Source organism: Telluribacter sp. (genome assembly GCF_035998675.1).
Classification (GTDB): domain Bacteria; phylum Bacteroidota; class Bacteroidia; order Cytophagales; family Spirosomataceae; genus Telluribacter.
The window spans coordinates 345859-403529 of record NZ_DASYHI010000024.1 but is presented as its reverse complement, the minus strand read 5'-3'; the positions used below and the strand labels follow the sequence as shown (position 1 = coordinate 403529).

Annotated in this window: 52 protein-coding genes and 1 tRNA gene (2 of these 53 only partly in view); 30 read left to right on the top strand and 23 right to left on the bottom strand. The window is 52.0% G+C overall.

Translation table 11 applies throughout. The features are described 5' to 3' along the window. On the bottom strand, window positions 1–2458 hold the 5' portion of the coding sequence (locus VGN67_RS23410) for a gliding motility-associated C-terminal domain-containing protein (protein ID WP_327489780.1). It extends 434 nt beyond the left edge of the window; the window shows 2458 of its 2892 coding nt (coding positions 1–2458); the start codon lies at window positions 2456–2458; its stop codon lies off the left edge, out of view. A 320-nt stretch (window positions 2459–2778) separates the two neighbouring features. On the opposite strand from VGN67_RS23410, the gene VGN67_RS23405 reads away from it, so the two are divergent. From VGN67_RS23405 to VGN67_RS23390, 4 genes are all read left to right on the top strand, one after another. After that, complete coding sequence (locus VGN67_RS23405; protein WP_327489778.1) at window positions 2779–3570, top strand: succinate dehydrogenase cytochrome b subunit; 792 nt, start codon at window positions 2779–2781, stop codon at window positions 3568–3570. 39 nt (window positions 3571–3609) lie between these two features. Continuing rightward, window positions 3610–5598, top strand: a complete 1989-nt coding sequence (locus VGN67_RS23400) for a fumarate reductase/succinate dehydrogenase flavoprotein subunit (protein WP_327489776.1) — start codon at window positions 3610–3612, stop codon at window positions 5596–5598. 122 nt (window positions 5599–5720) lie between these two features. Next, entirely contained in the window at window positions 5721–7346 is a 1626-nt protein-coding gene (locus VGN67_RS23395; RefSeq protein WP_327489774.1) for a hypothetical protein, read from the top strand. 1 nt (window position 7347) lies between these two features. Continuing rightward, the gene (locus tag VGN67_RS23390) at window positions 7348–8100 is read left to right on the top strand and encodes a succinate dehydrogenase/fumarate reductase iron-sulfur subunit (protein ID WP_327489772.1); all 753 of its coding nucleotides are present in this window, start codon (window positions 7348–7350) and stop codon (window positions 8098–8100) included. A gap of 117 nt (window positions 8101–8217) precedes the next feature. Here the strand turns inward: VGN67_RS23390 and VGN67_RS23385 are convergent, their stop codons facing one another. From VGN67_RS23385 to VGN67_RS23370, 4 genes are all read right to left on the bottom strand, one after another. Further along, entirely contained in the window at window positions 8218–8844 is a 627-nt protein-coding gene (locus VGN67_RS23385; RefSeq protein ID WP_327489770.1) for an OmpH family outer membrane protein, read from the bottom strand. 123 nt (window positions 8845–8967) lie between these two features. Then, entirely contained in the window at window positions 8968–9327 is a 360-nt protein-coding gene (locus VGN67_RS23380) for a hypothetical protein (RefSeq protein ID WP_327489768.1), read from the bottom strand. A gap of 12 nt (window positions 9328–9339) precedes the next feature. Continuing rightward, a complete protein-coding gene (locus VGN67_RS23375) occupies window positions 9340–11784 on the bottom strand; it encodes a penicillin acylase family protein (protein WP_327489766.1) in 2445 nt (814 codons plus the stop codon). A gap of 33 nt (window positions 11785–11817) precedes the next feature. Beyond that, on the bottom strand, window positions 11818–12564 hold the full coding sequence (locus VGN67_RS23370; protein WP_327489764.1) for a copper homeostasis protein CutC: 747 nt from the start codon (window positions 12562–12564) through the stop codon (window positions 11818–11820). Window positions 12565–12899: 335 nt separating this feature from the next. Between VGN67_RS23370 and VGN67_RS23365 the strand changes: the two genes are divergently transcribed. Next, complete coding sequence (locus VGN67_RS23365; protein ID WP_132122348.1) at window positions 12900–13121, top strand: DUF2795 domain-containing protein; 222 nt, start codon at window positions 12900–12902, stop codon at window positions 13119–13121. 53 nt (window positions 13122–13174) lie between these two features. On the opposite strand, the gene VGN67_RS23360 is transcribed toward VGN67_RS23365, so the two are convergent. Further along, a complete protein-coding gene (locus VGN67_RS23360; protein WP_327489756.1) occupies window positions 13175–13711 on the bottom strand; it encodes a beta-carotene hydroxylase in 537 nt (178 codons plus the stop codon). Between the two features lie 190 nt (window positions 13712–13901). Between VGN67_RS23360 and VGN67_RS23355 the strand changes: the two genes are divergently transcribed. The 7 genes from VGN67_RS23355 to VGN67_RS23325 all read left to right on the top strand — a co-directional run bounded on the left by VGN67_RS23355 (window position 13902) and on the right by VGN67_RS23325 (window position 20798). Beyond that, on the top strand, window positions 13902–14543 hold the full coding sequence (locus VGN67_RS23355) for an ATP-binding protein (RefSeq protein ID WP_327489754.1): 642 nt from the start codon (window positions 13902–13904) through the stop codon (window positions 14541–14543). 250 nt (window positions 14544–14793) lie between these two features. Continuing rightward, the gene (locus VGN67_RS23350; protein WP_327489752.1) at window positions 14794–16548 is read left to right on the top strand and encodes a tetratricopeptide repeat protein; all 1755 of its coding nucleotides are present in this window, start codon (window positions 14794–14796) and stop codon (window positions 16546–16548) included. Next, a complete protein-coding gene (locus tag VGN67_RS23345; RefSeq protein WP_327489750.1) occupies window positions 16538–17389 on the top strand; it encodes a DUF4292 domain-containing protein in 852 nt (283 codons plus the stop codon). The genes VGN67_RS23350 and VGN67_RS23345 overlap by 11 nt, the downstream gene beginning before the upstream one ends. A gap of 97 nt (window positions 17390–17486) precedes the next feature. Further along, window positions 17487–18836: a murein hydrolase activator EnvC family protein gene (locus tag VGN67_RS23340; protein ID WP_327489748.1), complete on the top strand. Its 1350-nt coding sequence runs from the start codon at window positions 17487–17489 to the stop codon at window positions 18834–18836. Window positions 18837–18945: 109 nt separating this feature from the next. Continuing rightward, window positions 18946–19764 (top strand): 3-methyl-2-oxobutanoate hydroxymethyltransferase, encoded by an 819-nt coding sequence (panB, locus tag VGN67_RS23335; RefSeq protein WP_327489746.1) that lies wholly within the window; start codon window positions 18946–18948, stop codon window positions 19762–19764. 1 nt (window position 19765) lies between these two features. Further along, the gene (locus tag VGN67_RS23330) at window positions 19766–20497 is read left to right on the top strand and encodes an RluA family pseudouridine synthase (RefSeq protein WP_327489744.1); all 732 of its coding nucleotides are present in this window, start codon (window positions 19766–19768) and stop codon (window positions 20495–20497) included. A 4-nt stretch (window positions 20498–20501) separates the two neighbouring features. Further along, window positions 20502–20798, top strand: a complete 297-nt coding sequence (locus VGN67_RS23325) for a DUF6787 family protein (RefSeq protein WP_327489742.1) — start codon at window positions 20502–20504, stop codon at window positions 20796–20798. 105 nt (window positions 20799–20903) lie between these two features. Here VGN67_RS23325 and VGN67_RS23320 read toward each other — a convergent pair whose 3' ends face one another. Continuing rightward, window positions 20904–21068 (bottom strand): hypothetical protein, encoded by a 165-nt coding sequence (locus VGN67_RS23320; protein WP_327489740.1) that lies wholly within the window; start codon window positions 21066–21068, stop codon window positions 20904–20906. A gap of 228 nt (window positions 21069–21296) precedes the next feature. On the opposite strand from VGN67_RS23320, the gene mutL reads away from it, so the two are divergent. The 5 genes from mutL (at window position 21297) to VGN67_RS23295 (ending at window position 28470) form a co-directional block, all read left to right on the top strand. Next, window positions 21297–23186, top strand: a complete 1890-nt coding sequence (gene mutL / locus VGN67_RS23315) for a DNA mismatch repair endonuclease MutL (protein WP_327489738.1) — start codon at window positions 21297–21299, stop codon at window positions 23184–23186. Between the two features lie 63 nt (window positions 23187–23249). After that, complete coding sequence (locus VGN67_RS23310; protein ID WP_327489736.1) at window positions 23250–24035, top strand: rhomboid family intramembrane serine protease; 786 nt, start codon at window positions 23250–23252, stop codon at window positions 24033–24035. A gap of 3 nt (window positions 24036–24038) precedes the next feature. Continuing rightward, the gene (locus VGN67_RS23305; RefSeq protein ID WP_327489734.1) at window positions 24039–24956 is read left to right on the top strand and encodes a rhomboid family intramembrane serine protease; all 918 of its coding nucleotides are present in this window, start codon (window positions 24039–24041) and stop codon (window positions 24954–24956) included. A gap of 96 nt (window positions 24957–25052) precedes the next feature. After that, window positions 25053–26984: a 1-deoxy-D-xylulose-5-phosphate synthase gene (gene dxs / locus VGN67_RS23300; protein WP_327489732.1), complete on the top strand. Its 1932-nt coding sequence runs from the start codon at window positions 25053–25055 to the stop codon at window positions 26982–26984. 178 nt (window positions 26985–27162) lie between these two features. Further along, window positions 27163–28470: a Gfo/Idh/MocA family oxidoreductase gene (locus VGN67_RS23295; protein ID WP_327489730.1), complete on the top strand. Its 1308-nt coding sequence runs from the start codon at window positions 27163–27165 to the stop codon at window positions 28468–28470. Window positions 28471–28600: 130 nt separating this feature from the next. Here VGN67_RS23295 and VGN67_RS23290 read toward each other — a convergent pair whose 3' ends face one another. After that, window positions 28601–29113, bottom strand: coding sequence for a hypothetical protein (locus VGN67_RS23290; RefSeq protein WP_327489728.1), 513 nt, complete (start codon window positions 29111–29113; stop codon window positions 28601–28603). A gap of 179 nt (window positions 29114–29292) precedes the next feature. Between VGN67_RS23290 and VGN67_RS23285 the strand changes: the two genes are divergently transcribed. Then, entirely contained in the window at window positions 29293–30018 is a 726-nt protein-coding gene (locus VGN67_RS23285) for a DUF1080 domain-containing protein (protein ID WP_327489726.1), read from the top strand. An 85-nt stretch (window positions 30019–30103) separates the two neighbouring features. Here VGN67_RS23285 and VGN67_RS23280 read toward each other — a convergent pair whose 3' ends face one another. Beyond that, window positions 30104–30889, bottom strand: coding sequence for an NIPSNAP family protein (locus VGN67_RS23280; RefSeq protein ID WP_327489724.1), 786 nt, complete (start codon window positions 30887–30889; stop codon window positions 30104–30106). 126 nt (window positions 30890–31015) lie between these two features. Beyond that, window positions 31016–32050, bottom strand: coding sequence for a type IX secretion system membrane protein PorP/SprF (locus VGN67_RS23275; protein WP_327489722.1), 1035 nt, complete (start codon window positions 32048–32050; stop codon window positions 31016–31018). 227 nt (window positions 32051–32277) lie between these two features. Here VGN67_RS23275 and VGN67_RS23270 point away from each other — a divergent pair, with 227 nt between their 5' ends. The 3 genes from VGN67_RS23270 to VGN67_RS23260 all read left to right on the top strand — a co-directional run bounded on the left by VGN67_RS23270 (window position 32278) and on the right by VGN67_RS23260 (window position 37599). Further along, window positions 32278–35892, top strand: a complete 3615-nt coding sequence (locus tag VGN67_RS23270; protein ID WP_327489720.1) for a PKD domain-containing protein — start codon at window positions 32278–32280, stop codon at window positions 35890–35892. 98 nt (window positions 35893–35990) lie between these two features. Then, window positions 35991–37016 carry a Holliday junction branch migration DNA helicase RuvB gene (gene ruvB / locus VGN67_RS23265; RefSeq protein ID WP_327489718.1) on the top strand — a complete coding sequence of 342 codons (1026 nt, stop codon included), beginning with the start codon at window positions 35991–35993 and terminating at the stop codon, window positions 37014–37016. Window positions 37017–37149: 133 nt separating this feature from the next. After that, on the top strand, window positions 37150–37599 hold the full coding sequence (locus VGN67_RS23260) for a (deoxy)nucleoside triphosphate pyrophosphohydrolase (protein ID WP_327489716.1): 450 nt from the start codon (window positions 37150–37152) through the stop codon (window positions 37597–37599). Between the two features lie 19 nt (window positions 37600–37618). On the opposite strand, the gene VGN67_RS23255 is transcribed toward VGN67_RS23260, so the two are convergent. The 3 genes from VGN67_RS23255 to era form a co-directional block, all read right to left on the bottom strand. Beyond that, the gene (locus VGN67_RS23255; protein ID WP_327489714.1) at window positions 37619–38551 is read right to left on the bottom strand and encodes a DMT family transporter; all 933 of its coding nucleotides are present in this window, start codon (window positions 38549–38551) and stop codon (window positions 37619–37621) included. A gap of 12 nt (window positions 38552–38563) precedes the next feature. Then, complete coding sequence (der, locus tag VGN67_RS23250; protein WP_327489712.1) at window positions 38564–39874, bottom strand: ribosome biogenesis GTPase Der; 1311 nt, start codon at window positions 39872–39874, stop codon at window positions 38564–38566. 140 nt (window positions 39875–40014) lie between these two features. Beyond that, window positions 40015–40935, bottom strand: a complete 921-nt coding sequence (gene era, locus VGN67_RS23245; protein WP_327489710.1) for a GTPase Era — start codon at window positions 40933–40935, stop codon at window positions 40015–40017. Window positions 40936–41118: 183 nt separating this feature from the next. Here era and VGN67_RS23240 point away from each other — a divergent pair. The 3 genes from VGN67_RS23240 (at window position 41119) to VGN67_RS23230 (ending at window position 42043) form a co-directional block, all read left to right on the top strand. Further along, a tRNA-Met gene (locus VGN67_RS23240) sits at window positions 41119–41191 on the top strand. A 289-nt stretch (window positions 41192–41480) separates the two neighbouring features. Beyond that, window positions 41481–41783 carry a DUF4160 domain-containing protein gene (locus VGN67_RS23235; protein WP_327489708.1) on the top strand — a complete coding sequence of 101 codons (303 nt, stop codon included), beginning with the start codon at window positions 41481–41483 and terminating at the stop codon, window positions 41781–41783. A gap of 17 nt (window positions 41784–41800) precedes the next feature. Further along, window positions 41801–42043, top strand: a complete 243-nt coding sequence (locus tag VGN67_RS23230) for a DUF2442 domain-containing protein (protein WP_327489706.1) — start codon at window positions 41801–41803, stop codon at window positions 42041–42043. Window positions 42044–42167: 124 nt separating this feature from the next. Here VGN67_RS23230 and VGN67_RS23225 read toward each other — a convergent pair whose 3' ends face one another. The 6 genes from VGN67_RS23225 to VGN67_RS23200 all read right to left on the bottom strand — a co-directional run bounded on the left by VGN67_RS23225 (window position 42168) and on the right by VGN67_RS23200 (window position 49694). Further along, complete coding sequence (locus tag VGN67_RS23225; RefSeq protein ID WP_327489704.1) at window positions 42168–43148, bottom strand: HNH endonuclease; 981 nt, start codon at window positions 43146–43148, stop codon at window positions 42168–42170. Between the two features lie 83 nt (window positions 43149–43231). Continuing rightward, window positions 43232–44104, bottom strand: coding sequence for a phosphoenolpyruvate hydrolase family protein (locus tag VGN67_RS23220; protein WP_327489702.1), 873 nt, complete (start codon window positions 44102–44104; stop codon window positions 43232–43234). Window positions 44105–44145: 41 nt separating this feature from the next. After that, window positions 44146–45393, bottom strand: a complete 1248-nt coding sequence (locus tag VGN67_RS23215) for a Tm-1-like ATP-binding domain-containing protein (protein ID WP_327489700.1) — start codon at window positions 45391–45393, stop codon at window positions 44146–44148. A 49-nt stretch (window positions 45394–45442) separates the two neighbouring features. Beyond that, window positions 45443–45784 carry a Dabb family protein gene (locus VGN67_RS23210; protein ID WP_327489698.1) on the bottom strand — a complete coding sequence of 114 codons (342 nt, stop codon included), beginning with the start codon at window positions 45782–45784 and terminating at the stop codon, window positions 45443–45445. An 8-nt stretch (window positions 45785–45792) separates the two neighbouring features. After that, on the bottom strand, window positions 45793–48930 hold the full coding sequence (locus VGN67_RS23205; RefSeq protein ID WP_327489696.1) for a PVC-type heme-binding CxxCH protein: 3138 nt from the start codon (window positions 48928–48930) through the stop codon (window positions 45793–45795). Between the two features lie 92 nt (window positions 48931–49022). Then, window positions 49023–49694 (bottom strand): DUF1080 domain-containing protein, encoded by a 672-nt coding sequence (locus VGN67_RS23200; protein ID WP_327489694.1) that lies wholly within the window; start codon window positions 49692–49694, stop codon window positions 49023–49025. A gap of 178 nt (window positions 49695–49872) precedes the next feature. Here VGN67_RS23200 and VGN67_RS23195 point away from each other — a divergent pair, with 178 nt between their 5' ends. The 5 genes from VGN67_RS23195 (at window position 49873) to VGN67_RS23175 (ending at window position 52930) form a co-directional block, all read left to right on the top strand. After that, entirely contained in the window at window positions 49873–50271 is a 399-nt protein-coding gene (locus tag VGN67_RS23195; RefSeq protein ID WP_327489692.1) for an NUDIX domain-containing protein, read from the top strand. A 137-nt stretch (window positions 50272–50408) separates the two neighbouring features. Further along, window positions 50409–50639 carry a hypothetical protein gene (locus VGN67_RS23190; RefSeq protein ID WP_327489690.1) on the top strand — a complete coding sequence of 77 codons (231 nt, stop codon included), beginning with the start codon at window positions 50409–50411 and terminating at the stop codon, window positions 50637–50639. Window positions 50640–50886: 247 nt separating this feature from the next. After that, window positions 50887–51306, top strand: a complete 420-nt coding sequence (locus tag VGN67_RS23185) for a response regulator (protein WP_327489688.1) — start codon at window positions 50887–50889, stop codon at window positions 51304–51306. 765 nt (window positions 51307–52071) lie between these two features. Next, complete coding sequence (locus tag VGN67_RS23180; RefSeq protein ID WP_327489686.1) at window positions 52072–52242, top strand: hypothetical protein; 171 nt, start codon at window positions 52072–52074, stop codon at window positions 52240–52242. A 262-nt stretch (window positions 52243–52504) separates the two neighbouring features. Beyond that, the gene (locus tag VGN67_RS23175) at window positions 52505–52930 is read left to right on the top strand and encodes a response regulator (protein ID WP_327489684.1); all 426 of its coding nucleotides are present in this window, start codon (window positions 52505–52507) and stop codon (window positions 52928–52930) included. 295 nt (window positions 52931–53225) lie between these two features. On the opposite strand, the gene VGN67_RS23170 is transcribed toward VGN67_RS23175, so the two are convergent. The 4 genes from VGN67_RS23170 to VGN67_RS23155 all read right to left on the bottom strand — a co-directional run bounded on the left by VGN67_RS23170 (window position 53226) and on the right by VGN67_RS23155 (window position 56737). Then, a complete protein-coding gene (locus VGN67_RS23170) occupies window positions 53226–53672 on the bottom strand; it encodes a response regulator (protein ID WP_327489682.1) in 447 nt (148 codons plus the stop codon). 186 nt (window positions 53673–53858) lie between these two features. Next, window positions 53859–54848, bottom strand: a complete 990-nt coding sequence (locus VGN67_RS23165) for a lytic transglycosylase domain-containing protein (RefSeq protein WP_327489680.1) — start codon at window positions 54846–54848, stop codon at window positions 53859–53861. Between the two features lie 138 nt (window positions 54849–54986). Next, on the bottom strand, window positions 54987–55490 hold the full coding sequence (locus VGN67_RS23160; RefSeq protein WP_327489678.1) for a cupin domain-containing protein: 504 nt from the start codon (window positions 55488–55490) through the stop codon (window positions 54987–54989). A 29-nt stretch (window positions 55491–55519) separates the two neighbouring features. Further along, a complete protein-coding gene (locus tag VGN67_RS23155; RefSeq protein WP_327489676.1) occupies window positions 55520–56737 on the bottom strand; it encodes an MFS transporter in 1218 nt (405 codons plus the stop codon). 265 nt (window positions 56738–57002) lie between these two features. Here VGN67_RS23155 and VGN67_RS23150 point away from each other — a divergent pair, with 265 nt between their 5' ends. Next, a protein-coding gene (locus tag VGN67_RS23150) for a hypothetical protein (RefSeq protein ID WP_327489674.1) crosses the window boundary here: on the top strand, window positions 57003–57671 show its 5' portion. 111 nt of this gene lie beyond the right edge of the window; 669 of the gene's 780 nt are visible here — the first part of the coding sequence; its start codon is at window positions 57003–57005; the stop codon falls past the right edge of the window.

Genomic DNA, 57671 nt, shown 5'->3' with positions numbered 1-57671 from the left:
CTGAGGTCAGGTAGGTAAGCTCATCGTCCTGATAGCGGGCGTAGTAAATCTTGTACTCAACAATGTTAGGGTCACAGTTGCCTCCTTGGGCGTTCTGCGCCGGATAGGTCCACGACAGGTTGTTGGTAAAGGTGGTCTGGTTGCAGAAAGCATCCGGAGCCAGCGAAGCACAATCCAGTGTATCGAGCGTCAGCACCGGCGGACAGGGCCGGATGGTGTCTATGGGGCTCACGCAGATAATCTGGGAGAAGTTAAACAACAGGTTTGGCCGGATGCGCGCGCTGTTGTAAGAGCCCACGGTTTCTACCCGGTAGCAGTAGGTTGAGTCGGCCGATAAGGTAACGCTCTGCGTTCCATCGGCGCTGATGCGGTCGGTGCCGTCGTCGGTAAAGGTAAAGGTTTCCGGCCCCTGCACGGCCACGTCGGCGATCTGGTTAAATACCCCCGAACGGCCGCGTACTTCGCGGTAAATCCGGTGGCGCTGCCCCGTGTTGTCCCAGGGTACATTGGCCGTCCAGCTTAGGCGCACCTGACGCGAAGCGGCTGCTTCCTGCCGCAGGCGCACACTACTGGCGGGCTCGGTTTCATCCAGCTTCACCAGACTGCCGTTGCTGGTAAAGTAGTAGTCGAGCCGGTAGCGGTAGGCATTGGCTTCGGTGTTCAGGCCGCGGTCCACAAAGACCGTGTCGGCTACGCCGGGCTGCAGATTGGTCGTAATGGTAGTAACCGGCACAAAATCGGTTCCGTTCAGACCCGTAGCCCGGAACAGCCGGTACTGCGAAGGACCATCGCCGGTACCGGGAGCCAGCCCGATGGGGCGGGTCCAGCGAACGGTAATCTGGCCGCGGGTCTGGCTGGTGGAGTCGACGGTGACGTTGGTCAGCACAGGCATCAGCTGGGGCAGGTCCAGACAGAACTCGGCCGAGGGCAGGCTGGTACCGCCGCCGTTGAGGCGGTTGGGCTCGGTGGGGCTGGCGCCCGGACGCGGAAACTCCACCACCAGGCGGTAGCTGTAGTTAATCCCCCGCCGTAGTCCCTGCCCCTGGTTGTTATCCACGTAAAAGGTTTCTCCCACGCCCACGCGGGCCACTTCCTGGTAGCCCAGCCCCACGGGCAGGCCCGGCTGACAGGTACCGGCCTCGTAGTTGGAGCAGCCCTCCCGACGGTAGACCACGATCTGAGCACCCGGTACCTGGCACTGGTAGGCGCTCCAGCTCACGCGGAAGGCGCGGCCCGAGGCGTCCACGGCGGGTTCGACCCGCAGGTTCACCGGCCGGGGGCCGTACACCCGTATTTTCAGGGTCTTGATGTCGACGAGCTTGCGGAACAGCGACGGGTTGGGGACGTTGGGGCCGGCGTTGTCCTCCACCTTAAAGAGCACGTCGTAGGGTTCCAGCCGGATATGTTCGCAGCCGGTCTGCCAGTTGAACGCCCCCGTTACCCGTCCCTGGGCATTCTGCTGGGCTACTGTAAAGGTGGCATTCTGCAACGGAACCAGGTCGCTGCGGTAGACCCCGCCGTTGGTGGTCAGCACCAGGCGGTCACCGTTTTTGTCAGTAGCTACAATATTTTGTCGAATGAGCGTTCCGGCCTCCACGCACAGGTCGGGCAGCGAGTCCAGCCGGGGTCGGTCGTTGCGTGCCTCCACTACGATGATCTGCATTTCCCGGACAATCTCCCCAATCTTGACGCCGTTGCGCCATTCCTCTACAATAAAGGCTACGTTGTAGTAGCCCGGTATGGAGGGAGCGTCCCAGATCAGGTCTCCCGTAATGGCATTGATGCTGAAGGTGGAGGGAAATACTCCGTTTTCGGTAGGTCCCTCGGGCTGTACCTTGTTGGGGTCCACGTACTGTACGTCGCGGCCGCGGCCGGCCGTAGAGCTGCGCTGGGGCGTGACCATGCGGTAGGCCAGGCTGTCGCCATCGGCGTCGAAAGCGCCCGGGTTGTGGATGTAACGCTGCCCTACGGCCGCCAGGTCAATGGGGGGATTCAGCAGCACGGGGGTGCGGTTGAGGCCCAGACCCGCGTTGATAACTAAAGTAGAGCGGATAAAGAAGTCAATCTCCTGGGTAGGCGGGGGCGAAATGTTCAGTACGTTGTTATTCCGGTTCTGTAGCGCGGTAGAAATGACAAATCGGCCCGGAGCCGGGAAGGTATAGATAAAGGTGTACTCGTTGCGGGTGGTATTGTTGCCAATATCAACAATAGGAAGCTTCCGCAGTACATTGATAGGTCCCACGTCACCCACATAAAAATTCACATCAACCTGCGCGTCAGCTGCCGGCCGACCGTTCTGCATATCAAAATAGGCCGTCAGGGTAATTTCGTAGGTGAGAGAGGTGGTTGAGATCCGTCGGGCCGTAATTTCCCCCGCCCGCACGTGAGTAGCCGAGGCGTTATGGGCAAGTACAGCAAAAAAAAGTAAAAAGAATATACACTGTAGTGATGGGCGCATATAAGGACAATTGATGCTTAGTTAGGTTTTTGCGATAATTCTTGAACGAAAAATACACGAAAATATATGTGTTTTCAAGCAGTAAAAGTAGTAATGAGGTATAGTAAGGTACTTTGTCGTTTTCTGCCAATCTTGATTCCGTACAAACCAAACATTCATTTTGCACAAACTGTTAGACCGGCAAGAACTTAAAACTATTATAAATAAATAGTATTTGAGCAAATTTGAACGGTATTTATTGTATCGGATTCGTTTGTCCCGTACCTTTGAAAGGTTATAATTGTACCATTTTTCGCACTAAATAACCCTGGTTGTTTGCTATGTCGTGGCTAACACAAACGTTGTCGAGTTCTATTGGAAAAAAACTCGTTATGGCCCTTACAGGCCTCTTTCTATGTACCTTCCTGATCGTTCACCTGGTCGGGAACCTGCAGGTATTCCGGCCGGATGATGGCCTGGCTTTTAACAGCTATACCGTATTCATGACTACAAACCCCTTTATCAAAACTATTTCCTGGGGGCTGTATACTATGATTTTGCTGCACGCTATTGGTGGTATTCATCTGGCTTACATAAACCGACAGGCCCGCGGCCGGGTTGGTTACAAGCGGTCTGATAACCAGAGTAGCTGGGCCAGCCGTAATATGGCCATTCTGGGTATTGTCGTTTTTCTGTTTATTGTGGTACACATGGCTAACTTCTGGTACACCTACAACTTTGGTGAGGTACCCTTCAAGAAGTACACCGTGGACCTGACCGAAGGACGCCTCCTTGAAACCGAAATTATGCCCCAGGACTACCGCCTCAGTACCAAGCTTGAAGAGCGCCTGAGCGACGATGGTACTTCCAAGACCGTGATTGTAAAAGATCTGTACGCGCGGGTGGAGGCTACTTTCACGAATCCTTTGGTGGTGCTGTTTTATGTTTTAGGGGTAGCAGCGCTGGCGTACCACCTGGCACACGGCTTCTGGAGCGCCTTCCAGACCGTAGGTTTAAATCACCCGAAATACACTCCATTGATTCAGGGGATTGGCTTCTGGATCTTTGGGATTATTATTCCGGCAGCCTTTGCAGTTATGCCTTTGTACATTTTTTTCAGGCAAATGATGTAATGCTTCCATTCATTAAAGATTATTTAAACTGAACTCAATATGGCAACTTCATCTCTTTTGGATGCCAAAATCCCCGCTGGACCACTGGAAGAAAAATGGACCCGATATCGTTCTTCGGTTCCGCTGGTAAACCCTGCCAACAAGCGTCGGCTTGAAGTAATTGTGATAGGTACTGGTCTGGCCGGTGCCTCCGCCGCGGCCACGCTGGCTGAGCTGGGTTATAAAGTTAAAGCTTTCTGCTTCCAGGATTCTCCGCGCCGGGCTCACTCAATTGCGGCTCAGGGAGGTATCAACGCCGCCAAAAACTACCAGAACGACGGCGACTCAATCTACCGTCTGTTTTATGATACAGTAAAGGGAGGTGATTACCGCTCGCGTGAGGCCAATGTGTACCGCCTGTCCCAGGTTTCGGGTAGTATTATTGACCAGTGCGTAGCGCAGGGGGTACCCTTTGCCCGGGAGTACGGCGGGCTGCTGTCCAATCGCTCGTTTGGAGGGGTACAGGTACAGCGTACCTTCTACGCCGCCGGCCAAACCGGCCAGCAACTACTGCTCGGAGCTTACTCAGCGCTGGAGCGCCAGGTGGGAATAGGGGCGGTAAAAATGTACACCCGCCACGAAATGCTTGATGTGGTAGTCATTGATGGCAAATGCCGGGGTATTATAGCCCGTAACCTGGTTACCGGTGAAATTGAACGGCACGCTGGGCACGCAGTGCTGCTTTGCTCCGGGGGCTACGGCAACGTATTCTACCTGTCGACTAATGCCATGGGTAGTAACGTAACTGCCGCCTGGAAAGCCCACAAACGGGGAGCGGCTTTTGGTAACCCCTGCTTCACTCAGATTCACCCTACCTGTATCCCGGTATCGGGTGAGCACCAGTCCAAGCTGACGCTGATGTCGGAGTCGCTGCGTAACGACGGACGGATATGGGTACCTTTGAAGCAGAATGATAACCGAAACCCTAACGATATTCCCGAAGCCGAGCGTGACTACTATCTGGAGCGCCGTTATCCGGCCTTTGGTAACCTGGTACCACGCGACATCGCTTCCCGCGCCGCCAAAGAGCGCTGCGACGCCGGGTACGGCGTAGGGCCGTCGAGAATGGCCGTGTACCTCGATTATACCTCAGCCATTGACCGGTACGGAAAAGGCGAAGCCAACAAAAACAACATGGATAACGCCAGCGCCGGGCAGATTCGCGACATGGGTAAAGCGGTGGTGAAGGAAAAGTACGGAAACCTGTTTGATATGTACAAGCAGATTACCGGCGAAGACCCCTACGAAGTACCTATGCGTATTTATCCGGCGGTACACTATACCATGGGGGGTATCTGGGTTGACTATAACCTCATGACCACCGTACCTGGTTTGTACGCGTTGGGCGAGGCTAATTTTTCTGATCATGGCGCCAACCGCCTGGGTGCTTCGGCGCTTATGCAGGGACTGGCCGACGGGTACTTCGTTATCCCGTATACCATCGGGGCTTACCTGGCCAATGAAATCCGGTCGGGTGATATTTCGGTCAATCACGAAGCATTCGATAAAACCGAACGGGAGGTAATAGAGCGCATTGAGAAGCTTCTTTCCATCCAGGGCAAGACCTCACCTGAGCACTTCCATCGCCGCCTGGGCAAAATCATGTGGGACAAGTGCGGCATGGCCCGCAATGCCCAGGGGTTGCAGGAGGCGATTCAGGAAATCAGGGCGCTTCGTAAGGAGTTCTGGAGTGATGTAAGAGTAACGGGTACTGCCGATGAGTTGAATCCGGAACTGGACAAAGCCGGACGCGTGGCCGATTTTATGGAATTGGGCGAACTGATGTGCCTGGATGCGCTTACCCGTAATGAATCCTGCGGGGGCCATTTCCGGGAAGAGTACCAGACCGAAGATGGCGAAGCCCTGCGCGACGATGAAAATTTTATGTACGTGTCGGCCTGGCAGTACCAGAGCGAAAGCCAGTGGGAACTCCATAAGGAAGATCTGGAATACGAAAACATAAAGATTGCCCAGCGCAGTTACAAGTAGCTCTCATATTGGCATGCTTTTTTCAAGTCAGCGGTAACCATGGGAGTAGGCCTACTAGCTACAAGTAGGCCTGCTCCCGTATTTATATGTAAAGTCCATCTCAAAACTTTAATTTTATAAGTATGTCGCCGTCCATTAACAAAACTATTCCCTGGATAGCAGCTGGCCTTGCTATGGCCTCTGCGTTGCTTTTTGCCATCTATACCGACCACCGTTGGGAAGATTGGTACATTACTTTTCGGGCATCCAAAAACCTGGCGGAGGGAGTAGGCTTTACGTATAATTTAGGCGAACGAATCCATTCCTTTACCTCACCATTGGGGACTTTAATCCCCGCTTTGTTGTACTACATTACCTGGAACGATGAAGCCGTCATCTGGCTTTTCAGGGTCGTCAATATCCTTTTGCTCGGAACAGCCGCCAAACTGGTATTCAGCATGTTCTTTGACAAGTTGAAAGCCCCCCTTTGGTTAGCATTTTTAATAACGTTGCTGCTGGTGTTTGATGGCAAAAGCATGGACTTCAGCATCAATGGCATGGAAACCGCTTTTATGCTGCTGGGTATTGTGCTCTTCATTCGGGAGTTGTTTCGTGACTCTATGCCCAACCCCCTGCGGATCGGACTTATCTGGGCATTCCTGATGTGGAGCCGTCCGGATGCATTTATTCACATTGGTTCCATTCTGGTTGGGTACCTTTTGTTCAAAAACCGGTCACTGCCTTACATCCGGGCTTTTTTCAGAGCGGCCGTTATAGGAGTTATCTGCTACCTGCCCTGGCTTATATTTGCCTGGGCTTACTACGGAAACCCCATTCCCAATACAGTACTGGCCAAAGGTTCTCTGACGTTTAGTACTATTATAGACCGGGCCCTCCAGTACGGTCAGGCTATTTTTACGAGCCTTATTGACGGCGACGGTCCTTTTATCTGGATTTTTGCACCTGCCTATTTTCAGACCGGTGGCTGGCCCCAGCTGCTGATGTTCGCGTTGAAATGGCTGTCCTATCTGGTCGTGTTTCTGTGGGCGATTCCCCGGGTCAGTGCCAATGCGCGTTTCCTGTCATTTGCCGCGTTTTGCATTGCCTCCTACCTGATTATATTTTCACCTTTTATATACCCCTGGTACATACCGGCGGTCACAATCATAAGTGTGATAGCGCTTGGCTGCGTTCTGACTCAACTCGCTACGACTACTAGGGGGGTAGCCAGCAAGAGCCGCCCATGGGTACCGGCCGGTATTGTAGCGGTGGTAATGGCCGTGCAGGTGTGGGTGTACACCGGCGGTCTGATTCAGATGAAGCAGCAGCAGGAGCTTATTGAATATGGTTTAAGAAAAGAAATAGGTCTCTGGCTGAAAAGCGAAGCCCAGAGTAACAAAGAAACCGTATTTCTGGAGCCGCTGGGGTACATAGGGTACTACTCCGGACTTACCATGTACGATTACCCCGGACTGGGGAATAAAACCATGATCAATGCGCGTAAAAAGCTCGGTTCTGAATCTTACATTGAACTGGTCAACTACATCCAGCCCGACTGGGTGGTGGTCAGGCCCGGTGAGCTCAAAACTACCAAACCCGAGCAAACGCAGTCTTTTGAATCTAATTATACCCTGGCCAGGAGCTTTGACCGTAAACCCACTATTGAAAGTTTATCTATTTATGGAAGAGGTTTCCTTAGGTATGATAGTCAATACATGATATATAAAAAAAAACAAACCGATAGTAAAAAAATAGCTTATGGACGCTAATATGCACCTCACTCTAAATGTTTGGAGACAGAAAAATAAAAGTACAGAGGGTGATTTTGTAACCTACGAAGTAAGTGACATCTCGCCGGATATGTCGTTTTTAGAAATGCTGGACGTGCTCAACGAGCGGCTCGTCCACGAAGGCAAAGAACCCGTAGCCTTTGATCATGATTGTCGCGAAGGTATTTGTGGAAGTTGCTCCATGTACATCAACGGCCGTCCCCACGGTCCGTTAAAAGGAGTAGCTACCTGCCAGCTGCACATGCGCTCGTTTAAAAGTGGAGATACTATTGTCATTGAACCCTGGCGGGCGGTTGCATTTCCGGTTATAAAAGATTTGGTAACGGATCGTGCCGCTTTGGACCGTATCATAGCCTCGGGTGGCTTTGTGTCGGTCAATACCGGTAATGCGCAGGATGCTAACAGTATACCGGTACCCAAAGAAAATGCCGACGATGCTTTTATGGCCGCCTCCTGCATTGGCTGTGGTGCCTGCATAGCCGCCTGTAAAAATGCCTCGGCCATGCTCTTTGTTTCGGCCAAAATTTCGCAGCTGGCTTTGTTGCCACAGGGTCAGGCCGAACGCAAGATACGGGCCGAAAAAATGATTGCCCAGATGGATGCGGAAGGTTTTGGTGCCTGTACCAATATGGGTGCCTGCTCGGCTGAGTGCCCAAAAGAAATTTCACTGGATACCATAGCCCGCACCAACCGCGAGTACCTGGGAGCCAAAATGACTTCGAGCGTAGTATAAAAATTAATATACAAGGTTCCCCGTCAGGTACCTTGTAAAACAGAAAGGGCGGCTGAACATGTTCAGCCGCCCTTTCTGTTGAATTCTGTACTTCGTACTTCTCTCCAGCTTTAAAGATTATTTCTTGGCAGTGGAGTCTTTCTTGGCGGCAGCACCACCATTTTTGGCCGTATAGGCCTTATTTAGACCTTGAAGCATTTTCTGAGTAACATTCAGGGTACTATCAGCGTAAAGAATACCCCCACCCTGCGTATAGCCCAGTACGTACTCATACTGGTTGTCTTCGTTGTACTGCTTTATGTACTGCTGAATCTGGTTATACAGCATTTCGTTTTTGTTAGCTTCTTCCTGAGCCAGCTGCTGCGCCGAACGGTCGCGGTACTGTACAAGGTCCTGCTGCTTTTTCATAAGCTGCGCTTCGGTCGAGCGGGCCTGATCCAGCGTCATGGTTTGCGCGCGCTGCTGAAAGAAAGCAATCTCGTTTTCCAGGGAGCGGCCCCGGGTTGTCAAATCATTTTCCAGCTGGAAACGCTTACTTTCCAGTTCTTTCTTGGTATCCTTAAAAAACTCGTAATTACTCAAAAGTGAATCTACCTGTACGTACACAATGCGCCGTCCACCGATGCCTGATGAGTCGGTAGCACCGGCCGAACCCGATCTACCTCCGGAAAAATGCAAAAAGTACAATACCGCCAACGCCACAGTCAGCACAATGTTCCAGATAAGAGAAGTGTTATTGTTCACGATACTTTAATTGTTTTGGGGTAAATGGTTTTTTAAAAGAGCCGCAAATATACTAATTTGTATAGCATGGTTTATACATGCGGCATTAATTTGGTTTTGTGCTACTTACAACTTTTTCGAAAGCTACCGGCGGTACACCAACTGGTCTTTCTTCCTAAACATATTTTTAAGCTGGAAGCCCGCCAGACCGGCAAATCCTGCCACCAGGCCGCCTATCAAAGCCGCCACACCAGCCATAGCCAGGCCATTGGGCAGGAAGAAGATCCGGGAGATGCGGTCAGACATGACACCGGCGGTCTGGTTGTGCAGGTACCAGGCGTACCCCAGCCACAGTACCCCTACCGCTACCAGGCTGAAGAAGAAGGCCCGCCACCCGTTTTTGGACAGCCACATACAAACCAGAAACGGCACCAGCGCTATGACCCACCAGGGCAAAAAAAATTGGAGGAGGGCCGCCAGAACGAGTATTACTATAAATTCCATAATTGCTATCGTTTAATTTTTCTTCATTACTACCCTGGAAGTAAGCCGGGGGTGGTTCTGGTCCGGCGACTGCAGGTACAACAATTCATTCAACTCCCCTTTTTCCCACTTTTCGAGCAGGTTGAGGTAGTAGGGGCTGCCCGGATTGCCCGACTGCCCACCCGGATAAATACCGTAGGCTTTCGGCTCCGGCCCCAGCTCCACCACCATCCGCCACGAGGGACCGTGGTGCTTGCTGGTGGCATTGACGATACTTCCACCGCCGCCATTCCGGACGGGCAGTGCGTTGAAGGGTTTCAGCATCCGGGTCAGGTGTCGTATCTCGGTATCTTTTACCAGCGCCCACTGCCACTTTGGGCCCATGGGGCCGTGGTGTATGCCTAGGGTATCCAAAGCCGCCTTGAAACTACCCGCTACTACATCCTGAATGGTTTCGCGGGCGGGGGTCCGGACGTTATCGAACCAGCGGGCATCGGGCTGGTTAATTAACATGTATAAGGTGCGGTCGCGCGTCGGGTAGCGCATACCAAGCGAGTCCGACGAGAATTCATCTTTCCAGATAGCGTCCGCCAGGGTTGGGTACCACTCTTCAAAAATAGAGGCCGCCACCGAGGTAGGCTGGTTCTGGTAGTCCCACTGTTCCAGTGTGTGTACCGTTGCTTTTTGGGTAGCAGTCAGAGGTACTGCTTTCACGTACCTGAGTAAAGTAGGCAGTACGTTCCGGGCCAGTACATTGAAGTTATCATTCTGCAGCATTCGCAGGCTGTCGGCAGTAGCCCCGTTCATGGCCTGTAGCCGCTCATTGATCCGGACGCCCCGCTCCGACGGAGCCTGCCGCCAGTTAATGTAGTAAGGATACGAAGGGTCCACCGACGACTGATTGGCCGAGCTGACAAAGCCGCGGGCCGGGTTACGCACGTGCGGATTCTGTTCCATGGGTATCCAGCCCTGCCAGTCGTGGGCCGGATTGCCACCGTCGAGCAGAAACTTGCCCTGCTGCTTCCATTTCAACGGAAACTTACCATTGACGGTAATCCCGATGTTTTTACTATTATCTGCGAATACGAAATTCTGGGCCGGGCCCACGTAATGCGTGAGCGCCTGGCGGTAATCATCGTAGTTAGTAGCACGATTGAGCGCGTGAAACGTCAGGAAGTTGTTACCAGGCTCGTGCCCGATCCACTTTACGGCCATGGTGGGTCCGTGGTGCTTTTCGCCCTGGTAATAGGCTACGGGGCCGTGGTGGGTATAAACCACTTCTTCCCGCACGGGTTCCTGCCCTTTTACCCGTATGAGTTCCTCCCGCTTGCTGGTTGGCTTCCACTGGTTGTCGTGCCAGTAACTGGTACGGGCCTCATCGCCAAAGCGGACCTCGTACAGGTCCATCACGTCGGCGTCTACGTTGGTTACGCCCCAGGCTACATTTTTATTAAACCCAATAATAACGCTGGGTATGCCCGGCAGCGACACTCCGTACACATTAACATCCGGGCCTGATAGCTGTACCTGGTACCAGATGGAAGGCAGGGTGAGCTCCAGGTGCGGGTCATTGGCCAGAATGGGGTATCCGGTGAGGGATTTCTCGGCCGCGATAGCCCAGTTGTTACTGCCCAGCCCTTCCACGGGCCGCTCAGATAGAGCGGAGCGGTCTACAATGATCGTTGAATCAGCCGGTAGTACATCCCGGGGCGGGGCCGGAAGCGGCAGGGGTGTAAAATCCAGCGGAGTACCTTCGGGTATAATGGGGCTTTCCTGAAAAACCGGATAGTTCGGAAAAAGGTCGTCTACTACCTGCTTTCCGTAGGTTTTCAGAATATTGGACATCCTGAGGTCATCCGCCCGACCGGCCAGCGTCAGGGTCATCTGCTCTAGCATCAGCATACATTTGACCGGCTCCCAGGGCTCCGGTGCGTAACCCAGTAGTTTAAACTCCACGGGGTAATCCTTCGGTGCCAGTTGCCGGATGTACTCGTTAACACCCGCCGTATAGGCCAGCATGGCTTCCCGGGAGTCAGGGTTACTCAGCGCCAGCTTCAGATTGGCCTCGGCTCCGTAGCCCAGTCCCAGGCGCCGGTTCTGCCGGTCCATCTCCAGCGTTGCCGGTCCCAGTACTTCCGACAGCCGCCCGGCGGCGGCGCGGGTCTGCAGGTCCATCTGCCAGAGGCGGTCCTTGGCCGTTATGTACCCCTGGGCGTAGTAAAGATCGTAATTGTTTTTTGCAAAGATATGCGGCACTCCTATGTCGTCGAAGCGGATAGCAACCTCCTCGCGCAGGCTGTCCAGCTTTAGCTCTACTACCGTGGAGTCATCGGAGCGTAGGGTTTCTCCATTTTGCCAAAAGCCGGTAAAGGGGCTTACAAAAGGACCCAGAGCGGGTACCGGCCCCCAGGAGCGACTAAGCGCGTAAACCAAACCTATTGTAATAATTACACTTAAGAATGCTTTTACAATTTTCATAAGAGGGTTATATGATAAAAGAAACAAAAGAGCTTACCGCTCCGATTCTATCCGTTTAACGGCCTCGACCAGCGATTTAATCCGCAAAGGGTCCGTGTACAGTATACTTCGTTCGTCGGGTACTTCGCCCGCCATGGATATATCGGCCGGAAAGTAGGTCTGTCGGCCCGGACGGAAGGCTTTTCCGGTAAGGTGCAGGGCATGTACCCCGGCGGACAGAAGTAACGGAGCATTTTCAGCATGTACCCCCCCTCCGGCCATGATTTCTATCCGGCCGTCGGCCTGCTCCACGAGTTGAGCCAGTACTTTCCGCCCCTGCGGGGCCGTGGGTTTCTGGCCGGAGGTCAGGATGCGCTCGGCCCCGCTATCAAGTGCCATTTCGAGGGCTTCCAGAGGATCGGGGGTCAGGTCAAAAGCCCGGTGAAAGGTGACGCCCAGAGGAGCCGCCCGCTTTATCAGCTCGCGGGTACCTGGTACATCCACGCGGCCGTCGGGCTTCAGTACACCCAGTACCAGTCCGTCGGCACCCAGCCGGCGGGCTGTATCTATGTCGCGCCGCATAACCTCCAGCTCGTGTTTATCGTAGACAAAATCTCCTCCGCGCGGGCGAATCATAACGTACAGGGGCAGCCGCAGCTGCTCCCGCACCAGCGCAATCAGGCCGGCGCTGGGAGTAGTACCTCCTTCTCCCAGTCCTCCGCAAAGTTCTATCCGTCCGGCTCCCGCCAGTTGAGCATTAAGGCACGATTCCAGCGAATAGGCGCATACTTCAATGATCATTGGCTGCTAATCAGGAATTGGGGTTTAAAATCTGAAAAATAGTAAACATTTCGGATAGGAAATTCTTTTAGTAGGTAATAAGCAAAAAAACAAACCCTGAAACGGTGCCGACCTGGTACACCAGGGAGGGCGATAAAAGAAAATTGCCAGGATTTTGTTTTTTTATTAAATAGTTAGATACCTTTAAATCAGACGATTAATCGGACATAGAAAAATATTTTTTACAATCAAAAATTTTTTCTATAAAATCTTGTTAAAGATTACCGAGAGAAGCAAATTTTCATACTTTTGCACTCCAAAAATTTTTCGTATCATTTAATCGAAAAGACTTTACTATGTACTGGACACTTGAACTAGCATCGTACCTTGAAGATGCGCCATGGCCAGCTACCAAAGATGAGCTAATTGACTTCGCCATTCGTACCGGAGCACCATTAGAGGTAGTAGAAAACCTACAGGAACTGGAAGACGACGGGCAGCCCTATGAAAGCATCGAGGAAATCTGGCCGGATTATCCCACCAAGGAAGATTTCTTCTTCAACGAAGACGAATATTGAAACACAAGCGGCGCCCTTTATGGCGCCGCTTGTGTTTCAATATATTGGTTGATCTATTCTTTGGGGGTATCCACTAAGACGTCAGCCGCTGAAACGTCAGCCGCTGAGCCGTCAGCCGCTGAACCGTCAGCCTTTCTAAGGCTGGCGCGTTCGTACTTTTTAGGAGCATACAAAAACCCGAAAGCTTCTGCCCCTTCCCGAACGTGTACCTTGTGGTGAACGTAGTGCGCCTTCATAATGCGCTTCATGTAGCGGCTCCGGGGTTTAAAACTGAGCCTGATCCGGCGGTGTACCAGTATATCGTGAAATATAAAGTACGACAGGCCGTAGAGTGTCACGCCAAAGCCTATCCACATAAGTGGCCGCAGGGAAGGTACCTCCGACCCTATTATAATGGTAGCCGTAGCTACTACTCCAAAAATCACACTGAACAGATCATTCTTTTCCCACCAGCTTTTGTGGGGAGCATGGTGTGACTCATGCCAGCTCCACATGGGCCCGTGCATGATATACTTGTGGGTAAACCAGGCGAAGCCTTCCATCAGCAGGAAAGTCCCCAGCATCAATAGTACATTTGTAAGTTGCTCCATTATCCGTATTTCCGAGGGTTAGATTCGTGAGCTAATTCCAAAAAATATTCCTGTTTCGGTCCATCCGGCTCACCTTCAAAAAACGATTTGTAGGCAAAGATTGTTAATAAAATATATTTCTTTTATCGCTTTTTGAAAAGTAAGGAAATCCTTACCTTTAAATAGCACAGGCCTCAATTCCGACCAGGTAATGGATGTTCGATCGCTTAAAGAGTTAGTAAGGCAAGGAGAGGGGGACCATCTGGAATTCAAATTGAAGTCCAACCATCCCGAACGAATTGTCCGAGAAATCGTAGCCTTTGCCAACTCCGGAGGCGGTAAGCTGCTGATTGGGGTTGGGGATGACAAAACGGTCAAAGGTCTTAAGTACGCCGACGAAGATGAGTATATTCTGGTGCGCGCCATTGAAAAATATTGTACCCCCCAGATCAGGTACCGCATAGAAAGAGTACCCCTGACCGACGAGCGGGATGTGCTGGTGTTTCATATCCCTCACAGCCCCGACAAACCCCACTATGTACTGGACGAGCAGGGCAAGCGGCGGGCCTACGTGCGCGTAGCCGACCGCTCGGTACAGGCAAGTTGGGAAATGCGCGAAATTATGCGGCGGGCCCGCCAGGAACGCGATGTACGCTTCCAGTACGGAGAAAAAGAACGTACGCTCATGCAGCTACTCGATAAACAGAAAAGCGTAACGGTAGACTCATTTGCTTCTACGGCGGGCATTCCCCGAAACATGGCTTCCCGTACACTGGTACTGCTCGTGCTGGCCAATGTACTGGAGGTGCATCCTGATGAGATGGTTGATCACTTTACCATGGCCATGCTCTGAAGCAAGTACTTAGGAGACCTGGCCGGTACACTACAACCTCAGCCGCTACGTTGACTTATTAATATAATAATAAAGTAAAAGGTACTCTCCGGTGCTGTTTATGGGTCGCTTCGAAACAATAATCCGGTACTTTTTCAGTTAAATCAGTCAATGCCATGAGTAGTTCTTCTGCGTAACCCACCTAAATACTATATATTTGTTTGGTACTGAAAGCTAATCCACAGGAAGCTGGGTATGATAATTAGTAGATATGAGGACAGAATATTTGAAAATAGCCGTACTGGTGGGCCTGCTGATCTTTTCCGGCGCGGAGGAAACCAATGCCCAACGCCGGTCCAAAGCAGCACGCGATAAGGAAAAAGTAAGTACCTCTGCCTCCTCCGGCTTTCGGCTGGAAGAAGAGAGCCTGACGGCCGATGGCATGAAGTACATGATGATGGACGAGCCGGTTCGGGCGCTTCCGATCTTTGAAAAACTGGTGAAGCAAAGTCCCGCTGATCCTGCCGGTCATTACCTTATGGCTACTGCTCTCATGAAGCTCGAGCGGCTGGATGACGCCAGCCAAAGTGCCATGAAGGCGTACGAACTGGACCCGTCAAACCGCTTTTACGCTCAGCAACTGGCTGAAATATACAGCAAACGGCGCAAATACAGCGAGGCGGCTCTTATCTACGAAGCGCTGCTCAAACAGGACCCCGCCAACATACAGTACGGAATTGAACTGGCGGCCGTGTATGTATTTAATGACCAGTTTGATAAGGCAATTGCTACCTACGACCAGATGGAGAAATCCATTGGGGTAACCGAAGAAGTCATTCACCAGAAACAGCAGCTGTACCTTCGGCAGAACAAGCTCAACAAGGCTATTGACGAGGCCCGAAAGCTGATTACTGCCGAGTCCAACGAGGTTTCGTACCGAATAGAGTTAGCGGAGCTGCTCATTGCCAACGAATTAGTTAATGACGCTATTGCGCCGCTCGAGGAGGCGCTCCGGCTCAATCCCGACGAAGCGCAGGCCCACGTACTGCTGGCGGATATTTACCGCCGTAAAGGGGACGTTGAGAAATGTAACAGGGAGCTGCGGATAGTATTTTCCAACCCCAACCTTGACGCCGAGCCTAAAGTAAGGGTACTGTCGGGCTACCTGTCTATGCTGAAGACCGACAAAGACCGGAACGAAGCGTTACAACTATCCAAACAGCTCGTAGATACACACCCCAACGAAGCCCGTGCCCTTGTCCTGTACGCGGACCTTCTCGTGCAGCACAACCGCAAGGCCGAAGCGCGTGATATGTACAGCAAAGCGGCCCGGGTCGACGGCTCCGTGTTTGAAGTATGGGGAGCAGTACTACAGCTTGATGGCGAACTCAATCATGTAGACAGTCTGCTGGTCCACTCGGAGCAGGCCCTGGAAATGTTCCCCAATCAGGGTATGTTCTGGTACTCCAACGGCTCGGCTCACCTGGTTAAGCGCAACTATAAGAAAGCGGTAGCCGCCCTGGAAGAAAGCCGGAAGCTTATCAACAACAACCCGCAGCTGATCCCGGTTATCAATGCGCAGTTGGGCGACGCCTACAACGGCCTGGGCGATCACTCCAAGTCCGACTCTTCCTATGATCTGGCCCTTAAGGAAGACCCCAATAATGACCATGTCCTGAATAATTACAGTTATTTCCTTTCCCTCCGAAAAGAAAAACTCGACCTGGCCCTGCAGATGTCTGAAAGGCTGGTGCAGCGCAATCAAAACAACCCTACTTTCCTGGATACCTACGCCTGGGTACTGTACACGCGTAAAGAATACAAAAAAGCTAAACAACATTTGGAAAAAGCCATTCAACTAAAAGAAAGTGTGAGTGGTACCATCATTGAGCATTACGGCGACGTGCTGTTCCAGTTGGGAGAGCGGGAGAAGGCCGTAGAGCAGTGGAAAAAAGCCAAATCCATGGGCGAGGCAAGTGATCAGATCGATAAAAAAATCACAACGGGAACCCTGCATGAACAGTAAGATTAGCTGGTGGCTGGGGGCGCTCGGCTGCTTGTGGCTTACCGCTTGCCATAAGCCCCGCACCCGGTCTACCCAAAGTGAAGTACTTGTTAAAACAGATTCAGTAAAGGTAACCACGGCCGATTCCGTTCGGGTGGATTCCCTGGCTAACCGGGCCGCCGAGGAAGGAAATAAAATCAATATTCAGGTAGAAGAAATCAACTACAACTACCTGCTGGCCCGCTCCAAGTTTTCTTTTAAGAGCCGCACGCAGAATATAGACAACGCCAACGTAAATCTTCGGATGAAGAAAGATAGCATCATCTGGCTATCGGTTACCGGGGCTGGCTTTGAGGTAGCACGCGGTATCATTACCCCCGATTCTATTATTTTTCAGGATAAATTTCACAAAGAGTACTTTGTTTATGATTACCAGCAGCTCAGCCGCCAGTTCAACTTCGAGCTGAGCTTTCCGCTGTTACAGTCCCTGATCCTGGGCAACCTGCCGCTTCCCCGCGAGCCCGATCAGAAAATCCGCCGCGAAAAAGACTACCTGTTACTTCGCCAGAAGGAAGGCCGCATTATGATTGATAACTACATTGGCGAAAAAAACCGAAAACTCCGGCGCCTCCAGGCCGTTGAACAGCCTTCCCGCAACTCCCTGACCCTGGACTACGAAGACTTTAAAGAGCTGAGTAACTACTTATTTCCGTACACCAGCCTGATTACTCTGGATGTGCAGTCGCCCCAGGATCAGCAATATTACCAGACGGTCATTCGTATCAAACACAGCAAGGTAGAACTAACGGACACCCCGCCCGGATTTCCGTTTACAATACCCGCCAGTTATAAAAGAAAGTAGTAAATAGGGGATTAAAAAGGATAGGTTAGGGCTAAACTCCCAACTCTGCTTACCTTTGCCGATAAGAAGGGGTTAAGCACTCCTAAGAACTAGTATCATGCGTTTTCATAGTACCCTACATCGTGGTTTTCTTTTTATCCTGCTCCTGACGGCCATCAGCAGCATCGGAGCCTTTGCCCAGAAAAGCCGTCAGCAGCTCGAACGGGAAAAGCGGGAGAACCAGGATAAGATGAAAGAGATACAGGGAATCCTGCAGAAAACCTCTTCCGAAAAAAAGGTAAGCGTAGGCCAACTGCGAGCGTTAAACCAGCAGATTACGACCCAAAAAAAACAGATAGATCTGCTTTCGGATGACCTGCAGCTGCTGGATACCGAACTGCGTAACCTGGAAGAAGCCCGCCGCGAACTGGATAATGATCTGGTAAAGCTTAAAAAAGAGTACGGCCAGATGATCTACGAAGCTTCCAAGCGCAACGCCTATCTCAACCAGCTGGTTTTTCTTTTCTCGGCTTCTACGTTCAATCAGTTTGTACTTCGCTACAAGTACCTGAAGCAATACACCGAAGCCCGGCAGGGGCAGGTGAAGCAGATGGAAGAGGTACAGCAGCAACTGGCCCAAAAGCGCGAACGCATTACTTCCAAAAAGCAGCAACAGCAAAAGGTACTTACGACCCGCGTGGGGGAAGCCCAAAAGCTGGAAACCCTCAAGGCAACGCAGGACGAGGTGGTAAAGGAACTATCCCAGCGGGAAACCCAGCTCCGGGCTGAGCTGGCCGCCAGCCGCCGCGCGGCCAATCAGCTAGAATCTACGCTCCGCCGACTGGTAGAGCGCGAGATGCGCGAGCGCGCCGAACGGGAGCGCCGGGAGCGGGCAGCTAGAGAAAGAGCCGAGCGGGAGCGGCTGGCCCGGGAAAAGGCGGAGCGGGAAAGAGCCGCCAGAAACGGTGAAACGCCGGCGGTAGTAGCCGAAGCCCCTGCCGCCGAAAAGGCGGAGCCCGCCAATACGGGAGGGATGACCAACGAAGAGGTGGCCCTGGCGTCTTCTTTTACCGCCTCGCAGGCGCGCCTGCCCTGGCCCGTAAAAGGTTTCGTGTCGGACCACTTCGGTCGTAAGGCCCACCCGGTTCTGAAGGGAGTAGTGGTCGATAATCTGGGGGTGGACATCCAGACCAGCAACGGCGAATCTGTACGGGCCGTGTACGACGGGGTGGTACTGGACGTGACCGATATGCCCGGTATGGGCAATGTAGTAGCTATTCAGCACGGCGACTACATGACCGTATACGCTAAAATGCAGAACGTGTCGGTCCGCACGGGGCAGAAAGTGAAAGCCCGCGAGCCCATAGGCACCGTAGCTACCGACAGCGATGGTACCTCTGAACTGCAGTTCCAGATCTGGAAAAATACAACCCGACTCAATCCGGAGCAGTGGCTCCTGCGGCGGTAATCAGCTATCATACACCCTTTGGTATCAGGTGGTACCTTGTTGTGAGGGACCAGAGCTTACTAAACCAATGGCAGACGGCCCCGCCCGTCTGAACGTTAACTAAAGCCTTATGTCCGTACATAAAAACGATATAAAACGGGTCACGACCCATATCATCCAGGAGATGAAACACCGGGGCGAAAAGATTTCCTGTCTGACCGCCTACGATTACTCCCTGGCTGGTATTGTCGACGCCGCCGGTATTGAGCTGATACTGGTGGGGGACTCAGCTTCCAACGTCATGGCCGGTCACGAAACTACCCTTCCCATTACGCTGGACCAGATGATTTACCACGCGGCCTCGGTGGTGCGGGCCGTAAAGCGGGCGCTGGTGGTGGTAGACTTACCTTTTGGTTCTTACCAGGGCAATTCCGAAGAGGCGCTTCGCTCGGCCATCCGCATCATGAAAGAGTCGGGGGCTCACGCGGTGAAGCTGGAAGGAGGCCTGGAAGTAAGGGAGTCGATTATCCGTATTCTCAGCGCCGGCGTACCCGTTATGGGGCACCTGGGGCTTACCCCGCAGTCTATTTATAAATTTGGCACCTATACCGTACGGGCCAAGGGCGAAGCCGAAGCACAGAAACTGCTGGAAGACGCCCAAATGCTCGACGAAACCGGTTGCTTTGCGGTAGTACTGGAAAAAATTCCTTCGGCGCTTACCAAACAGGTGTCGGAAAGTATTACCATACCTACCATTGGCATTGGGGCTGGCCCGCATGCCGACGGGCAGATTCTGGTACTACACGACCTGCTGGGCCTTACCAAAGAGTTTAAACCGCGCTTCCTGCGACGCTACGCAGACCTGAACGGCATTGTACACGAGGCTATTTCCAACTACGTGGGCGATGTGAAAGGCCGGTCTTTCCCCAACGAAAAAGAATCGTACTGATATGGCAAAATATCCTTTTCAGGTAATATACGAAGACAACCACCTGATAGTGGTCAACAAAGAACCGGGTATACTCGTACAGGGCGACGCCACCGGCGATGCCTGCCTGCTGGACCTGGTCAAAGACTATATTGCCGACAAGTACCAGAAGCCCGGCGCGGTGTTTCTGGGTACTGTACACCGCCTGGACCGCCCGGTAAGCGGGCTGGTGGTATTTGCCCGTACTTCCAAGGCGCTGGAACGCATGAACGAGCTGTTCAGGAAGCGTGACGTCCAGAAAATTTACTGGGCCATAGTACGTAACCGCCCTCCCGAGCCCAAAGGGAAGCTGGTACACTGGCTATCCAAAGACGAGTCCCGCAATGTAACGACTGCTTTTGACTACGAAGCCCCCGGTACCCAACGCGCTGAGCTGTCGTACCGGGTACTGGGTGAAGTTAACAAGCATCATCTGCTGGAAGTGACGCCTGTTACGGGTCGTCCGCACCAGATCAGGGTACAGCTGGCCAGCATGAACTGCCCCATCCGGGGCGATGTCAAGTACGGCTACCCGAGGGGGAATCCGGACGGTAGTATCAACCTGCACGCGCGCCGCCTTTACTTTGTGCATCCGGTCAAAAAAGAGCCGCTTATCTGCCGGGCGGGGGTGCCGGCTAATCCGTTCTGGGAGGAGTTTCTGTCCCTCGATGACGAAGTAATCAAAGACGAGAACCTGGGCTTTCTCTACGAATAAAAGTATGTGGGAGAAACTTAAGCTTCGCTGGAACGTTCAGAGCGGCTGGGATGTAGCCGTTATCCTGCTAGTGTTTGCCTGCACCGGCTTTTCGATTATGTACATCAAGCGGGCGCTTTTTGATTGGGTTGGACTCACCGAAGCCGCTACCTGGCTCCGCTGGACCGCCAATATCTTTGTTATCCTACCCCTGTACCAGGTCGTGCTGCTAGCCTGGGGGTGGCTCTTCGGCAAATTTGAATTTTTCTGGCAGTTCGAGAAAAGAATGATAGCCCGCATGGGCGGGCTATTCAGGCGGTAAATTTATAGTGTTAAATCCTTTCTCAGGAGCTGTCTCAGGATAGCAGGGCTTTCCCGTCAGTCACCTGTTCAACCTTCACCGGCCCGTGTGAGGCAGCGGCAGACGCTATAAATCCAGGTCCAGCCACATGCGGTGGACCATTTTTTCTACCGTCATCATGATGCCCTGAACGGCACCAAAAACAATACACAGCGGCAAAATAATGGGCAGGAAAATTAACCACTGCAGGGCTCGGGAGTGGTTAAACTTTTTTGAACCGGGTATCTTCATCACAGAAGGGATTTTAGTAGTAACATTCTTTTCATAAACGCAATTTCACTCTCACAATGCTATACCAGAAGACGACAACGTTCTTCAATAAATCAAAAATAATGCTCATTTTTTTATATACCAAATCTTTATTGCAGATGTTGCTACCAGCTGTAAAAAAGATACTATCACCTTACAAAATAATGTTGTTAATTTGTTAACGTAACCAAGCTCAACCAACTTTGCGGAATGACTACCTCTGATATCATACATTTACTACCGGATTCGATTGCTAATCAGATCGCGGCGGGAGAGGTAGTGCAGCGGCCGGCTTCTGTTGTCAAAGAGCTCCTTGAGAACTCGGTGGATGCCCACGCCCACAACATTCAGGTTATTATTCGTGACGCGGGCAAAGTACTTATTCAGATTATTGACGACGGCGACGGCATGTCCGAAACCGACGCCCGCATGTGTTTTGAGCGCCACGCTACGTCCAAAATCAGGAACTCCGACGACTTGTTTCGTATCCGGACTATGGGGTTTAGGGGCGAAGCCCTGGCGTCCATTGCGGCGGTGGCTCAGGTAGAGCTGCGCACCCGCCGGGCCGATGACGAGCTGGGTACTCTGATCCGGATTGAAGGCTCGGACGTAAAGCTACAGGAGTCGGTCGCTACCCTGCCCGGTACCAATCTGCTGGTAAAAAATCTTTTTTTCAACGTACCCGCCCGCCGCAATTTTCTTAAGTCCAATTCGGTAGAGATGCGGCATATTCTGGATGAATTTCAACGGGTGGCGCTGGCGCATCCGGAAGTAGGATTTTCGCTTTACCATAATGACGTCGAAATTTTTAACCTGTACCCGGGCAAGCTCGTACGGCGTATCGTGGATATGTTCGGCAAGAATTACCGGGAGCAGCTCGCCTTCTGCCAGGAAGATACTTCCTACATCAGCGTGCGGGGCTACATCGGCAAGCCCGAGTTTGCCCGCAAGACGCGCGGCGAGCAGTTTTTCTTCGTTAATGAGCGTTATATCAAGCATAGTTACCTGCACCATGCCATCATCAGTGCCTACGACGGTACTATTCCGGAAGGGAGCCATCCTTTCTATGTACTCTTCATAGAAATTGACCCCTCCCACGTTGATATCAACATTCACCCCACCAAAACCGAGATCAAATTTGATGATGAGCGCTCGGTATACGCTATAATTATGGCGGCGGTCAAGAAGGCCGTAGGGGTTTATAATATGACGCCCCCGATCGACTTCGAGGATAACGTTAATTTTCTCGTCCCGCGTATCAGCCCCAAAACCTCTCCTTCTCCGGCGCCCCGTCCGGTACAGCCCGACTGGGCGGCACAGCCCAAAGACAACGATACGCAGCGCCAGCGTGGTAACCTCACCAACTGGAACAAGCTATTTGAAGGGCTTAAGTCGACCGAGGAAGAGGAAGTGCAGCAGGCAGCCATTGAACTGGACCCGTCGGTTGCTACCCGGCCTTCCTACAAGCAGCAGGCCATGACCGTAGCCAGTAAGGTGAACCGGCTGGCCTCCGAGACTATCACGGCGCCCGACGGAGACGCCGTTCTGTTCCAGCTGCACAACCGGTATATCCTTTCGCAGGTAAAGGAAGGGGTTATGCTTATTGACCAGAAAGCCGCTTACGAACGTATCTTGTATGAACGGTACCGCCAGATGCTCACCAAGCGCAACGGCGCCTGCCAGCAACTGCTGTTCCCGAAGTCGGTACGGTTGTCGCCCGCTGATATGCAGCTGGTAGGCGAAACCCGGAACGAAATCAGGAGCCTGGGTTTTGAGTTTGATGAAATTGGCCCCAATGAACTGATCGTACGGGGTATTCCGGCCGACCTGCCCGACGAAAGTGAGCAGGACCTGTTTGAAGAGCTGATCGAGCAGCTTAAGCAAAGCTACTCGGACCTGAAACTCAACAAACCCGATAGCCTGTCGCGCTCGCTGGCCCGCCGTTTTTCGGCGCGCTATGCCGTCAGGCTGTCCCTGCTCGAGATCAATACCCTCATCGATCAGCTTTTTGCTTCCTCCGACCCTAACCGGACCCCCGGCGGTGAGCCGATTATCGTTATGCTTACCATGGACAAGCTCAACGGCTTGTTTAAGGGGTAGCCGAAACGAAATCAACATAGAAACAGTTACTACTTAAGTACTTATATATAGTCCTGGAGATTCATGCTAACGCTTACACCGGTTGTTCGTAATTTACTGATACTGAATATTGTATTTTTTATATTAGATGCTTATATTATCAACCTGACGCCGGGTTTTGCCCTCTACTCGTTTCTGTCGCCATCGTTCCTGCCCTACCAGTTTGTGTCGTACATGTTCCTGCACGGCGGCTTTGGGCACCTGTTCGGGAATATGTTTGGTTTGTTCATGTTCGGACCAATGCTGGAGCGGATGTGGGGGCCCAAGCGGTTTGTATTCTTTTATTTTTTTACCGGAATCGGCGCGGGACTGCTGTTTTCGGTCATAGGATATTTTGAGATGACGCAACTGAGGGAGGCGGTACAGACGTATGTTCAGTATCCGACGCCCGAAGGGCTGGTGGACTTTATGAGCAAGCATGCTAAAGACTACTACCAGAGCAACCTCGACCTGTTGAACCAGTTTGAGGAGAACCCTACCAATAGTAGTATTATTCAGACTAGCGTCAGTTTTGCCCAGAGTCTTTATCAGCACCAGGTGAATATCCCCATGGTAGGCGCTTCGGGCGCTATATTCGGAATCTTGATGGCATTTGGATTATTATTCCCCAATACCGAAATTTTCCTCTTGTTTTTCCCGTTTCCAGTCAAAGCGAAATATTTTGTAGCTTTTTATGGACTTTATGAGTTATATTCAGGTATACAGAATGTTCAGTCAGACAACGTGGCCCACTTTGCGCACATCGGGGGTATGGTGTTTGCCTTTATTCTTTTGAGGTACTGGAATACCCGAAGTAAAAATTTCTATTGAGCAATGAGTGGAGTTTTTGATGATTTCCGAAGAGAGTTTTCTAAATCAGACAATGTCCTGATTAAGATTATCCTTATCAATGGGATAGTCTTTCTGTCGTTGCTGCTGATTAAGGTAATCTTTACGCTGGGGCAGTCATCCAATGTATATCAGTGGTTGATTGACATGCTCCGGCTTCCCGCTTCTCCCGTAGCGTTTATTTACAAGCCCTGGACTATTATTACGTATTTCTTCACCCACGAAGATTTCTTCCATATCCTCTTCAACATGCTCTTCCTCTACTGGTTTGGCAGGCTGGTTGACGAGTACCTGGGTGCCCGGCGGCTGGTGGCTTTGTATATTCTGGGAGGAATTACGGGAGGACTGATTTACATGGCTATTTACAACCTGCTGCCTTACTTTCAGGCTCAGGTAGTAGGCTCCCGCATGCTGGGGGCTTCGGCGGCGGCCTTCTCGGTAGCGGTAGCGGCTTCTACCCTGCTGCCCAACTACACCTTCAACCTGCTCTTTATCGGCCCAATCCGGATCAAGTACATTGCTTTTTTCTATATCATACTCTCGGTGGCGCAATCCATCGGGCCCAATGCCGGTGGTAACCTGGCGCACCTGGGGGGCGCACTGCTGGGATACGCCTTTATAAAACTGTTACAGACAGGTACTGACCTGGGCAAGCCCGTTTATACGGTTATGGGGGCCTGGCAAAAGTTGTTCCGGCGGCGTGCTCCCATGCGGGTAACGTACCGCGAGAAGCAGGTTTACCGCAGTACCACCCTCTACTCCTCCGCTCCGTCTTCTTCAGTCGTAGCCATGCCCGATCAGGACGAAATTGACGCCATTCTGGACAAGATTTCAAAGTCGGGCTACGAAAGCCTGACCAAGGAGGAAAAACAAAAATTGTTCAGGGCCAGTCAACAAAAGTAAAGGGAGGCTGCTATGCCCCTGCTTTTTCTTAACTTTGAACACTTTTTAACTAGTGATAGTTACATCAACACATTTGACAACCAATCTCTAAGAGGTATGCTCATTACGCCCGGAAAGCTGCTGGCAAGTATTGATTCACCCGAAGATTTACGTAAGCTGGACCGTACGCAACTACCCCAGGTGTGTAATGAACTTCGACAATACATAATAGATAATGTATCGGTCTATGGTGGGCATTTTGGTGCCAGTCTGGGAGTAGTAGAACTCACGGTGGCCCTCCATTATGTGTTCAATACCCCCGACGACCAGCTGGTTTGGGACGTAGGACACCAGGCTTATGGCCACAAGATCCTGACCGGCCGGCGCGACAACTTCAAGACTAACCGCATGTACGGCGGACTGTCGGGCTTTCCCAAACGCAAAGAAAATCCTTACGATACCTTTGGGGTAGGGCATTCTTCTACCTCTATTTCGGCGGCGCTGGGTATGGCCGTGGCCTCAGCTCTGGAAGAAAACTACCAGCGCCAGCACATCGCCATTATCGGCGACGGAGCCATGACCGCCGGTCTGGCCTTTGAGGGGATGAACCACGCCGGTTCTACGGATTCAAACCTGCTGATTATCCTGAATGATAACTGCATGGCCATTGACCCCAACGTGGGCGCTCTGAAAGAGTACCTGACCGACATTACCACCTCCCATACCTACAACAAGGTACGGGATGAGGTGTGGAACCTGCTGGGTAAAATGAGCACCTTCGGCAAAAGCGCACAGGAAATTGTCTCCAAGGTTGAAACCGCCATGAAGGGCGCCCTGCTGCGACAGAGCAACCTGTTTGAGTCGCTGGGCCTACGGTACTTCGGCCCCATTGACGGCCACGACATAGACCACCTCACGGCTGTACTCAACGACCTGAAAGATATACCCGGTCCCAAAATCCTGCACTGCATTACCGTCAAGGGCAAAGGCTACGGCCCGGCCGAAAAAGACCAGACCAAGTGGCACGCACCGGGGCTATTTGATAAGGTAACCGGAGAAATTCAGAAAAAAATATACGATACACCCCAGGCACCTAAGTACCAGGATGTCTTTGGTCATACGCTGGTAGAGCTGGCCGAACAAAACCCCCGCATAGTGGGTGTTACGCCAGCCATGCCGTCAGGCTCTTCCCTGAATATCATGATGAAGGCCATGCCGGACCGCGCCTTTGACGTAGGTATTGCCGAGCAGCACGCGGTGACTTTTTCGGCGGGTATGGCTACCCGCGGCGAGGTAGTGTATTGCAACATTTACTCTACCTTTATGCAGCGCGCCTACGACCAGGTCGTACACGATGTGTGTATCCAGGAGCTGCCTGTTATTTTCTGCCTCGACCGCGCTGGCTTTGCGGGAGCCGACGGCCCTACGCACCACGGAGCCTACGACATTGCCTACATGCGCTGCCTGCCGAATATGATCGTATCGGCGCCCATGAATGAGCAGGAGCTCCGTAACCTGCTATACACCGCCCAGCTGGATAAGGTCCAGAAAGGTAAGCAGGCCTTTACAATCCGGTACCCGAGAGGTCAGGGTGTGATGCCGCAGTGGCGCACTCCTCTGGAAGAAATTCAGGTGGGTAAAGGCCGCAAGGTACGTGACGGGGAAGACATCGCCATTCTGAGTATTGGTCACGTTGGAAACTACGCCGTGGAAGTTAGCGATACGCTCGCCAAAGAAGGCATTAGCGTGGCACATTACGACATGCGGTTTGTAAAGCCTCTGGACGAAGCTTTATTACACGAAGTTTTCAGCAAGTTTGACCGGGTTATTACGGTAGAAGATGGCTGCCTGCCCGGCGGCTTCGGTAGTGCCGTGCTGGAATTTATGGCCGACCACGGCTATACCTCCCGCCTGCAACGGCTGGGTATCCCCGACCGTATCGTAGAGCACGGCGAGCAAATAGAACTGCACCACGAGTGTGGCTTTGACCCCGAAGGTATTGCCAAAGCCGTACGGGCCATGGTGGAGCAGGGCATAAAGGTTTTATAGCATACAAAATAATAGCTCACTAAAAGAGGGGTTTGCACGCGTGCAGACCCCTCTTTTTAGAATAAAGCCCAAACTTCCATTACTTTTTTTCCTTCTGCCTAAGGTAGTTATAGCTCCTTAGTCGTCTTATAGAATAAAGTATAATGATTTCAACGCTTTATCCTAATCACCTTGCCTTATGAAGAACCAGGACCACCTATCCCGCAGGGAATTTATCAAAAACTCCGCGGGTGCCGCTGCGGTGCTCACCATCCCTACCATTATTCCGGCCAGTGCGTTTGGCGCCAATGACAAAGTCAGGGTAGCGGTACTGGGCCTCAACGGACGCGGGCAGAACCATGTAAGTGGTTATTCAAAGCTAAGTAATGTTGAACTGGCTACTTTCTGCGACCCGGACAACACCGTACTTCAAACCCGCGCGAAGGAATTTGAAGCCAAGGCAGGCAAAAAAGTAAAGACCGAACAGGACCTGCGTCGGGTACTGGAAGATAAATCCATTGACGTAGTGAGTATTGCTACGCCTAACCATTGGCACGCGCTGGCTACCATCTGGGCCTGCCAGGCCGGCAAGGATGTGTACGTGGAGAAACCCGGCTCGCATAACTTTGCCGAAGGCCGCAAAATGATTGACGCCGCCAAAAAGTACAAGCGCATTGTACAGCACGGCGTACAGCTTCGTAGCTCAGAGGCTATGAAAGAGGCTGTAAAGCACCTGCGCGACGGCCTGATCGGGAATGTGTACATGGCTCGGGGCCTGGTGTATAAGTGGCGTCCGGATATTGGCGACAAAGGTACCGAGGCAGTACCAGCGGGCCTGAACTATGACCTCTGGACCGGTCCGGCCGAAATGAAGCCCTTCTCCCGTAACTATGTACACTACAACTGGCACTGGAACTGGAACTACGGCAACGGCGACATTGGCAACCAGGGTATTCACGAAACGGATATGTGCATGTGGGGACTGGGTGTAGATAGCTTCCCCGAGAAAATTACTTCGGCCGGTGGTAAATTCCTGTGGAACGACTGCCAGGAAACTCCGGAGGTACTTTCATCTACCTATATTTACCCGAAAGAGAAAAAAATCATTGAGTTTGAGGTACGCCCCTGGATGACCAACAAGGAAGACGGCGTAGACATCGGAAACATATTCTACGGCAGTGAAGGGTACATGGTCGTAAAAGGCTATGACTTCTATGAAACCTTCCTGGGCCGTGACCGCAAGCCGGGCCCTACCCGCAAGGCCGGTGGCGACCACTTCAAAAACTTTATTGACGCCGTGGTAGCCCGCGACACATCCATCCAGAACGGACCCGTCGAGACCGCTCACCTGTCGTCGGGGCTGGCGCACCTGGGCAACATCGCCTACCGCACCGGCCGCGCCCTTACCTTCGACCCCAAAACCGAGAAATTTGTGGGTGATAAGGAAGCCGACGCCATGCTTACCCGCAAGTACCGCGCGCCGTTTGTACTACCTGAAACTGTGTAAAGGCTGGTACTTACTATTGCAAAAACGGCTCGTACCTGAAAAGTACGAGCCGTTTTTGTTTTTTTAAGTTCAAGTATGCCAATCCCATTGTGGATTATCGTGCTGGGTAGTCAGCCAAAAACAAGCCACCTCACCGCACCGTCTGTTTCCAGATAAACGGAATATGAATGGGGATGAAGTTGACCGACTGGTAAAACTGAGGCTGGGTTACCTCTATTTTGGTTTGCGTAATGATTTTTTCCATCTCCTCAAAATCCTGAGCCGTTAAAGGAGTGTCCCGAGGAAACATAAACGTCACTTCTTTAATTTGTCCATTTTTGAGGATATACCATTGGGTAAAAACATTAGGCAGCGTTTCAAGCGAAATGTTTCGTTGATTCACCAAGTAGTCTTTTACCTTTTTTGTAACTTCTATTTGTGCTTCTTTCCACGACAATCCCGACAATTTCAAAGTGTCCAATCTGTAATTTGGCTTTTTGCCGGTAAACTCCTTTTTCTCATTATTAAGAAAAACTGTATTTTCCATTTTTTTTACGTTATAGGTTTGGTTCTTTGACTTAACGGTAGGTTTATCAAAGTTCTGGGCCAGTGCTGCTCCAAAGAAGCAAAATGTAATTACCGTTAAAAAGATTTTTGTCTGCATGACTTTAAATTAGGACAATTGGGAATAGAAACAATGGATTTACCAGCTGAGAAAACAGTATCTATTCTTTCAGTTACCTTCGAAGCCACATTAGCCGGAAGAAAAAGCTCCTTTGCCATCGTATACATTATTATATAGATTTGTAATATATCAATTCTATAACTTTTAAATTAACAAATATGAGATTCCAACGGTATTGGTACCTGCTGCCCCTGGTAAGTAGTAGTCTTTTACTTTATTCATTCGCGGACGTTAACCCCAATGAGTTGACAGCCCAGGAAAAGAAAGATGGATGGAAACTCCTGTTTGACGGAAAGACTACTAAAGGCTGGCACCTGTATAATAAAGGCAAGGTCACGTCGGCCTGGACCGTCCGGAATGGGGAGCTCTACTGCATGCCAGATAATTATAAGGTTGAACATGGGGATTTGGTTTCGGATCAGCAATATGAAGACTATGACCTTCAATTTGAATGGAAGATTTCCGAAGCTGGCAATAGCGGTGTCTTTATCAATGTTTTAGAAAGAGAAGATCTTCCCACAGCCTGGGCTTCCGGCCTGGAGTACCAGTTACTTGAAAAATCGCACTACGACAAAGGGGCAAGTGATAACAAACAGGCTGGCTGCCTGTACGGGTTTTACCCACAGAAAAATCCGGCGCCGGACAAACCAGCCGGGCAATGGAACCAGTCACGTATTACTCAGAAAGATGGAAACATCCAATTTTATCTGAACGGGGTACTTACCGCAGAAGAAGACCTGACATCCGCAGGCTGGAAACAGGTGGTAGCTGATAGCCACTTCAAGACTTTCCCGGAGTTTGGAAAACACACTAAAGGGCATTTGGCGCTGCAGGATTGGTCCAAAGGCATTTCCTTTCGTAATATCAAAATAAAGGAGCTTTGAACCAGCTCTTGGTACATTAAAGCTGAAAGGGAGCACGCCGGTACATACTAGCGTGCTCCCTTTCAACTAAACAGGTAGACAGGTACTAGATATCCGAGTACTCCGTTGGGCGAAGGTGGAACATCTCCAGCTTGTTCATATTGTCTTTGTACTCCGGCACATCTTTCAGCTTGCCCCAATCCGGGTCGTTGCTGAAAGCCTTCCAGTGTTCATCGCGGGAAGCCTTGTTGGCAAAAGCGGTCATGTACATGAGGTTGGGCATCCGGCGGCCCGCAAGTACCTCTCCGTAAAATACCGCGTTAAAGCCCAGCTTATTGAAAATACCTATCTCACCGCCCGTATTAAACATCTTGACTTTATTAAGGTACCGCTTCTCCGAAGGGCTCTCGTAGCTTCGCAGTTCGTATACGCGCTCGCTCCGCGGTGCGTCCAGGGCGGGCTTCTGGTGCTGGGGCATACCCGAAAAAGCCTGCAGAAGAATAGTTTCGTAGCGCACGTAGGTCGGGTCTTTAAACTCCGACTCAAGGTAGTCTTTTCCGGCTGTCTGGTATTGCTTGTCTTTATCCAGTGCCTGCGGAAGCTTTGCCAGCTGGTCCAGTGAGCTCATAGGGGTAAAGACATAGATGCGTTTACCAAAAGCCGTATCGGACTCCACGGGTTTGAATACGCCTATGTTTTTGATACCCGCCCGACGCAGTGCCGGCAGATAGGCGTTTTTAAGGTAATTTTCCATGCGCTCTTCCTGCGCTTTACCCGATAGGTGATAAATCCTGATTTCAAAAAACTCACGTTTGGGTGCCTGGGGACCAGCGTATGCGCTGAATTGGAAAAATGCAAAAGAAACAACAAACAAGCTAAGGTAATTCCACATAATGATTAGATAAGTGATAAATAAAAATGAGTAAAATAGAAGTCACATCCGTACCTCTATTTACTCATACAAAATCTGGTTTCTTTCGGCTAAACTTCCTTCCATTCCCCGGAGAAGTACCTTCCGTCAGAACTTGGGACAGGAAAGCTGCTTGTCCTTACGCCGGAAGCGCTTGGCTCTGGGAGAAAGATTTTCAAACAGATACGACAGCGATATTTCGTGCGCTCCCCCGCTGCCAAAGCCCAGCGTAGAAATGGTGGCGTCGTAGCTATACCCTACCGAAAACTTATCCTGCCTGAATCCCGCCAAAACAATGAAAGACTCGTGGTTGTTGATATTTTCAGCATACTTCTTAACCGGAATACCCCGGTACCAGGCCCCGAATACCATGGGCGCATAGGTCACGTAGAGGCCGGCGTCGAACTGGTCAAACTTGCCCTGGGACTTGTACATAACAGCCGGTGAAATGGTTTTTTCGCGGTCTATCTCGTTACCCAGGTAGGTATAGCCGGCAAAAGGAATACGAAGCCCCGCGTGAAAGCTGGTTTTCATCGGCAGCCGCGCTATTTCCATACTAGAAAAAGCCTGGTTGGGGCGGTTCATGTGGTGTACCGCTACGCCCGCCCAGTACCAATCTGAAAACATAAGTGCCCCCGACGAAAAATCGGCGTAGGATACCTGCGGAAGTCCGTTCTGTACCAGCGGCTCCAGCGTTGGATTACCCATATACCCCTGGTTGGAGTACTGGTCGCCAAAGGTAAGTCCAAAGTAGTCGAGGGTACGGGTGGCGTAGGACCCCTGTAAACCCATTCGAACGAAGGTTTCTTCGTTGAGTTGAACCTGGTAAGAATATTGCAGCCCTACCTCCATAGACTTCAGGTTACCCATTCCCTGGCTATCGGAAGTTACCAGCAAGCCTACCCCACTGTTAATACTTGCTAAGTGCAAATCGGCGCCGAATGAGCTTGTGACAAAGTTTGCCGACAGGGCCGGCCATTGATTACGGTAGTTTACAGTAGCCCGCGGTGCCAGCGCACTGCCAGCCATAGCGGGGTTGAGATAGAGCGGATTAGCGTAAAACTGTGAAAATTGCGGATCTTGGCTCCAACCTTCCAGCACGCATAGGGTCAATGTTGTGAGTAGTAGTAATCTCTTTATCATAGGAAGCTCTCAATTCAATAAATACCACAAATAGCCTGCCGCAATCATATTAAGGACAAAATTTAAAAAATTATTCACAAATTATGATGACTTTACGTATTAAAGATTCAGAGGGGGTGCAAATGGTACGAAAGCCTGACAAAATTTTAGAAATTTATTTTCGTTAAACCTTACAGAGATTGAAAAGAGCAGAACATAGATACGTGGTTTTGAGTATGTAACGAAACATGAAGTGGATTTATAATATTTACAGCAAAATTTTTTGGATAGTATGCTTTGGGCTGCTCTTGTGGGGTAACTTCGCAAAAGCCCAAACCCCTTCATCCGCACCTTTTGTGGTAAAAGGACAATGCATGGCCAATCCTAACTGTGTGGACGACTCTACCTCGTTCAGTGATACGCTGAAAACCGCGGTAGCGTGGCAGTGGAACTTTGGCGATGCCAATAACCCCGACAACAATACCTCCACCCGCCGGAACCCCCAGCACTCCTACTCGACACCAGGTACCTATCAGGTTACGTTGGTACGAACGCGGCAAAACGGCAGCAAGGATAGCCTCAGTGTACCTATTCAAATTGGTGAATTACCTCCCTCTTTTCAGAACTGGAAGCCGGATACGACCATCTGTCCCGACCAGACCATTACCCTGGACCCCTACCCAATGGGTGGTGCGCCCGCCGGAGCGAAATTTATCTGGTATCCCAAGGGTGACACCACCCAAACCCTGGAAGTAGACAGTTCGGGTTGCTACTCGGTAGAGGTGATACTGCCCAACGGCTGTCGGATTCAGGACCGGGTAAACGTCAAAATTTGTCTCGAACAGGCGGGACAGGAGGGAGCCAAGTGGTTTTTCGGTTCCAATGCGGGCCTTGATTTTGCCAACGGTGCCCCTACCGCTATTACCGACGGAAAGCTTAATACCCCGGAAGGTACCTCGTCCATTGCCAATTCCAAGGGGCAGCTCCTCTTTTATACCGACGGGTTAGTCATCTTTGACAAGGAAGGGAATGAAATGCCGTGTCTGGCGGATAGTTGTCAGACCTTGAAAGGAAGCAAAAAGTCTACCCAGTCGGCCCTGATTGTACCGCAGCCCACCTGCCGGGGCTGTGACTACCTTTACACCGTATTTACCACCACCGACATCAATGACTCTACCCAACTGCTAACCACCAGCGTAGTGGATATGCGCCGTGAAGGGGGTAAAGGGGCCGTGGTTGAACAAAACACCGTGCAGCAGCAGAATACCACCGAGCGCCTGGCCTCGGTCCGGAACGACGCCGACAGTACCTACTGGGTTATTACCCACGACTACGGTACCAACCGGTTCCGGGTGTTTCATGCTACTACGGGTGGCCTTACCGAAAGCGGTACCTACGACCTGGGTTTGGCCCATGACACACCGGAAAAGGGAGAGGGTTACATGAAATTTTCATCGCCGGACAGTACTACCGGGCAGCGGAGGCTGGCGGTTGTAGTACCCGGTCCACCCCAGAATTACGTCGAGCTGTTTACCTTCTCCGACTCTACGGGTAAGCTCGAATACGAACGGACTATTAACCTGGGACCGGCCCCGCCCAAAGCCTACGGGGTGGAGTTTTCGCCCGATGGAGAAAAACTGTATGTTTCTTACAGCGGAAACGGCAAAGATACGGCCTCGCTGCTGGTACAGTATGACATTAGTCTCGGGGACTCCGCCCTGATTTCCGAATCCCGCATAGTCATAGACAGTACTAAGACGGAAGTGTTTGGGGCCTTACAAATTGGCCCGGACGGACGCATATACCTGGCCGTAGAGGGAAGTGACTACCTGGGGGTTATCAATGCACCCGACGGTAATTCAATCACCGGGGTTGATTTTGAGCTTGAGGGAATAAATCTGGGGGGCAAGAAAAGCCAGTTGGGACTCCCGAGTTTAGTGCAGAACTTCACCGAACAGCAGGATGGTCCCGGCTTCCAGGCCGACGGCTTTTGTACGGGTGCCCCCACGATGTTTCAGGCAAGCCCGCTTTGTCAGCCCATTGAAGATATGTATACCTGGACCTTCGGCGATGGCAGCGCACCTAAGTCAGGTAAGGAAACCCAGGTACAGCATACCTACCAGAATCCGGGTATCTACACCGTTACGTTACGGGCGGTCAATCGTTGTAAGGACACAACCTTTACGCAGCAGGTAGAGATATTTGCTACGCCGGAGCCCATAGACCTGGGCCCCGACCAGGACCAGTGCCGCAAGAGCATTGAGCTGAACGCCAACGTAGAGGCGGAGCTGTTTGTGTGGTTATATAACGGACGGCCCATCAGCCGGGAGAAAATACTACAGGCCACCGCTACCGGTCAGTACGTAGCCATTGCGGCCAACGGCCCGCAGGGCGCCTGTTTCCAGGCCGACACCGTGGAGCTTACCATCCGGCGGCCGCCCAATTTCTCGCTGGGCCCCGATACTACCCTGTGCCGCGATAGCTCCATTGTGATTACTGCTCCCGGCCAGACCTGGCGCGAATTTAAGTGGAACACCGGCGAAACTACCCGGGAGATCACCGTCCGCCAGCCGGGTGTATATTTTGTAGAAGTAAAAAATGCCAACGACTGCTACAACGAAGATACGCTGGAAGTAGTAGTGCGCCCCCGGGCCCGCATTGCCGCTGACCTGCTTCCCCCCACCGGCTGTACTACCGCCGACGGAGCCATTGAAGTCAGATCCGTGAGTCCGCAGGGTACCTACAACTATACCTGGACCCGACCGGATAATACTCCGCTGGGGGCCAATGCCCTGCTGACCGGCCTGCGCGAAGGCTCTTACCAGCTGCGCGTAAGCGGTAGCCTGCAGTCCTGTACTACCGACACCAGCTTTGCCCTGCGCTCAGCGGCCAATCCGTTGCGCATGACGCCTGTGGTGGATAATGCCGCCTGTACTCAACCGGACTCGGGGTCTATTGGCCTGAATGTGACCGGGGGGCAGCCTACTACCTACCGCTGGCTCAACAGTACCGGGCAGGTAGTCAGCAACAGCGCTACGGCCAGCAACCTGGTACCGGGGGCCTACAGCCTCGAAACCTCCGACGCGGGCGGCTGTACCTTTACGCTGTCGGGTATTGTGGTAGGGCTGGACCGGGACAACCTGGCCCGTCTGGCTCCCGTTTCGGGTAAATGTACCGACGAACCCGTTGAGCTGGTTCCGCTGACGGTGAACTTCCCCGGCAACCAGTACCAGTGGAGTACCGGAGCCACCACCCGTAGTATCACAGTACTGCAGGATGGTACCTATACCCTCACCGTCCGGAACCCGGCGAATGGCTGCGAAGCCAGCGACCAGGTGGTGGTCCGGTCGACCCCGCCACCCACCGTAGAACTGGCTCCTGAGTACCCGCTTTGCGTGGCGGAGTCGGGCCTGGCTACCCTGCTGGCCCAGGGCCGCAGCAACATTACGTACCTCTGGCGGCATTCGTCCGAAACCACCCCCCGCGTTACCGTCAGCCGTACCGGCCAGTATGTGGTGGTAGCTACCAGCCCCGAGGGCTGCTCCATTGAAAAAATTACGGAGGTAGTGGACCGTTGCGAGCCGCGCGTGTACATTCCCGATGCGTTTACGCCCAACGGCGACGGACAGAATGACTTCCTGGATGTATTTGGCCTTTATTTCAGAAACTTTAACATAAAAATATACAACCGCTGGGGGGAGGTTATCTTTGCCGCCAGCAGCATAGAGCAGAAGTGGGACGGTACCTACCGCGGTACCAGGGTACAGCCGGGCAGCTACGCCTACGTAGTGAGCTTTGGCAGCGAGTACTATCCTGAGCGCAGTCCTGAGGTTGTGCGGGGGTCGGTGATGGTGATACGTTAATCCTGCTGTTTTCCGAGCTGAAAAATCCGTATTTTTGACCAAAACATCCGTACCCTGTCCGGCCCTGGCCCGACAGGGTACCTACTTAGGTACACCCCATGCGCAAAGACTATTTGACCGGAGATAAAGAACCGCTTTCCAACACCGAAAAGGAAATCGAACGGGCCTTGCGCCCGCTTTCGTTTGAGGACTTTACGGGGCAGGATAAAATACTGGCCAATCTGAAAATATTCGTTCAGGCGGCCCGTCAGCGGGGTGAAGCGCTGGACCACGTGCTGCTGCACGGCCCTCCGGGCCTAGGCAAAACCACCCTGTCGCACATTGTCGCCAACGAACTGGGTGCTAATCTTAAGATTACCTCCGGACCCGTGCTGGACAAGCCCAGCGACCTGGCCGGGCTGCTCACCAGTCTGCAGTCATACGACGTTTTGTTTATTGATGAAATCCACCGGCTCAACCCCGTGGTGGAAGAGTACCTCTACTCGGCCATGGAGGACTACAAGATCGACATTATGCTGGACAGCGGCCCCAACGCCCGTAGCGTACAGATTGGCCTGAACCCTTTTACCCTGGTGGGGGCTACTACCCGCGCGGGGCTGCTTACGTCACCCCTGCGCGCCCGCTTTGGTATCAATGCCCGCCTGGAGTACTACGACGCGCAGCTACTGTCTTCCATTGTGCGGCGCTCGGCTTCGATATTGGGTACCCCCATTGACGAGGATGCTGCCTATGAAATTGCCCGCCGCAGCCGCGGTACCCCCCGGATTGCCAACAACCTGCTGCGCCGCACCCGCGACTTTGCCCAGGTGAAAGGCCGGGGCCATATAACGGTAGCTATTGCCGAAATGGCCCTTACGGCCCTGGACGTGGACCAGAACGGCCTGGACGAAATGGACAACCGTATTCTGCTCACCATAATTGAAAAATTCAAGGGTGGCCCCGTAGGGCTTTCTACCATTGCTACCGCCTGCGGCGAAGAAGCGGAGACCATTGAGGAGGTGTACGAGCCGTTTCTGATTCAGGAGGGGTACCTCAAGCGGACTGCCCGCGGACGGGAAGCCACTGAAATGGCCTACCGGCACCTGGGTATCCTTCCCAAGTACCGGACCGGCGAACTATTCTAAGCCTGTTAATCAACCCATTGCACAATAAAAAATACAATTCTTTGTTCTATTGTAGCATCTGGTAGCACCCCGCTATTCAGATGTTACAAAAAGATAATGCACGTTAATTGTATATAAATTGTACTTTTGCGGCTTGAAAAAAGGAAAGGGAATGGTAGGTTCAGAAACGCCGGTGAGGTTAATTGTAAAAGTGCCCTGTGCCGTCATTGAGCACGAAGGGAAAGTACTGGCAGCTCAGCGAGGCGCTGATCTGTCACTGCCGCTAAAATGGGAGTTCCCCGGGGGAAAGCTGGAAGAGAACGAAACCGAGGAAGAATGTCTCATTCGTGAAATCCGGGAAGAGCTGGATGTGGAAATCCTGATCGGTGACCGCCTGCCCCTCAGCATCCGGGACGATGGCTGGCGCGAAATTCAGCTGGTACCTTTTGTCTGCCAGCTGCTCACCTTTGATATAAAACTCATTGACCACGAAGAAATCCGCTGGCTTGCTCCCGACGAACTATCCAACCTCGACTGGGCCGAAGCCGACTACGTGGTTATCAGCAGCTACCTGGAGTATCTGGAAAACCAGCAAAAGGCATAACAGCCTACTTCCGACTTATTTATTTCTTTCCCTTCCACCCCACCAGCACCACCCCGGCCAGTACCAGCAAGGTACCTGCTAACTGCAGGAGGCCAATCTGTTCGTCCAGCACCACCGTAGCCAGTACAATGGTAAAAATAGGGCCGATACTGGCAATAATGGACGTATTACCCGAACCTACGCGTTTGATGCCTTCGGCCAGCATAAAGGTAGGCAGTACCGTTACAAAGAGCGCCATTCCCAGACTAATAGTGTACACCGGTGCCGGAAAGCTGAACAGCGTAAATCCGTTCTGCAGAACTTCATGAGCCAAGGTAGGTACCGTGGCAGCGATCATGGCGTAGCTGGTAAACTTCTGCGAACCTACTACCGGAATAATGCGGTCGCTGCCCACCAGGTACACCGCGTACACCAGGCCACTGACAATCACCCAGAACGCGCCCCAGAAGAGGTCTTTCTGCTCGCCTGCCTCTACATTCGGGACAAAAGCCAGCACAATACCCAGGTAGGTCAGGCCCAGGGCACCGTATTGCAAGGCCGTAATGCGACGGCGGAAGAAGAACGCCCCCATCAGCAGCACAAAGGTAGGGTAGATAAACAGCAGCACCCGCTCCAGGCTGGCTGTAATGTACACCAGCCCCAGAAAGTTGAAGTAGCTCGCGAAGTAGTAGCCCACTATTCCCATCGCGCTCAGGTACCCCCACTGGGGCAGCGTAAGCCGGACGTTGGCAGGTTGCCGCGACAGCCGCCAGGCCGCAAACACGTAGAACGGCAGCGAAAACAGCATCCTGAGCGCCACCAGCGAGATAGCCCCGATCTGGTACTGATACGCCAGCTTGATCAGAATACCCTTGCAGGCAAAACAGAAAGCCGCCACCAGCACCAGTACCGCCCCCAGGAGGTAGTAAGCGCGGGGGACGGCCCCGGTACTATGTTCAGAATCACCGCTCACTCACCAACGCTGCTACTTTTCCCGGAAGAACATGGTAATAGGCACTCCCGTAAAGTCAAAATGCTCCCGCATCCGGTTTTCGAGGTACCGCATGTAGGGCTCCTTTACGTGCTTGGGATTACTACTGAAGAACACAAAAGTGGGCGATGGCGTCGGCAGCTGGATCATGTACTTGATGTTGATGTACTTACCCCGGAAGGCCGGTGGCGGGTACTTGGTAATCTCCGCCTGCATTACCTCGTTGAGTTTGGAAGTCGTGATTTTCTTGGTCTTGTTTTCGTACACCTCCATGGCTTTTTCCATGACCTGAAAAATCCGCTGCTTTTCCACAACAGACGTAAAAATCACGGGAATATAACTCATGGTAGCCAGCCGCTCGTGGATCTCCTTCTTGAAGATATCGGCGGTTTTGGAGTCTTTTTCTACCAAATCCCACTTATTGACCATGATGACCACGCCTTTTTTGGCTTTGATCGCTTGCGCGATAATGGTAATATCCTGGCCTTCCAGCCCCAGTGTTGCATCGATCAGTACGATACATATATCCGACTCTTCCATGGCCTTGACCGAGCGTAGCGTCGAGTAGAACTCGATATCTTCCTTTACTCTCGATTTCCGGCGGATACCTGCTGTATCGGTCAGGATAAACTCTTTGCCGAAGGCTTTGTAGTGGGTATGGATGGCGTCGCGGGTGGTACCGGCTATGTCGGTCACGATGCTGCGGTCAGTGCCGGTCAGTACATTCAGGAAGGACGATTTACCTACGTTAGGGCGACCCATAATGGCGATCCTCGGTATACCGGCTTCCGGATCTTCCTCGCCCGGTAGATCAAAGTATTTTACTACCTCGTCCAGCAGTTCGCCTGTACCGTGGCCGTTTTGTGACGAAATGGGGTAGATTCCCTCGCCCAGCCCCAGCTCATAAAACTCCGCGGCTGACTGGTGACGCTCCACGGTTTCTACTTTGTTGGCTACCAGAAACACCGGCTTCTTGTAGCGCCGCAGTACATTGGCGAATTCTTTGTCCAGTTCGGTCAGTCCCGTCATGGTATCTACCATAAACAGCACCACCGTTGACTCTTCAATCGCCAGCTCTACCTGTTCGCGGATAGCGCCTTCAAATATATCCTCCGAGCCTACCACGTAGCCTCCCGTATCAATGACCGTAAAGTACTTGCCAGTCCACTCGCCGTAGCCGTAGTGGCGGTCGCGGGTTACGCCGCTCTGATTATCCATGATCGCCTTGCGCTCTTCGATGAGGCGATTAAAAAGGGTCGACTTGCCCACGTTCGGGCGTCCGACTATACAAATTATGTTTGCCATTATTTAATGAGTGAGGGGTCCGCCCCCGCGGTGAGTGATTGAGTGAATGAGTGATTGAGTAAGTGAATAAATGGAGGAACTATGTCCATTCTATCACCGCGGGGGCGGCCCCCTCTATCAATCACTCATTCAAAATTAGATTATTCGTTATATCCAAACTGCCGCAGCTTGTTTTCCTTGCTGCGCCAGTCGGGTTCTACCCGTACGTACTGTTCCAGGAATACCTTCTTGCCAAAAAATGCTTCCAGATCTTCGCGGGCCTGGGTACCTACTTTTTTCAGCATCGAGCCTTTATCACCGATCAGGATGCCCTTCTGGCTTTTGCGCTCCACCATGATTTCCGCCCGGATTACGATTATATCATCGCGCTCTTTGAACTCGGCGATCACTACCTCGCTGCTGTACGGAATCTCCTGGCGATAGTTCAGGAATATCTTCTCCCGGATTATTTCCGAAGCAAAAAAACGCTCCGGCTTGTCGGTCAGTTCGTCGGTATCAAAGTAGGGCGGGTGTACCGGCAGCCGTGTTACTATTGCCTGAAAAAGCGTCTGAATATTGGCATTGTGCAAGGCCGAGATCGGGATAATCTGCGCCGGATTGGCTACCTGCTGCCACTCCTCCATTTTCAGCTTCAGTTCCTGCTCGTTGGAGAGGTCTATTTTGTTCAGCACCAGCAGCACGGGCGCGTCGGTACGTTTCAGTAGGGGAAGTACCTCGTGGTCGGCGGCTTTCTCGCCCACCTCCGTCACAAACAGCACCACGTCGGCGTCTTCCAGCGAGCCTTTCACAAAGGTCATCATGGAGTCGTGCAGCTTGTAGGCGGGCTTCACTACCCCGGGCGTATCCGAATAAATCAGCTGAAATGGCGTTCCCTCGTGCTCTCCGTTCAGGATACCCATAATACGGTGGCGGGTGGTCTGGGCTTTGGAGGTAATGATTGAGAGCCGCTCTCCCACCAGTACGTTCATCAGCGTGGACTTCCCCACGTTGGGCTTTCCGATGATACTCACAAACCCGGCCCGGAAGTTGACGGGTTGCTCCGGGGCTGAATTATTTTCCATAACCAAAATGATTTTTTCCTTCGAAGATAAAAAAAAGCGTATAGCAGTCGAACTCAACAACCCGCCCGGTTGTTGGGGAACAAGGAGAGAAACAGTACAGAGTACGCTACTAAAAATATTTTTACAAAGGTAGTTGATTTTTTGAAAATCCTCTCGTATGTTTGCACTCCAATTCAACGACACCGCGGGATGGAGCAGTTGGTAGCTCGTTGGGCTCATAACCCAAAGGTCGCTGGTTCGAGTCCAGCTCCCGCTACTAGAATGAAAGCCTCAGAGAAATCTGGGGCTTTTTTGTTGCGCTGGGATGGAGAAGTTGGTGGTACGCCACCCCGGTCATACCCGCGCGGCGTACTGTCCAAAGATCGCTGGTTCGACGGGGCAGGCCTTCCTGTCCAGCTCCCGCTACGAAGAAAAGCCTCAGAGAAATCTGAGGCTTTTTTGTTTTATTTGTGTAAATCAAAAAGCTGGCTAATTCGATTGAATTTATACGTATTAAGTAATAATCTATTTCTTAATCTCTTTACACTGGTTAATTTAGCGCTGCTATGCCCAAGCTCATTGAATATTTTGGACTTATATTTTATTTCTACAGCAATGAGCACCTGCCAGTTCATGTACATGTGAGCCATGCTGAATACGAAACCATATTCGAGCTATTTTTTGAGGATGGAAAGCTATCAGATATTCAGCTACGGAAAGCCGATGGTATAGAAATGTTACCTGTTAAAGATCTTAAAGAAGCTACAAAAGTAGTAGAGGCTTATTCTGATGAAATTGCTCAGAAATGGTTTGAATTTTTTGTTCTGAAGAAGAAACCGAAGATTCGTAAAATCACAAAAAGACTATGAGAACATTGGCAGTAACTATGGCAGACTATGTTGAAGAGTACCGTCTGAAGATATCGTTTTCCGATGGTACCTCTCAAATTATTGACTTTGGACCGTTTTTGAAAAACCATTCTCATCCCCAGCATGATAAGTACCGCCGCCTGGCAAATTTTAAACAATTCAGGATTGAGCGGGGCAATGTTGTCTGGGGGAAAGACTGGGACCTGATTTTTCCCGTTTCCCAATTGTATCAGGGAATGGTAGCTCCACCGCCGTTCTGAATAAGTACCTCTGCCTACCACACAACCTGATAGATACAAATTTTGAATGGTCCAGCTCCCGCTACGAAGAAAAAGCCTCAGAGAAATCCGGGGCTTTTTTGTTGGATTAAGTACCTCCGCCCTTTCAACCTTTAAATATACTGTTCCTGTGCCAATCCAGCGCTTCCGGATCTGGCAGATACCGCTCCTCTTTTGGTAATTCTATTTGTTTTCCGGCTACTGATTTCAGGCTGTAGGTACTTTTTTCATTTTCGACGAAGGTTGGCGAAACCATTACGCGGTACTTGGTATCAATAGAGATAGCGCCTTTATCGAAGGCCCGGTGCAGGTTCGGGCAGAGCGCAATGCCGTTGGTAGGGTGATTATTATAGGTTTTATAGAAAGGTACTATATGGCAGGCATCTACCATTGAAAAAGAATAATGAGCCGCTACGCGTACACCGGTAATGCAACAGGTATCGTCGTAGATACGGGTGATTTCGCGTCGAAAGAGCGTATTGCGGGCATATATTTCAATCTGGTACGTTTCGGGGTCAAGCCGGGTTTTCAGGCTTTTTAGCTTTGCCCGGTATTCAGAAGGCGACTCTTCCAGCATTTCACGCTTCAATTCATCCAGATGCGTATCCGCACGGGCTGTCTCCATGGCACGTCCCGGAAAATAAGTACTTAACAAAACCTGACGAAGTACCTGACGCGTCACTTCATTCTGGAGCAAGTGAGCTAGCTTAGGATCGATTTGAGCGTAAGCGACCGCGGCACTTAAACTACTGAAACTACTCAGCTTTCCGTTCTGTACCCACATTTCACAGCCCGGATTAGCCACAAGTTCCCACCAGTTTCCTTTCTCGTTTTTGAGGTGGAAAAAGGGTAGTGCAAAACCGGGCGTATGATTGGTTGTGACAAATAAATTCCAGTTGGATCGGAACAGATTGGTTAGCTCTGGAGAAATAGGGATTTGGTTGGAAGTAAGTATTTTATTTTCATACGCCTGAATAACAGAAAGTAATAATATGGGCTTATGAGGAGCCATTTCTTTGGTTCTGCCTCCACCTGTATTCAGGTGTGAGAAAGTATACTGGAAATAATCAAGAATGTGGTCAGGCATGAACAGATTTTGCAAAAGAAGTACCTATCACTTCATTAAGAAATTCTCATTAACGTAAAGCATCAGTGCGGGCTACCCAACCCCTACTTCTGCCGGTCCGGCAGCGTGAGGGCTTTAAAGCGACGGGTCAGGTCCGTTAGGGAAGCCTCTACGCCCATACGCTCGAGCGAGGAAGCGCCGACAAAACCATGGGCATCGGTGGCGTCCAGGATTTGTCGTACATCCTCTGGAGTATTGACCGGTCCGCCGTGGGTCAGGAAAAAAAGGTCGGGGTTGACGGCCCGGGCGGCTTCTATGATTTGTTGGGTACGCTCAATGGCGTCGTCCATGGTGCAGGAGGCCTCTACCACGCCAATAGAACCACCTACCGTAGTACCTACGTGGGCAATAATGGCGTCGGCACCGGCTTCGGCCATTTGCCGGGCTTCCTCCGGTTTGGCTACGTACACGATGGAGAAAAGCTCCATCTTGCTGGCAATCCGGACCATCTCCACTTCTTTGTCAAAGCCCATTCCGGTTTCTTCCAGTACCTGCCGGAACTGCCCGTCTACGATGGAGTGGGTCGGGAAATTATTGATGCCTGAAAAACCCATTTCTTTTACCTTCAGCAGATGGTGCCAGATCCGGCGGCGGGGGTCGGAACCGTGTACGCCACAAATAACGGGGATTTCCTCCACCACGGGCAGTACTTCAAACTCCCCGATTTCCATGGCCACGGCATTGGCATCGCCGTAGGCCATCAGGCCGGCCGTGGAGCCGTGTCCGGCCATCCGGAAGCGGCCTGAATTATAGATAATGATCAGATCGGCCCCGCCTTTTTCGATGAATTTGGCGCTGATTCCCGTCCCCGCTCCGGCCGCGATAATGGCGTTTTTCTGATCCAGCGTAGCCCGCAGGCGCTCTCTGACCTCCTGTCGGGTATAGGGATTCCCCTTACCGGTCCATGGATTTGGCATAGTAGTCTGTCTTGATTGTTTGAAATAGATATAAAGATACCCTAAGTACCTGCTTTTGTTATTTTGTCCTTTTGAATCAGGTCCAGCAGAGTTTGTACCAGTACGTCGGCAAACGCCCGGTCGTTGATATGGGCGGCAACCTCTCTTACTCCTATATGCTCCGCGGCATGGGTCTGTATGGTATCAAATAAAACCCTATTTATTTCAGGGCGATAAAATACACCGCCTTCGGCATCGATCTGTGATATTCCTTTCAGGGGCAACAGCACAGCCACGGGAGCCACGGATGGGTTTAATTTTTGGGCCAGCTGCTCGCCCAGTTGCCGGTTCTCTTCCGCATTGGTCCGCATCAGCGTCACGTCCGGCGCCCAGCGGTACAGTTCCCGGTGCCGGTAGGGCGCTGGTACCGTATCGGGATGGGCAAAGTTAACCATATCCAGACAACCCGGAACCACCACCTGCGGAATCTCCATCCGGGCTGCGGCGGTCAGTCGTTCGGGTCCGGCGCTGCAGATGCCCCCGCACAGGTCATCGGCCAGTTCGGTGGTGGTTACGTCCAGAACCGCGTCAAAGCAGCCTTCCCGGATCAGGGCTTCCATGGTCTTGCCACCTACTCCCGTGGCGTGAAAAGCTAAGACCTCGTAGCCTTGTCGGGTCAGAAGTTCGGTGCAGGCATCGACGCAGGCGGTGGTGTTGCCAAACATACTGATGGCGATACTACCGGCCGTAGCGGTCGTAGCGGTTCGGGCTACCCCAGCCATGGCACCGATGGCCGCCGCAGCCTGCTGGACCAGCGGACCAATGATACTGTTGAGACCGGCTACGTCTACCACAGAGGGCATCAGGGTAATATCCTTATCGCCCACCTGGCGGGACAGATCCTTGGCGGCCACTGTACTCAGACACAGCTTGGGAATGCCCAGTGGTACGGCCTGCATGGCAGCCAGCGCGATGTAAGTACCTCCGCCGCCGCCCATGCCGATGGCCGCTTTTACTTTTCCTGCTTCCACTAATCGGGATAGTACCCTGGCGGCTCCCCTGCCCATGCAGTCCACGGCTTGTCCGCGGTCCCGCCTGGTGCGCAGCTCGGTGAGGGTCACCCCCGCGGCTTCGGCCACCGCTTCTGCTTCGATATCCACCGGAAACCGGTCGGTAGTACCCAGCACGCCGGTATTGATGGTAAGGACCCGCTCGCCCTGCGCCAGCAGGCACTCGCGCAGCCAGGCAAAAACCTCGCCTTTGGTATCAAAGCAACCCAGTACTATGATAGATTGATCAGAGGCAGTCATGGGGCAGGAGCAGGGTTGAAGTGTACGGTTTGATCAAGGAAGGCTTTATTTAAACTATAAAATCAAAAACGATAACCCGTTCCAGCCGGGGCACGACCAGTTCTTTTACCTGCTCGTGGAGTGGATGAGGCAGGTAGGCGTCGCGGGATTCCGGACTGTCGAATGTCATGACAAAGCCGTGGGTAAAGTCTTCGTTCAAGCCTTCGTTTCCGTCGTAGGGACCATATTCCATAGTCAGCAGTCCGGGTATGGCACCCACCATCCCCATCATGGTCCTAAAGCACTCCTCTATTTCGTTGTCGGTAACGGCTTCTTTGAACTTGAACACACCGAAGTGTCTGACGATTGACTCTCGAACCACCGAATGTCGGACCACCGAATGTCGGACCATAACTGTAATTATTTTAGGGTACGTATGTAAGAAAGCAAATCGGCTACCTGTTGGTCGTTGTAGTTATCCAGGAGTCCTTTGACCATGAATGAACGCCCGGCCAGAAAACCCTGACTTCGGATGGTCGCGGCTTCTACAAATACTTTGGTACCTCCTATAAAGGCCAGGGTAGTACCGCGGCTGTCTTTACTGACCAGGTACCCTTCTACGGTACTTCCATCTTTTTTGGTAATGCGGTACACGGCGTAGCCGGATTCTACGGCGGCATCGGGATCAAGAATGGCCGTCAGGAGCGCTTCGGTTTCGCGCGAAGCGGAACCATCCAGTGCGGGCGCGATGCTCTGACCCTGGTTCCCGGCCTGGTGGCACATCAGGCAGGTCTGAAAGAGTACCTTTCCTTTGCCGGCGTTGCCGGTATTTTTCTCCGCGATAGCCTTATAGTGGCGGAGTTGCCCCCGGAAGGCTTTTTTCTTTTCCTCCTCCCGCTTTTTAACGGCCTCCCTAATGGCCTCAGCCCGGCGATCGTTGCGACTGGAGGTAACCAGGCGCTCCGCCGCGCCCACATCAAAGGCCGATAGTTCCATTTGTTTTTTCTCGTGCAGGGTCATCAGCAAACCCGCTCCCTGGCTGGTACCCGACAGCAGGGTAGCCAATTCGTTTTTCTGCGTAGCCGTCAGGTCAGCGATCCAGGTCTGCAGGACCCGCTGGCCGGCCAGCGGGTCGGCTTTGGCCAGGCTGTTCAGGGCCGCCGCCCGGAGGTCAAAGCTGATTTTTTTGTTTTGGACAACCCCGGCAAAAACCCCCTGATTGGCATCAGGATTGTTTTCCAGGGCTCTGAGCGCCAGCTTTAGGATAGGGTCGGAGGTTTGATCATGTACCAGAGGTACCACGGCATCCCGTACTTTATCCATCCTGAACCGTCCGGCGGCATCCAGCGCCAACTTTACTTCGGAGGGGGCGGTACTCTTTAACAACGTTCGTACGGGTACTTCCAGTAGTTCGGCCAGCTCGGCCGACTGTACTTGGGACTGGTTCTGCACGGCAAAGGTAGTATAGGCCACCGCCCGGGCCGGATTCTCCAGAAGGGGCTTTACCATCTTTACAATTTCTTTATTACCCAGCATTCCGGCTACGCTCACGAAAGTAGGTTCGTCCAGGCTATTGAGCCGGGCCTGCGGCCAGAATTTGAGAAAGGCCTTTTCCTTGGCTTCGGCTGGCAGGGCCTGGATAGCCCAGAGTATATTAACTACCGGAATGTCCCCGGCTAGTGGAGCTTCGAGGTACTTCTGTAGCTGGTCGGGGTACTGTTCCAAGGCTTTACGGGCCAGATAACGCTCAAACTTTCTTTCATAACTACCCCCCATGGCATGGCCTAGCAGTTCGGGTTTGGAAGCCCGCACCAGTAGATCAATGGTAGCCCCATCGGCCCCTCCGGCTTCGGTAAGTGTACGAAGTACCTGCGCACGAACGGCGGGATCAGGGTCTTCGATCAGTTCTCTGAGCCTATCGGCCAGTTCCGCCGGACTTAGCGAAAAGCTGGTGAGCGAGCGGACGGCTTCCCGCCTCAGATCGTGTAGGGGAGACTCTAAGAGCGAAGCCATAAATGGGGGGTCGTACTGCCGGATACCTTCCATCGACCAGAGCGCATGGATGCGGGTAATCTCATCCTGAGAATCATCGGAGGCCAGGAGGACCAGCTGGTCCCCCAACTTTTGGGTTTCGGATACAGGGCGGTCCGTGATCTGGTGCCATGCCGCGCGTTTTTCCCATAGGGAAGGCGATTTCAGGTGCTCTACCAGCTCCTCTGTGCGGACGGTGTAGAGGTTTGGAACGGTACGGGGCTTTTGGCTGCTATGACGGATCCGCCAGATGCGGCCGTGTCTTTTGTCCCGGTCCGGGTGCGTGGTCGGAAGCTCATTGTGTGAAACGATCTTGTTGTACCAGTCGGCAATGTACAGGCTGCCATCCGGCCCGAACTCCATATTGACAGGCCGAAACCAGTCATCTTCTGACGTAAGCAGATCGGGCAGGTGCCGGGCCGTAACTGAGCCGTCGGAGTTACGGACAATGTGAACGGCATTGATGGTACTGGTAATGGGATTGGCCAGAAAGGCTACATTTTTGTATTCATCCGGAAAAGACCCCGCGGCATCGTCGGCGAAGGCAGTACCGGAGATGCCCGTTCCTCCTACCCGAAACGTATGTAGCTGAGGTACCCACGGCTGGTAGCTACGTAAACGCTCGTTGCCAATCCCCGGAAAAGCGCTACCCGGTTCGAGAGGTACCACGGAGTATCCCAGGTCATTGGCCTCCGAACCGTACCACTGGCCGGTACCCCGGAGTTGAAACCCCCAGATATTGTTAAGACCGGCGCTGACAAGCTCAAGCTTCTTCGCATCCAGCGAAAAGCGGGCAATTTTACTGTAGTCTAATTTTAGTCTGGCTCCGCTGATTAGGGAAGACACTTCTCCCTTATTCAATGCTCCCTGACTGAAGTGGACCCAGTGGCCGGGCCCCCGCACCAGCGTATGTACCATGGTGTGGGTATCGGTAAAGCCAAAGCCAGTGAGCAGGGGCGTGCGCCGGTCGGCTTTTCCGTCCTGGTCGGTATCAGATAAGAAAAAAAGCTCCGACCCCTGCGCCACGTACGCGCCATCCCGGTAAGGAAGGATACTCATGGGAATAGTCAGGCCCTCCGCCCAGGTAGTCGTTTTAACGGGTGCGCTGCCGTACAGGTCCGAGAGTACCAGTATCTTATCAGTACCCTTGGTCTTGCCCTGGTACAGATCCAGGATACGTTTAAAGGCGGGGTGGTTTTTCTGGGCTTCCGGGTCATCCATCAGCCGCAGCAAATCATTCCACTTGATATCGGCAACGGGGTCCAGCGGGTACATGCGGGCGGTTTGGGTCCAGAGACGACCGGCGTCGTCGAAGGTAAGGTCGATCGGATTCACAATACTGTCCCGTTCGCTGGCGACCAGCTCCACAATAAAGCCCTCAGGTACCTTAAATCCCGCCAGTTCCTCTTCCGGACTATTGATCCTGGTGCGCACGGACTGCGTTTTATTCTGCTGGGCAAATACAGCCGGAGCCACGCACCAGCCCAGGACAAACCAGATTACAGGAAATAAACGAATAGCCTTCATAGTATTCAGGAACAGCAGCATGATAAATAACAAGCTATAGGGGAGCAGGTACCATTCGTAAAAAAGATACGGTCGCTCAGGGAATACCTACATCAAAGTTCGGTCAGGGTAAGGTCCCGGAACTCGACCTGGGCTACTCCACCCGAGTGGATCTGCACGGCAATAATGCCTTTCTTTGGGATGGAAGGATCTTTCTCGATGTAGTCACAGGTTTTCACGCCGTTGATGTACAGCTCATGACGATTACCCTTGCAGCGGATGATGTAGCTGTTCCAGCCGTCTTCCCGGAGCAGGTGGCGGAGCGTACTCAGGTCGCCGCCGACGAGTTTGCCCCGGCGGTGTTCGTCGTAGATATCGCCCCAGTACCCGTTGCCGATGTCGGCCTGGTACCCGATCATCTTACCCTCTTTTACCAGAGAACGGTACTGGATACCGCTGTTGATCATGCCGGTGGCTGGGTCACCGGACAGCCGGAACAGGCAGCGAAACTCAAAGTCGCCGTACTCTTTGGTCGTATACAGGTAGGTGTTTTCGGGTATTTTGCTGACGCCATCCCCACTCCTGATGACGCTGTCAGCCACAAACCATAGCTTTTCGTGCGCCGGATCTACGGTTTTCCAGCCGGTCAGGGTTTTGCCGTCAAAGAGGGAAATACTTTTACCCGAAGGCTGGGCGTTAACTCCCGACAGACTCAGGAAAAGAGCCGCTACGGCCAGGCTAGCCGCCCGGCTCTTCGTAAGTACTTTGGTGGTAGTTGTTTTCACGGGCCGGAAGTGGGGCTGTTAGTGTACTGTCCCCGCTTAGGAAAGCACCAAAACGTTGAAACTACCAGCTAAGCCGGAAAATTTTAGTCAGAAGTAGTTATTTAAAGGGGCATCTGCTCGAAAACCCGGCGTTCGGGTTTTACTTTATTACTAATTTAGCGGCTTTACCAGCTCAACCATGACGGTTATTGACAAAGTAGCCTGGCTCGAAATCCGGAACGGAAAGATACTGAGTACCCGAAGCCGGGGCAGACACAAGTACTACTTCCCTGGTGGAAAGCGGGAGGCCGGGGAGAGCGACTGGGACGCCCTTTCCCGCGAAATCAGGGAAGAACTTAGTGTAGACCTCCGGGAAGACAGCCTTAAACTGGTAGGTGTTTTTCAGGCGCAGGCCGATCACCACCCCGAAGGGGTACAGGTAAAGATGACCTGCTACGAAGCCACTTTTAGGGGTATATTGAAGCCTGCCAATGAGATAGAGGAGGTAGTATGGCTTAGCTACCACGACCGGGACAAAGTCTCTCCGGTGGATCAGGTTATTTTTGACTGGCTGAAAGAAAGAAAACTTCTTGGGTAGTTATTTCAAGTAACAGATACATTCTTTTAATTTATCCTCCCTTAGGCTGCAACCCAAAGAGATAGGGGCGCCGGTACCTGAAACGGAACATAAACCGTAAAGTGGTAGTTTTAATCTTATGAGAAAGCAACGCGAAGATGAAGTACCTAACTGCTACGGGTAAAATTATCCAAGGCGACACTCCAGCGGAGGTATTTGAAAATCTGAAAAATGCATCTCCCTACGATGCAAAGCTAACTCTGTGGAGCTTTCTGGAAATACTGACCCTGCGGGTACACGTATATTACGGAGAAAAAATGGCGATCCAGGGCATGACCCATCTGCTGAATCAGTTGGAAAACGTAGGATTTCTGATACGGGTTGAATAACCGGAAAGCGAAGCTCCCCCTCTACCGAAGGCTTACTTACGGGCATTTTCTGCTCTTTGATTGGTATAATTTTACCTGGCCATGCACAAGCTTATCACGTACTTTTGCTACGGCTTTTTCAGGTTATTTTTATGCGCAGCTTTGGCAGCAGGTACCCTTAGGCTACGTCCTGCTAAATAATGAAAATATATATTGTATATTTGTTTGCACCTATTTCCAGTCTCTTTGGAAATCTATACCAATAGCCATGACGAATACCTGCTTACTAATAGATGACGATAGGGACGAGTACTTACTTTTTGAGTCTGCTCTGAAAGAGGTAAATCCAGCCATTGCCTTTTATATGGAAACCAGTGGGAGCAGGGCAATCGAAAAACTTCGAACCAACGCAGGCTGTATTCCTAAAGTAATATTTCTGGACCTGAATATGCCGGAAGCCGACGGCAGATATGTTCTGGCGGAGCTAAAGAAAATTGACCGCTTGAAGGAAGTACCGGTGGTTATCTACTCCACTTCCTCCAATCCCGCTCACGTTGATGAAACCCGTCAGCTGGGTTCTGCCGGCTATATTGTCAAACCATCCAGGTTTGAAGAGCTGGTAAAGAAACTCACCGGTGCCCTGGATAATATCACCCGCAGCAACAACTACTTCTTTTACGGCTTGTAGGCAGCCTGGTTTTTCAGGAAGGGCCCAGGGCAGTTTATACCTCTGTGATCATGAGCTTTAAGGCTGTAGAATCGTCTCTGAGCTTAATTTTACAGTGTAGTTCTTCCAGTTGCTTCTTCAAAAGCGCACAACGGGCATAGTCGCGATTCTCCAGAAGAAACTCCCTTACCTTTTCCACGAAGGGAAGCCCGTAAAGAAGAGCCAGGCACGCGTAGTCATTGTCCCTAAGGCACTGGCTAATAATCTTTTTATGGTCCCGCAAAAACTTGAACCTCCTCGTTTTTGGGTACTGCTTCTGATAGCCTCTGATCAATCTCTCCACCACACTCATACCACATTCCGTTTATTGATTACCGGTTGATCATCCACCCTTTGAGTTCAAAGAAAGTCATAACTAATACCAGGTAAAGGAAATATCTATACCTGCATTACAGGTATGCTCATTTGGCTACCGCTCGCAGGTACCTGTTTTCTATGAAACTATTCAACAGCTTCTGCCCAATTCGGCTGAAAATGAGCGCCTGACGGATGATCAAAATAAGAGCTTAATCAGAAATTGTGGGCTTAAAAGCGGTATTACTGCACTGTGGGGCAGATACGCGTGGTCAGGCAATTTAAAATTTCTAATTTTTTTTTAATGCCTATTGTTGAGCATATTCTCAACAAAGTTGTTGTTTTGATTTTTTTCAACTTGGACAGGTAATGATGCGATTTATCCGTTTAACAGGTGAAATATGTGAAGCAGAAACCCCAACTGAGCTTTTGATGAAAATCAAAAATGACTTTAGTTGTGAGCTTTCGGAGGTTCGGGAAACCTCAGTGGATGATTTTGTTCACCACCTTCGGCGCTACCATCGGATCATAATTACCAGCCGCGACCCCTCCGAAATTCTCGAACAGCTCCTGGATCAGGGGTACCTGCTGCAGATCAACTAGCTCAGGTTGAAGCGCAGTACTCAGGCCGGTCTGTTTACCTACATGCTCAATAAATTTTAATGGGTTGAAGTACCTTCCCGCAGAAACATTTTGGCAGCAGCGGAGTTTGGGAAGGAATACCTGCGGCGTTTATAAAGTACCGTAAGTACCAAAAAGTAATTACCTTTGGCGGGTGTGACCCGGTCTTCTAAAAGCTTGTTGCTTGTAGTAGGGATAGGTCTCATCAGCTGGTCTTGATTGTAAACTTCAACATCACACACCATTGAGCACTATTTACCTGATTGACGATGATCTGGACGATCTGTATCTGTTCAAGTCTGCTCTCGATGCAATAAATCCCCATATTGACTGCATGGTTGAAAGAAGTAGTACCAACGCCATTCAGAAGCTGCGGACTGACGAAAGCTGGAAACCGTCCTATATCTTTTTAGACCTGAATTTGCCCAGGCTGGAGGGCAAGAAGGTACTGCCTGAGCTGAAGAAGATTGACCGGATCAAAGACGTGCCGGTAGTTATTTACACCACCTCCAACTACCCCGGCGACATTGTGGAGTGTGAACAGCTGGGCGCCGCGGGTTATATGGTAAAACCCCTGAGTTTTACGGCCATGGTAAGCCTACTTCGGGAAGTACTAAAAACGCTTTCCAGGGGTGATAATACGTTTTTTACTACGATTGATAAGTCATAGCGGCAGCTATAAAGAAACTACCCACCAGCAAACCTTTGTAGTTCTGAACCGGGTGCAGCGGTTACTATCCGGGATATTCAGCTTAGTCAGGTACCCCAAAAAAGCAATTGAGGAAGCCAGAAGCTTCCTCAATTGTGCTTTAACTAAATCAATATACCTCAGCGAAAGACGGCTATCTATTCAGCTGTTATGTATAAGAACTACCTGGATAGGATTTTGTTCCAGGACCGGCAGGAAAAGCTTCCCAGAATATTACAAATCTTCCCGCCTTTTGTGCAGGTTGGCAGCCAAGTACCTAGGTACCAGAGGCAGAAGATGGGTTGATGGTAGTTGAGCCCGCCCCTAAGCGATCCATATTCCGTAGAAAACTTTCGCTTTGGAAACCAAATGGTTTTTCAACAAATGAGCTGACGCAGGGGTAGCGGGTGGCTTTGTCCACATCGGCCGGATCTACCGAGCTGGTAATGATACAAACTCGGGTATCGGGGTACCGGGCCTCAAACCGACTGGTATAGATGTCCAGAAACTCCCAGCCGTTCATGCGGGGCATGAACAGGTCAAGTAGTATTAAATCCGGAGCGGCGTCCGGGGTTTGGCGGAGGAGATTTTCAAAGTAGGCAAGTGCCTGCTCCCCGGTAGAAACAGTGTCCAGACTGCCCGTAAAGTTGAGTTTGCGGAGCGTAAATTGTAAGATAGCTAAGGTTAATTCATCGTCGTCAATCAGTAGAATCCTTCTTGCCATGGAATAAAATTAAGTCTGAATTTGGTGTGAATTGTATTGGTATGAACTTTTATGTACGCTAAGTCAGGCAACAAAGATCAAAAAAATGCTGTTTATTCCGGCTGGAATCCGGCAACAGTCAGACCGCAAACCCAGGTACCTGGTTAGTATTGTACTACACGGTTATAATGCTACTCAATAATCAGGCTACTTAAAAACTTCAAAGGTATATGCTTTCCCCGGCGGTACTTCCAGCATTACATTCAATACTTTGTTTTGTTCGTAGTACTTATCGGTAGGGCTCCACGAAGACCGGTACAGGAGCCAGGGGTTAAAGTACTTGAGCTGGTTGTAGTTCATATTATAGTGGCGGGCAAACTCCACCAGGTTTATATCCTGACGCACTTCCACTACCTGCGTAGGTGCCGAATACTCCGCCGCAGGCAGGCTGAAGCCGTAGCGTCCGGGATTTTCGCAGATCAGCTTTATGGCCAGAATCCGGAACACGTAGTCGTAGGTTTCGGGCGTCAGGTACAGGTCGTAGTACGACTGTACGTTCTGCGTTTTGAGGTTATTAAGTACCATGGTACGTCCGCCGTTGTAGGCCGCTGCCGTGAGCGTCCAGTTCTTAAAGGTGTTGTACAGGCTGGTCAATTGCTGGCTGGCGGCCCGGGTGGAGCGTTCCAGGTGCCGGCGTTCGTCCACATACTTTGACATTTCCAGCCCCTGTTCCCTGGCCGTTGTTTCAATAAATTGCCAGAAGCCCACCGCCTTACCCGACTCGGCAATGGGCGAGAGTTCACTTTCAATGGCGGCCAGGTAAAAAAAGTCGGCAGGTACCTTATTCCGGGTAAGCAGACTCATGATTGGCTCACGGTAGCGCTGCACCCGCTTCAGTATAGTGAGCGTAGACGAATGTTTATATACGTTTTTGATAAGCTCCCGCTCCAGCCGATCATACACGAGGGGGTCGTTGAGCGGAACCGCTTCCCCCGCAAACGACAGGCCCGGAGGAATGTACGGTACCGACGTTTGGGCCGCACCCGGCTGGGCCACACCTGGTTGGGCCACACTTGGCTGGGCCGAACCCGGCTGGGCCGCTGCCTGAGCTATGGTCAAGGCTACTACCGCTGCCAGGCACAGCAAGCTCATCCGAAACATCCGGTAACCAGCCTTTACTCTATTGTTGCACAGCATCCGCCAGGTGGTTTAGTACTGCTGGCCCCGGACCGGCAGCATCAGGAGTATCAGTGTCTTCTAACCGTTTGAATTTTTATATACTACAACCCAACCGCCGCGATTGTTATATATCCGCCCGGCTCCCGGAAAATCTCCTCAGCGGGTGAGCGCCTCAATCAGTTCCCGATGCTGCGGAAACCGGGCCAGCAGTTGCCGGCGCTCAGCCAGCTCAAAATCGGCGAAGTCAAAGCCCGGCGCTACCGTACAGCCTACCAGCGAGTAGGTACTGCCGCTACCCGGCCTTGACCCAAACCAGGTACCCGCCGGTACCATGGCCTGAAACACCTCGCCCCTCTCGGGCTCGGCCCCCAGCCGGATGGTTTCCAGGCGGCCATCCTCCGGATAAATAACGAATACCTCCAGCGGATCACCGGTGTAGAAGTGCCAGAGTTCGTCGGACTGGATGCGGTGCAGGGCCGAAAAATGGTGGTTTTCGAGCAGGAAATAAATACCCGTACTAAAAGAACGGCCCCCACCAAAGCGCCCGGGCAGGGCCGCGTGCGGGATTGTTTCGGCGGAGCGGTAGGTTTCGGCAAAGTACCCGCCTTCGGGGTGGGCCTGCATGTTGTATTTCTCGACCCAGTAGCTGGCTGGTTTCATGGTAAGCGGTAAGTGATGAGTGATTAGTTTTAGCTCCGTTTGCTGCTATTCAGTAGGTTAAAGGGGAAAATATGGCTTTGCTCCCGCATGGCCCGCAGGCCAAACACGCCTCCCAGCGCCAGTACTACCAGTGCCTGATAACCCACCAGTCCAAACAACCACTGGACCAGGTACAGGCTGGGAATGGTAATAAAAAAACCAATGGATGTAACAATGGTCAGGGCGGTGGCGCGGTACTCGGCCGGAGCGTGCTGCGCTACCAGCGTCGAAAACTGGGGCGAATCACCCGTAGCGGACATGCCCCACACCAGCAGGTAGGCCCCCAGTACCACCAGCGGCAGCAGGTCAAGCCAGAGTACCAGCCCGCAACAGCCCGCCGATACCGCCAGTGCCACCCAGGCCGTGCGGTGGCTGCCCCAGCGCCCCGACAGCTCGCCCGTCAATACACACCCCAGTGACCCGGCTGCTATTACTCCAAATGACCACAGCGGTACATCCAGCGCCCGGCCGGTGAGCTGGGTATAGGAAGCCAGCAGCAGGGGAACAAAAGCCCAGAAGGTATACAGCTCAAACATGTGCCCGAAGTACCCGAAAGCATACCGCCGCAGAGCAGGTACTTTAAATACCTCCCTGATCATAGCCGGATGGAGCCGCCCGGCCCTGCGCCGGAAGGGCCCGTCGGGTACCAGCAGCCCCACCACCAGCCCTCCGGCCACCGCCAGTCCAGAGGTAGCCCCGATCACGTACCGCCAGTCCAGCTCAACGGACATAGCCCGGATCAGGTGCGGAAACGCGGTACCCAGTACCAGGGAACCTACCAGATAACCGAGGGCTTTGCCGAGGCCCGCTTCGTACCAGTCGCTGCATATTTTCATACCGACGGGGTACACCCCCGCCAGAAAAAACCCAACTGCCATTCGGGTCATGAATAAGCCCGGCAGCCACGGGTAAGTACCCAGTACGCCCGCGTTGCACAAGGCCGCCAGCAGCGCCGAACCCATAAATACCCGCACCGGCGAGAACCGGTCGGCCACCGAAAAGTAAGAATAGCAGAGGGTACCCAGTACAAATCCCAGTTGCACGGCGGTGGTCATGGTAGACAGAAAAGTACTAACCTGCGGGTGGTACAGCTGCAGACTGGGCAACACGGCATTGGTCGCAAACCAGAGCGAGGTACCCGCAAACTGGGCTATGACCAGCAGCGGCAGGAGGTGAGCGGGACGTGGCTCGACGGGACCAGTTACCATTTGTATACGATTCTTTCCATTAATCAGGATATACGCGGTTTTGATACAATTCCGGGCGGGACCTGCTCCCGCAGCTGATTATTTTTGTGGTTAGGATAGCCAAATACATTCCAGGCGAATCCTTAAAATAAGCTTCCAGCCCCAGTTTTTCTCCAATATTTATAAAAAATAGAGGAGCTTTTAAAAAAATGGAATTAAAAACTGACTTTGTTCCAACCTTTTGCTCCTTCTGAATATCTTCTTTCCAATTAACGATTATTTAGCCATGAAAAACCAACCCTTTTTGCTTAACTCCGCAGGCCGCGCCACGCTCCTGTTTGCATTTTTTGCCGCCGCTTTTACCGCTTGCCGCACCGCCGAAGTAGCCGTTACCAATGATCTTAAGTCAGGTGCTGCTGTATATCCCGTCAAAGGGCGACAGGGCTTCCAGATTGGTCAGGTACTCCAATTTGGAGACTACACGACCAGCAAGGTAAAGCGCGGCTGGACCTTCAGCTATTCCATTCCTTTTGTAGCCCGTTTTAACGGGGCCCGCGAAAAACTGAGCTTCCAGCAGTTTGGCCCCGGTGGCCGTTCGGCAGAAGTAGCCTTCGTCAGTCGCTTCCGGGACGTTGATATTTCACCCGTCCGGGAGTATTTTTCACTTTCGACCAACTATAAAAATTACTTCGCCGGGGGTATTGAACTCAGCGGCTCCAAAGAAGGCTGGGAGTTTATTGTACACAACGTAGACGGGGGCCGTACGCTGAAAAACAACACGATGGGCTTTGTTCGCAGCAGCTCAGACGGTACCCGAATAGATATTGTGGGTATCCGGGAACTGGAAGGCGGCTCGCCCATGATGACCGCTATGAACGTATACGGCTACGAGTTCCGGCTGGACGGTAAAACCATCGGGGCAGTGTCTACGGTAAATAATGGCAAAGTATGGATG

What these genes read in the sequence shown, in the direction of transcription:
- VGN67_RS23180 (WP_327489686.1), top strand. Translation starts at nt 52,072, where the DNA reads ATGAAAATCAAAAATGACTTTAGTTGTGAGCTTTCGGAGGTTCGGGAA.
- VGN67_RS23365 (WP_132122348.1), top strand. Translation starts at nt 12,900, where the DNA reads ATGTACTGGACACTTGAACTAGCATCGTACCTTGAAGATGCGCCATGG.
- VGN67_RS23295 (WP_327489730.1), top strand. Translation starts at nt 27,163, where the DNA reads ATGAAGAACCAGGACCACCTATCCCGCAGGGAATTTATCAAAAACTCC.
- VGN67_RS23165 (WP_327489680.1), bottom strand. Translation starts at nt 54,848, where the DNA reads ATGCTGTGCAACAATAGAGTAAAGGCTGGTTACCGGATGTTTCGGATG.
- VGN67_RS23225 (WP_327489704.1), bottom strand. Translation starts at nt 43,148, where the DNA reads ATGCCTGACCACATTCTTGATTATTTCCAGTATACTTTCTCACACCTG.
- VGN67_RS23195 (WP_327489692.1), top strand. Translation starts at nt 49,873, where the DNA reads ATGACGGTTATTGACAAAGTAGCCTGGCTCGAAATCCGGAACGGAAAG.
- VGN67_RS23230 (WP_327489706.1), top strand. Translation starts at nt 41,801, where the DNA reads ATGGCAGACTATGTTGAAGAGTACCGTCTGAAGATATCGTTTTCCGAT.
- VGN67_RS23270 (WP_327489720.1), top strand. Translation starts at nt 32,278, where the DNA reads ATGAAGTGGATTTATAATATTTACAGCAAAATTTTTTGGATAGTATGC.
- mutL (WP_327489738.1), top strand. Translation starts at nt 21,297, where the DNA reads ATGACTACCTCTGATATCATACATTTACTACCGGATTCGATTGCTAAT.
- VGN67_RS23350 (WP_327489752.1), top strand. Translation starts at nt 14,794, where the DNA reads ATGAGGACAGAATATTTGAAAATAGCCGTACTGGTGGGCCTGCTGATC.
- VGN67_RS23210 (WP_327489698.1), bottom strand. Translation starts at nt 45,784, where the DNA reads ATGGTCCGACATTCGGTGGTCCGACATTCGGTGGTTCGAGAGTCAATC.
- VGN67_RS23220 (WP_327489702.1), bottom strand. Translation starts at nt 44,104, where the DNA reads ATGCCAAATCCATGGACCGGTAAGGGGAATCCCTATACCCGACAGGAG.
- VGN67_RS23160 (WP_327489678.1), bottom strand. Translation starts at nt 55,490, where the DNA reads ATGAAACCAGCCAGCTACTGGGTCGAGAAATACAACATGCAGGCCCAC.
- VGN67_RS23215 (WP_327489700.1), bottom strand. Translation starts at nt 45,393, where the DNA reads ATGACTGCCTCTGATCAATCTATCATAGTACTGGGTTGCTTTGATACC.
- VGN67_RS23285 (WP_327489726.1), top strand. Translation starts at nt 29,293, where the DNA reads ATGAGATTCCAACGGTATTGGTACCTGCTGCCCCTGGTAAGTAGTAGT.
- VGN67_RS23190 (WP_327489690.1), top strand. Translation starts at nt 50,409, where the DNA reads ATGAAGTACCTAACTGCTACGGGTAAAATTATCCAAGGCGACACTCCA.
- VGN67_RS23185 (WP_327489688.1), top strand. Translation starts at nt 50,887, where the DNA reads ATGACGAATACCTGCTTACTAATAGATGACGATAGGGACGAGTACTTA.
- panB (WP_327489746.1), top strand. Translation starts at nt 18,946, where the DNA reads ATGTCCGTACATAAAAACGATATAAAACGGGTCACGACCCATATCATC.
- VGN67_RS23170 (WP_327489682.1), bottom strand. Translation starts at nt 53,672, where the DNA reads ATGGCAAGAAGGATTCTACTGATTGACGACGATGAATTAACCTTAGCT.
- VGN67_RS23325 (WP_327489742.1), top strand. Translation starts at nt 20,502, where the DNA reads ATGTGGGAGAAACTTAAGCTTCGCTGGAACGTTCAGAGCGGCTGGGAT.
- VGN67_RS23155 (WP_327489676.1), bottom strand. Translation starts at nt 56,737, where the DNA reads ATGGTAACTGGTCCCGTCGAGCCACGTCCCGCTCACCTCCTGCCGCTG.
- VGN67_RS23400 (WP_327489776.1), top strand. Translation starts at nt 3,610, where the DNA reads ATGGCAACTTCATCTCTTTTGGATGCCAAAATCCCCGCTGGACCACTG.
- VGN67_RS23355 (WP_327489754.1), top strand. Translation starts at nt 13,902, where the DNA reads ATGGATGTTCGATCGCTTAAAGAGTTAGTAAGGCAAGGAGAGGGGGAC.
- VGN67_RS23405 (WP_327489778.1), top strand. Translation starts at nt 2,779, where the DNA reads ATGTCGTGGCTAACACAAACGTTGTCGAGTTCTATTGGAAAAAAACTC.
- VGN67_RS23310 (WP_327489736.1), top strand. Translation starts at nt 23,250, where the DNA reads ATGCTAACGCTTACACCGGTTGTTCGTAATTTACTGATACTGAATATT.
- VGN67_RS23395 (WP_327489774.1), top strand. Translation starts at nt 5,721, where the DNA reads ATGTCGCCGTCCATTAACAAAACTATTCCCTGGATAGCAGCTGGCCTT.
- VGN67_RS23370 (WP_327489764.1), bottom strand. Translation starts at nt 12,564, where the DNA reads ATGATCATTGAAGTATGCGCCTATTCGCTGGAATCGTGCCTTAATGCT.
- VGN67_RS23290 (WP_327489728.1), bottom strand. Translation starts at nt 29,113, where the DNA reads ATGCAGACAAAAATCTTTTTAACGGTAATTACATTTTGCTTCTTTGGA.
- VGN67_RS23235 (WP_327489708.1), top strand. Translation starts at nt 41,481, where the DNA reads ATGCCCAAGCTCATTGAATATTTTGGACTTATATTTTATTTCTACAGC.
- VGN67_RS23390 (WP_327489772.1), top strand. Translation starts at nt 7,348, where the DNA reads ATGCACCTCACTCTAAATGTTTGGAGACAGAAAAATAAAAGTACAGAG.
- VGN67_RS23345 (WP_327489750.1), top strand. Translation starts at nt 16,538, where the DNA reads ATGAACAGTAAGATTAGCTGGTGGCTGGGGGCGCTCGGCTGCTTGTGG.
- der (WP_327489712.1), bottom strand. Translation starts at nt 39,874, where the DNA reads ATGGCAAACATAATTTGTATAGTCGGACGCCCGAACGTGGGCAAGTCG.
- VGN67_RS23360 (WP_327489756.1), bottom strand. Translation starts at nt 13,711, where the DNA reads ATGGAGCAACTTACAAATGTACTATTGATGCTGGGGACTTTCCTGCTG.
- era (WP_327489710.1), bottom strand. Translation starts at nt 40,935, where the DNA reads ATGGAAAATAATTCAGCCCCGGAGCAACCCGTCAACTTCCGGGCCGGG.
- VGN67_RS23305 (WP_327489734.1), top strand. Translation starts at nt 24,039, where the DNA reads ATGAGTGGAGTTTTTGATGATTTCCGAAGAGAGTTTTCTAAATCAGAC.
- VGN67_RS23280 (WP_327489724.1), bottom strand. Translation starts at nt 30,889, where the DNA reads ATGTGGAATTACCTTAGCTTGTTTGTTGTTTCTTTTGCATTTTTCCAA.
- VGN67_RS23375 (WP_327489766.1), bottom strand. Translation starts at nt 11,784, where the DNA reads ATGAAAATTGTAAAAGCATTCTTAAGTGTAATTATTACAATAGGTTTG.
- VGN67_RS23380 (WP_327489768.1), bottom strand. Translation starts at nt 9,327, where the DNA reads ATGGAATTTATAGTAATACTCGTTCTGGCGGCCCTCCTCCAATTTTTT.
- dxs (WP_327489732.1), top strand. Translation starts at nt 25,053, where the DNA reads ATGCTCATTACGCCCGGAAAGCTGCTGGCAAGTATTGATTCACCCGAA.
- VGN67_RS23320 (WP_327489740.1), bottom strand. Translation starts at nt 21,068, where the DNA reads ATGAAGATACCCGGTTCAAAAAAGTTTAACCACTCCCGAGCCCTGCAG.
- VGN67_RS23205 (WP_327489696.1), bottom strand. Translation starts at nt 48,930, where the DNA reads ATGAAGGCTATTCGTTTATTTCCTGTAATCTGGTTTGTCCTGGGCTGG.
- VGN67_RS23330 (WP_327489744.1), top strand. Translation starts at nt 19,766, where the DNA reads ATGGCAAAATATCCTTTTCAGGTAATATACGAAGACAACCACCTGATA.
- VGN67_RS23340 (WP_327489748.1), top strand. Translation starts at nt 17,487, where the DNA reads ATGCGTTTTCATAGTACCCTACATCGTGGTTTTCTTTTTATCCTGCTC.
- VGN67_RS23275 (WP_327489722.1), bottom strand. Translation starts at nt 32,050, where the DNA reads ATGATAAAGAGATTACTACTACTCACAACATTGACCCTATGCGTGCTG.
- ruvB (WP_327489718.1), top strand. Translation starts at nt 35,991, where the DNA reads ATGCGCAAAGACTATTTGACCGGAGATAAAGAACCGCTTTCCAACACC.